The organism is Mesorhizobium sp. WSM4809 (genome assembly GCF_055811655.1).
The window spans coordinates 1-56,639 of the sequence record NZ_JBVVQW010000007.1 but is presented as its reverse complement, the minus strand read 5'-3'; the positions used below and the strand labels follow the sequence as shown (position 1 = coordinate 56,639).

Annotated in this window: 51 protein-coding genes and 1 riboswitch (1 of these 52 running past the window's edge); of the genes, 27 read left to right on the top strand and 24 right to left on the bottom strand. The window is 63.7% G+C overall.

Going from position 1 to position 56,639, the window contains the following annotated elements; genetic code table 11:
• The 3 genes from AC0L24_RS19140 to serA all read left to right on the top strand — a co-directional run.
• Positions 1-358, top strand: the final stretch of a protein-coding gene (locus AC0L24_RS19140) for an outer membrane protein (RefSeq protein ID WP_128289269.1). The gene continues 503 nt to the left of window position 1, outside the view; the window shows 358 of its 861 coding nt (coding positions 504-861); the start codon falls outside the window, past its left edge; it ends in the stop codon at positions 356-358.
• Between the two features lie 205 nt (positions 359-563).
• Positions 564-1,739 carry a phosphoserine transaminase gene (locus AC0L24_RS19135; RefSeq protein ID WP_127397218.1) on the top strand — a complete coding sequence of 392 codons (1,176 nt, stop codon included), beginning with the start codon at positions 564-566 and terminating at the stop codon, positions 1,737-1,739.
• A gap of 67 nt (positions 1,740-1,806) precedes the next feature.
• Positions 1,807-3,408 carry a phosphoglycerate dehydrogenase gene (serA, locus tag AC0L24_RS19130; protein ID WP_127267135.1) on the top strand — a complete coding sequence of 534 codons (1,602 nt, stop codon included), beginning with the start codon at positions 1,807-1,809 and terminating at the stop codon, positions 3,406-3,408.
• Positions 3,409-3,464: 56 nt separating this feature from the next.
• On the opposite strand, the gene AC0L24_RS19125 is transcribed toward serA, so the two are convergent.
• Both AC0L24_RS19125 and AC0L24_RS19120 read right to left on the bottom strand, forming a co-directional pair.
• Positions 3,465-3,929 carry a DUF2231 domain-containing protein gene (locus AC0L24_RS19125; protein ID WP_292634722.1) on the bottom strand — a complete coding sequence of 155 codons (465 nt, stop codon included), beginning with the start codon at positions 3,927-3,929 and terminating at the stop codon, positions 3,465-3,467.
• A 152-nt stretch (positions 3,930-4,081) separates the two neighbouring features.
• Complete coding sequence (locus AC0L24_RS19120) at positions 4,082-4,987, bottom strand: DMT family transporter (protein WP_292634709.1); 906 nt, start codon at positions 4,985-4,987, stop codon at positions 4,082-4,084.
• A 208-nt stretch (positions 4,988-5,195) separates the two neighbouring features.
• Here AC0L24_RS19120 and AC0L24_RS19115 point away from each other — a divergent pair, with 208 nt between their 5' ends.
• The gene (locus AC0L24_RS19115) at positions 5,196-6,494 is read left to right on the top strand and encodes an adenylosuccinate synthase (RefSeq protein WP_127267133.1); all 1,299 of its coding nucleotides are present in this window, start codon (positions 5,196-5,198) and stop codon (positions 6,492-6,494) included.
• 75 nt (positions 6,495-6,569) lie between these two features.
• Positions 6,570-8,195 (top strand): hypothetical protein, encoded by a 1,626-nt coding sequence (locus AC0L24_RS19110; protein WP_473564059.1) that lies wholly within the window; start codon positions 6,570-6,572, stop codon positions 8,193-8,195.
• Positions 8,196-8,206: 11 nt separating this feature from the next.
• Here AC0L24_RS19110 and AC0L24_RS19105 read toward each other — a convergent pair whose 3' ends face one another.
• The 4 genes from AC0L24_RS19105 to AC0L24_RS19090 are packed head-to-tail and all read right to left on the bottom strand — an operon-like array spanning position 8,207 to position 11,273.
• Positions 8,207-8,506, bottom strand: a complete 300-nt coding sequence (locus tag AC0L24_RS19105) for a CcdB family protein (protein WP_127809028.1) — start codon at positions 8,504-8,506, stop codon at positions 8,207-8,209.
• Positions 8,506-8,748: a type II toxin-antitoxin system CcdA family antitoxin gene (locus AC0L24_RS19100; RefSeq protein ID WP_127809029.1), complete on the bottom strand. Its 243-nt coding sequence runs from the start codon at positions 8,746-8,748 to the stop codon at positions 8,506-8,508. Before AC0L24_RS19100 ends, AC0L24_RS19105 begins: the two co-directional genes overlap by 1 nt.
• 58 nt (positions 8,749-8,806) lie before the next feature.
• On the bottom strand, positions 8,807-10,627 hold the full coding sequence (locus tag AC0L24_RS19095) for an ABC-F family ATP-binding cassette domain-containing protein (protein WP_127809030.1): 1,821 nt from the start codon (positions 10,625-10,627) through the stop codon (positions 8,807-8,809).
• Position 10,628: 1 nt separating this feature from the next.
• Complete coding sequence (locus AC0L24_RS19090) at positions 10,629-11,273, bottom strand: thiamine diphosphokinase (RefSeq protein ID WP_127809031.1); 645 nt, start codon at positions 11,271-11,273, stop codon at positions 10,629-10,631.
• Positions 11,274-11,360: 87 nt separating this feature from the next.
• A riboswitch (TPP riboswitch) is annotated at positions 11,361-11,475 on the top strand.
• A 43-nt stretch (positions 11,476-11,518) separates the two neighbouring features.
• On the opposite strand from AC0L24_RS19090, the gene thiB reads away from it, so the two are divergent.
• From thiB to AC0L24_RS19070, 4 genes are all read left to right on the top strand, one after another.
• The gene (gene thiB, locus AC0L24_RS19085; protein ID WP_127809032.1) at positions 11,519-12,517 is read left to right on the top strand and encodes a thiamine ABC transporter substrate binding subunit; all 999 of its coding nucleotides are present in this window, start codon (positions 11,519-11,521) and stop codon (positions 12,515-12,517) included.
• Positions 12,518-12,757: 240 nt separating this feature from the next.
• Positions 12,758-14,380, top strand: a complete 1,623-nt coding sequence (gene thiP / locus AC0L24_RS19080; RefSeq protein WP_127809034.1) for a thiamine/thiamine pyrophosphate ABC transporter permease — start codon at positions 12,758-12,760, stop codon at positions 14,378-14,380.
• Positions 14,373-15,155, top strand: a complete 783-nt coding sequence (thiQ, locus tag AC0L24_RS19075) for a thiamine ABC transporter ATP-binding protein (RefSeq protein ID WP_127395564.1) — start codon at positions 14,373-14,375, stop codon at positions 15,153-15,155. The genes thiP and thiQ overlap by 8 nt, the downstream gene beginning before the upstream one ends.
• Positions 15,156-15,412: 257 nt before the next feature.
• Positions 15,413-16,882, top strand: a complete 1,470-nt coding sequence (locus AC0L24_RS19070; RefSeq protein ID WP_127809036.1) for a M48 family metalloprotease — start codon at positions 15,413-15,415, stop codon at positions 16,880-16,882.
• 24 nt (positions 16,883-16,906) lie between these two features.
• Here the strand turns inward: AC0L24_RS19070 and AC0L24_RS19065 are convergent, their stop codons facing one another.
• Entirely contained in the window at positions 16,907-17,770 is an 864-nt protein-coding gene (locus tag AC0L24_RS19065) for an RNA polymerase factor sigma-32 (RefSeq protein ID WP_023814301.1), read from the bottom strand.
• Positions 17,771-18,092: 322 nt separating this feature from the next.
• Here AC0L24_RS19065 and AC0L24_RS19060 point away from each other — a divergent pair, with 322 nt between their 5' ends.
• The 3 genes from AC0L24_RS19060 (at position 18,093) to AC0L24_RS19050 (ending at position 20,451) form a co-directional block, all read left to right on the top strand.
• The gene (locus AC0L24_RS19060; RefSeq protein WP_127809037.1) at positions 18,093-18,866 is read left to right on the top strand and encodes an amino acid ABC transporter substrate-binding protein; all 774 of its coding nucleotides are present in this window, start codon (positions 18,093-18,095) and stop codon (positions 18,864-18,866) included.
• Positions 18,867-19,003: 137 nt separating this feature from the next.
• Complete coding sequence (locus tag AC0L24_RS19055) at positions 19,004-19,684, top strand: amino acid ABC transporter permease (RefSeq protein ID WP_127267252.1); 681 nt, start codon at positions 19,004-19,006, stop codon at positions 19,682-19,684.
• Positions 19,681-20,451: an amino acid ABC transporter ATP-binding protein gene (locus tag AC0L24_RS19050; RefSeq protein WP_127267253.1), complete on the top strand. Its 771-nt coding sequence runs from the start codon at positions 19,681-19,683 to the stop codon at positions 20,449-20,451. The genes AC0L24_RS19055 and AC0L24_RS19050 overlap by 4 nt, the downstream gene beginning before the upstream one ends.
• Positions 20,452-20,635: 184 nt before the next feature.
• Here AC0L24_RS19050 and AC0L24_RS19045 read toward each other — a convergent pair whose 3' ends face one another.
• Together AC0L24_RS19045 and AC0L24_RS19040 are read right to left on the bottom strand one after the other, a co-directional pair.
• The gene (locus AC0L24_RS19045; RefSeq protein ID WP_127267254.1) at positions 20,636-21,253 is read right to left on the bottom strand and encodes a LysE family translocator; all 618 of its coding nucleotides are present in this window, start codon (positions 21,251-21,253) and stop codon (positions 20,636-20,638) included.
• Between the two features lie 143 nt (positions 21,254-21,396).
• A complete protein-coding gene (locus AC0L24_RS19040) occupies positions 21,397-22,056 on the bottom strand; it encodes a response regulator (RefSeq protein ID WP_292702531.1) in 660 nt (219 codons plus the stop codon).
• 128 nt (positions 22,057-22,184) lie between these two features.
• Here AC0L24_RS19040 and AC0L24_RS19035 point away from each other — a divergent pair, with 128 nt between their 5' ends.
• Complete coding sequence (locus tag AC0L24_RS19035; protein ID WP_127809039.1) at positions 22,185-23,954, top strand: ATP-binding protein; 1,770 nt, start codon at positions 22,185-22,187, stop codon at positions 23,952-23,954.
• A 175-nt stretch (positions 23,955-24,129) separates the two neighbouring features.
• On the opposite strand, the gene AC0L24_RS19030 is transcribed toward AC0L24_RS19035, so the two are convergent.
• From AC0L24_RS19030 to AC0L24_RS19010, 5 genes are all read right to left on the bottom strand, one after another.
• Complete coding sequence (locus tag AC0L24_RS19030; RefSeq protein WP_013529179.1) at positions 24,130-24,711, bottom strand: CarD family transcriptional regulator; 582 nt, start codon at positions 24,709-24,711, stop codon at positions 24,130-24,132.
• 367 nt (positions 24,712-25,078) lie between these two features.
• Entirely contained in the window at positions 25,079-25,417 is a 339-nt protein-coding gene (fdxA, locus tag AC0L24_RS19025; RefSeq protein WP_013529180.1) for a ferredoxin FdxA, read from the bottom strand.
• 234 nt (positions 25,418-25,651) lie between these two features.
• Positions 25,652-26,038 (bottom strand): RNA-binding S4 domain-containing protein, encoded by a 387-nt coding sequence (locus AC0L24_RS19020; RefSeq protein WP_023814308.1) that lies wholly within the window; start codon positions 26,036-26,038, stop codon positions 25,652-25,654.
• Positions 26,039-26,054: 16 nt separating this feature from the next.
• Positions 26,055-29,492: a helicase-related protein gene (locus AC0L24_RS19015; protein ID WP_473564057.1), complete on the bottom strand. Its 3,438-nt coding sequence runs from the start codon at positions 29,490-29,492 to the stop codon at positions 26,055-26,057.
• Positions 29,493-30,193: 701 nt separating this feature from the next.
• Positions 30,194-30,778, bottom strand: a complete 585-nt coding sequence (locus tag AC0L24_RS19010) for a TetR/AcrR family transcriptional regulator (protein ID WP_127397678.1) — start codon at positions 30,776-30,778, stop codon at positions 30,194-30,196.
• Between the two features lie 81 nt (positions 30,779-30,859).
• Between AC0L24_RS19010 and AC0L24_RS19005 the strand changes: the two genes are divergently transcribed.
• Entirely contained in the window at positions 30,860-32,098 is a 1,239-nt protein-coding gene (locus tag AC0L24_RS19005) for an FAD-dependent oxidoreductase (protein ID WP_127809041.1), read from the top strand.
• Between the two features lie 107 nt (positions 32,099-32,205).
• On the opposite strand, the gene phbB is transcribed toward AC0L24_RS19005, so the two are convergent.
• Entirely contained in the window at positions 32,206-32,931 is a 726-nt protein-coding gene (gene phbB, locus AC0L24_RS19000; RefSeq protein WP_127399245.1) for an acetoacetyl-CoA reductase, read from the bottom strand.
• A 125-nt stretch (positions 32,932-33,056) separates the two neighbouring features.
• Positions 33,057-34,235 carry an acetyl-CoA C-acetyltransferase gene (locus AC0L24_RS18995; RefSeq protein ID WP_127809042.1) on the bottom strand — a complete coding sequence of 393 codons (1,179 nt, stop codon included), beginning with the start codon at positions 34,233-34,235 and terminating at the stop codon, positions 33,057-33,059.
• A 302-nt stretch (positions 34,236-34,537) separates the two neighbouring features.
• Between AC0L24_RS18995 and phaR the strand changes: the two genes are divergently transcribed.
• Positions 34,538-35,149, top strand: coding sequence for a polyhydroxyalkanoate synthesis repressor PhaR (gene phaR, locus AC0L24_RS18990; protein WP_027037157.1), 612 nt, complete (start codon positions 34,538-34,540; stop codon positions 35,147-35,149).
• 21 nt (positions 35,150-35,170) lie between these two features.
• Here the strand turns inward: phaR and AC0L24_RS18985 are convergent, their stop codons facing one another.
• Complete coding sequence (locus AC0L24_RS18985) at positions 35,171-36,310, bottom strand: citrate synthase (RefSeq protein WP_127809043.1); 1,140 nt, start codon at positions 36,308-36,310, stop codon at positions 35,171-35,173.
• Between the two features lie 92 nt (positions 36,311-36,402).
• Between AC0L24_RS18985 and AC0L24_RS18980 the strand changes: the two genes are divergently transcribed.
• From AC0L24_RS18980 to AC0L24_RS18970, 3 genes are all read left to right on the top strand, one after another.
• A complete protein-coding gene (locus tag AC0L24_RS18980; protein ID WP_127809044.1) occupies positions 36,403-37,491 on the top strand; it encodes a citrate synthase/methylcitrate synthase in 1,089 nt (362 codons plus the stop codon).
• A 186-nt stretch (positions 37,492-37,677) separates the two neighbouring features.
• Positions 37,678-38,460, top strand: coding sequence for a 3-hydroxybutyrate dehydrogenase (locus AC0L24_RS18975; protein ID WP_127809045.1), 783 nt, complete (start codon positions 37,678-37,680; stop codon positions 38,458-38,460).
• 46 nt (positions 38,461-38,506) lie between these two features.
• Complete coding sequence (locus AC0L24_RS18970) at positions 38,507-39,640, top strand: patatin-like phospholipase family protein (protein WP_127270167.1); 1,134 nt, start codon at positions 38,507-38,509, stop codon at positions 39,638-39,640.
• Between the two features lie 33 nt (positions 39,641-39,673).
• On the opposite strand, the gene AC0L24_RS18965 is transcribed toward AC0L24_RS18970, so the two are convergent.
• Positions 39,674-40,270, bottom strand: coding sequence for a TetR/AcrR family transcriptional regulator (locus tag AC0L24_RS18965; RefSeq protein WP_127809046.1), 597 nt, complete (start codon positions 40,268-40,270; stop codon positions 39,674-39,676).
• Between the two features lie 122 nt (positions 40,271-40,392).
• Between AC0L24_RS18965 and AC0L24_RS18960 the strand changes: the two genes are divergently transcribed.
• From AC0L24_RS18960 to AC0L24_RS18935, 6 genes are all read left to right on the top strand, one after another.
• Complete coding sequence (locus AC0L24_RS18960; RefSeq protein ID WP_473564056.1) at positions 40,393-40,854, top strand: (2Fe-2S)-binding protein; 462 nt, start codon at positions 40,393-40,395, stop codon at positions 40,852-40,854.
• Between the two features lie 2 nt (positions 40,855-40,856).
• Complete coding sequence (locus AC0L24_RS18955) at positions 40,857-43,130, top strand: xanthine dehydrogenase family protein molybdopterin-binding subunit (protein WP_127809047.1); 2,274 nt, start codon at positions 40,857-40,859, stop codon at positions 43,128-43,130.
• Complete coding sequence (locus tag AC0L24_RS18950) at positions 43,127-43,735, top strand: hypothetical protein (protein WP_127323174.1); 609 nt, start codon at positions 43,127-43,129, stop codon at positions 43,733-43,735. Before AC0L24_RS18955 ends, AC0L24_RS18950 begins: the two co-directional genes overlap by 4 nt.
• A gap of 154 nt (positions 43,736-43,889) precedes the next feature.
• Positions 43,890-45,062, top strand: coding sequence for an efflux RND transporter periplasmic adaptor subunit (locus tag AC0L24_RS18945; protein WP_473564055.1), 1,173 nt, complete (start codon positions 43,890-43,892; stop codon positions 45,060-45,062).
• An 82-nt stretch (positions 45,063-45,144) separates the two neighbouring features.
• Positions 45,145-48,324: an efflux RND transporter permease subunit gene (locus AC0L24_RS18940; protein WP_127266905.1), complete on the top strand. Its 3,180-nt coding sequence runs from the start codon at positions 45,145-45,147 to the stop codon at positions 48,322-48,324.
• Between the two features lie 92 nt (positions 48,325-48,416).
• Positions 48,417-48,575: a DUF3309 family protein gene (locus AC0L24_RS18935; RefSeq protein WP_127809050.1), complete on the top strand. Its 159-nt coding sequence runs from the start codon at positions 48,417-48,419 to the stop codon at positions 48,573-48,575.
• A gap of 63 nt (positions 48,576-48,638) precedes the next feature.
• On the opposite strand, the gene AC0L24_RS18930 is transcribed toward AC0L24_RS18935, so the two are convergent.
• Both AC0L24_RS18930 and AC0L24_RS18925 read right to left on the bottom strand, forming a co-directional pair.
• A complete protein-coding gene (locus AC0L24_RS18930; protein WP_127809051.1) occupies positions 48,639-49,598 on the bottom strand; it encodes an SDR family oxidoreductase in 960 nt (319 codons plus the stop codon).
• A gap of 98 nt (positions 49,599-49,696) precedes the next feature.
• The gene (locus AC0L24_RS18925) at positions 49,697-49,906 is read right to left on the bottom strand and encodes a DUF680 domain-containing protein (RefSeq protein WP_127321943.1); all 210 of its coding nucleotides are present in this window, start codon (positions 49,904-49,906) and stop codon (positions 49,697-49,699) included.
• Positions 49,907-50,020: 114 nt separating this feature from the next.
• On the opposite strand from AC0L24_RS18925, the gene AC0L24_RS18920 reads away from it, so the two are divergent.
• The gene (locus AC0L24_RS18920; RefSeq protein WP_127809052.1) at positions 50,021-50,929 is read left to right on the top strand and encodes a LysR family transcriptional regulator; all 909 of its coding nucleotides are present in this window, start codon (positions 50,021-50,023) and stop codon (positions 50,927-50,929) included.
• Here the strand turns inward: AC0L24_RS18920 and AC0L24_RS18915 are convergent.
• The 3 genes from AC0L24_RS18915 to AC0L24_RS18905 form a co-directional block, all read right to left on the bottom strand.
• Positions 50,893-52,068: an MFS transporter gene (locus AC0L24_RS18915; RefSeq protein ID WP_127809053.1), complete on the bottom strand. Its 1,176-nt coding sequence runs from the start codon at positions 52,066-52,068 to the stop codon at positions 50,893-50,895. The genes AC0L24_RS18920 and AC0L24_RS18915 overlap by 37 nt on opposite strands.
• A gap of 123 nt (positions 52,069-52,191) precedes the next feature.
• Complete coding sequence (locus tag AC0L24_RS18910) at positions 52,192-52,500, bottom strand: DUF1244 domain-containing protein (RefSeq protein WP_027037142.1); 309 nt, start codon at positions 52,498-52,500, stop codon at positions 52,192-52,194.
• An 11-nt stretch (positions 52,501-52,511) separates the two neighbouring features.
• Positions 52,512-53,309 carry an N-formylglutamate amidohydrolase gene (locus tag AC0L24_RS18905; protein ID WP_292662090.1) on the bottom strand — a complete coding sequence of 266 codons (798 nt, stop codon included), beginning with the start codon at positions 53,307-53,309 and terminating at the stop codon, positions 52,512-52,514.
• A gap of 245 nt (positions 53,310-53,554) precedes the next feature.
• On the opposite strand from AC0L24_RS18905, the gene AC0L24_RS18900 reads away from it, so the two are divergent.
• Positions 53,555-54,043: a DUF1036 domain-containing protein gene (locus tag AC0L24_RS18900; protein WP_127327661.1), complete on the top strand. Its 489-nt coding sequence runs from the start codon at positions 53,555-53,557 to the stop codon at positions 54,041-54,043.
• Complete coding sequence (pyk, locus tag AC0L24_RS18895; protein WP_013529204.1) at positions 54,040-55,476, top strand: pyruvate kinase; 1,437 nt, start codon at positions 54,040-54,042, stop codon at positions 55,474-55,476. The genes AC0L24_RS18900 and pyk overlap by 4 nt, the downstream gene beginning before the upstream one ends.
• A 44-nt stretch (positions 55,477-55,520) precedes the next feature.
• Here the strand turns inward: pyk and AC0L24_RS18890 are convergent, their stop codons facing one another.
• The gene (locus AC0L24_RS18890; RefSeq protein WP_127809055.1) at positions 55,521-56,585 is read right to left on the bottom strand and encodes an alpha/beta fold hydrolase; all 1,065 of its coding nucleotides are present in this window, start codon (positions 56,583-56,585) and stop codon (positions 55,521-55,523) included.
• Positions 56,586-56,639: the final 54 nt, after the last annotated feature.

Genomic DNA, 56,639 nt, shown 5'->3' with positions numbered 1-56,639 from the left:
AATCACCCCTTATCTTGGTGGCGGTATCGGCGTTGCGTATAACAAGTACTATAGGAGCATCGGCGCACGCGACTGCAAGGAATCGCCAGTCAATTCCGCTGGTACAGGCGGATTTTTCTGCGATGATCCTGCCGGGTATGAAGGTCAAACCGATACGGAGGCCAAATTCAATCTCGCATATTCGATCGGTGCGGGACTTTCCTATCAGGTCTCGAAAAACCTTTCCGTCGATCTGGGCTACGAATATTTCTCCGTCCCGAGTGCAAAATATGTCGCCTATGACGATGGCGCCTTCAACATCCACAAGGGCATAGACTATCAGACGGTCAAGCTCGGGCTGCGCTACGATCTTTGGTAGTAGGTACGGCATGCACGAAAACGCAGACGGCGGATCTTTCGGGGTCCGCCGTTTGCGTCTGAAGTCACGACATCCTGATCAGGGATCGCCGGTATCCCGGCAGCGACAAAAACTTTCCTCTTGACGCCCGAAGTCTGAACGCATATCGCCGTCCGTGGGCCACCCCTCCCCAACGAGGGGCCACTATCTGGAAGGATAGACCACGATGACGACGCATACGAAGCCCGGACTCCGTCCGGCAAACCCCAATTTTTCCTCAGGTCCCTGTGCAAAACGTCCCGGCTGGTCGGTCGAGGCGCTGAACAATGCCGCGCTCGGCCGTTCCCACCGCGCCAAGATCGGCAAGACCAAGCTCGAACAGGCGATCGAGCTGACGCGGGAAATTCTCCAGGTCCCGGCGGGTTACCGCATCGGCATCGTGCCGGCGTCGGACACCGGCGCGGTCGAGATGGCGCTGTGGTCGCTGCTCGGCGAGCGCGGCGTCGACATGGTCGCCTGGGAGAGCTTTGGCTCCGGCTGGGTCACCGACGTGGTCAAGCAGTTGAAGCTCGCCGACGTGCGCAAGATCGAAGCCGGCTACGGCGAACTGCCTGATCTCACCAAGATCGATTTCGACCGCGATGTGGTCTTCACCTGGAACGGCACCACGTCGGGCGTGCGCGTGCCGAACGGCGATTTCATTCCCGCGGACCGCAAGGGCCTGACCGTCTGCGATGCGACTTCCGCCGCATTCGCGCAGAGGCTCGACTTCGAAAAGCTCGATGTCGTCACCTTCTCCTGGCAGAAGGTGCTGGGCGGCGAGGGCGCTCACGGCATGCTGATCCTGTCGCCTCGCGCCGTCGAGCGGCTGGAGACCTACAAGCCTTCATGGCCGCTGCCGAAAATCTTCCGCCTGACCTCGGGCGGCAAGCTGATCGAAGGCATCTTCAAGGGCGAGACCATCAACACCCCCTCGATGCTGTGCGTCGAGGATTACCTCGATGCGCTCAACTGGGCGAAGTCGACCGGCGGCCTCGACGCGCTGATCGCCAGGGCGGATGCCAATGCGGCCGTCCTCGATCGCTTTGTCGGCAAATCCTCCTGGCTCGGTCATCTCGCCGTCCAGCCGGCGACACGGTCGAACACGTCCGTCTGCCTGTCCTTCACCGACCCGGACGTGTCCGCGCTCGACGCCGAGGGGCAGGCGGCTTTCGCCAAGGGGCTGGTGTCGGTGCTCGACAAGGAAGGCGTCGCCTACGATATCGGTGCCTATCGCGACGCACCGCCCGGCCTGCGCATCTGGTGCGGCGCGACGGTCGAGACGTCGGATCTCGAGGCGCTGCTGCCCTGGCTCGACTGGGCCTTCGCCGCGCAGAAGGCGTCGCTCAAAGCGGCGGCCTGAGATCATTCGCGGCGGCTTTCGGGCCGCCCATTCCCATCAGGATCAAATCCATTTCAAGGAGGCCGCCATGGCGCCCCGCGTTCTCGTCTCAGACAAACTCTCCCCCACCGCCGTGCAGATATTCAAGGATCGTGGCGTCGAGGTCGACTATCTGCCCGATCTCGGCAAGGACAAGGAAAAGCTCGCCGAAGTGATCGGCCAGTATGATGGCCTCGCCATCCGCTCGGCGACCAAGGTCACCGAAAAACTGATCAACGCCGCTACCAATCTCAAAGTCATCGGCCGTGCCGGCATCGGCGTCGACAATGTCGATATCCCGGCGGCAAGCCGCAAGGGCATCATCGTGATGAACACGCCGTTCGGCAATTCGATCACGACAGCCGAACATGCGGTGGCGATGATCTTCGCGCTTGCCCGCCAGATACCGGAAGCCAACGCTTCGACCCATGCCGGCAAATGGGAAAAGAACCGATTCATGGGCGTCGAGATCACTGGCAAGACGCTGGGCGTCATCGGCTGCGGCAACATCGGTTCGATCGTCGCGACGCGCGGCGTTGGCCTCAAGATGCACGTCATCGCGTTCGACCCGTTCCTGTCGGACAGCCGTGCCGAGGAGCTTGGCGTCGACAAGGTCGAGCTCGACGAACTGTTCGCCCGCGCCGATTTCATCACCCTGCACACGCCGCTGACCGACAAGACGCGCAACATCATCGATGCCGCGGCGATCGCCAAGATGAAGAAGGGCGTGCGCATCATTAACTGCGCTCGTGGCGGGCTGGTCGTCGAGGCCGACCTGATCGCGGCGCTGAAGAGCGGCAAGGTGGCCGGCGCCGGCGTCGACGTCTTCGAGGTCGAACCGGCCGAGAACAACGAACTGTTCGGCATGGAGAATGTGGTGGCGACGCCGCATCTCGGCGCCTCGACGACGGAGGCCCAGGAGAATGTCGCGCTCCAGGTTGCCGAGCAGATGGCCGACTATCTGATCAAGGGCGCCGTCTCCAACGCCATCAACATGCCGTCGATCACCGCCGAGGAGGCGCCGCGGCTGAAGCCTTTCGTCAAGCTTGCCGAAGTGCTCGGCGCCTTCGTCGGCCAGGTCACCGAGGATCCGATCAAGGAGGTCGAGATCCTGTTCGACGGCTCCACCGCGACGATGAATACGCGCGCGCTGATCAGCGCCGCACTCGCCGGGCTGATCCGGCCTCAGGTCTCCGACGTCAACATGGTGTCGGCGCCGATCATGGTGAAGGAGCGCGGCATCATCGTCGCCGAGGTCAAGCGCGACAAATCGGGCGTGTTCGACGGCTACATCAAGCTTACGGTGAAGACCGAGCACATGACGCGCTCGATCGCCGGCACATGCTTCTCGGATGGCAAGCCACGCTTCATCCAGATCAAGGGCATCAACCTCGATGCCGAGGTCGGCCAGCACATGCTCTACACCACCAATGCCGACGCGCCGGGCATCATCGGCCTGCTCGGCACCGTCTGCGGCGAGAACGGCGTCAACATCGCCAACTTCCAGCTCGGCCGCAACCGGCCGGGCGGCGATGCCATAGCGCTGCTCTATCTCGACGCGCCGTTCCCGGAAGCCGTGCTGGAAAAGGTCAAGGCGCATAAGTCGATCGACTCGGCCAAGCGGCTGCAGTTCGACATCAACGCGATGTGATCGAGGACAGGCGGTTGCCGACCCCCTCGTTGAGGCCGGCCGCCGCGGCGGCCGGTTCAGGTCAACTCGTCCGAGCCATCGGAGACACCCACGCGATGTCGGTAGACCAGTTCCCAGCCCTTCCAGCCCGTAAACAGCAGGATGAGAACCACGATCAGCGATAGGACGAAGCCGGTTGGCATCACGGCCGCCGCTCCGCCGGCGTACCGCGAGTACCAGTTGTAAAGCTCGATCAACACAACGAGTACATTGCCGCCGGCATGGAGCCATGCCGTCGTGAGATTGCGGATCTGAACATCGCCGAGAACATCCGTCAGGCCGGCAAGCGCAGCCAAGGCTGCCATGATCAGGCCCGCGCCGAGAAGCCAAAGCGACCCGGTGACCCATCCGGGATCGGCTGTTCGCCAGAAGATAAGATCGCAAACGAAGGTGCCGACAAAAAAGGCAATCGGAAACGGAATCAGCATGGGATGGATAGGGTGACCGGCAATGCTTGCCGTGCTGCGAGGGTTGGGGCTCATCATGTCGCCTCCCTGCCGTTCAAACTCCGCTGGAGGTGAAATGTTCCAAGTGGGGACGCGGCAGGGTTTATGCCGCTGTTTTCCGGGCCATTGGCTAAATCCATGCTGTTCGCGTGAATCGCTGCGACGGGGAGAGCGTCAGCCGCCACATGTCATCCGCGGTGGTCCGCCACCGCCATCTTGCGCCCGCTGTATTCGGCAAGCCCGATGCCGCCCAGCACGAGCACCAAAGCCAGTGCCTGATAGAGGTGGAACGTCTCGTCGACGATCAGCACCGACAGCAGCGTGCCGAAGATCGGCACCAGATTGATGAACAGGCCGGCGCGGTTGGCGCCGATCAACTCATTGCCCCTGATATAAAGGATCTGCGAGATGACCGATGCGCCGATCGCCGTATAGACGATAACCGTCCAGCCACGCGCGTCGGGCATGATGACCTTGCCGGCGGCGATCTCCCACAGGAAGAAGGGCAACGAGGTGATGAGTGCGGCAACCGACAGGGCCAGCATCAGGCTCTGCCAATGCATCACCGGCTTCAGCCGCAGCCCGACCGAATAGCCGCTGTAGAGAAACACGGCGACCAGCATGATGGCATCGCCGAAATTGAGTTCCAGCGTCAGCAACCGGCGCGGGTCGCCATGGCAGGCGGTGAGGATCACGCCGGCGATGGTCAGCACGACGCCGACAATCTGCGCCCAGTTCACGCGCAGGCGGAAGAAGACGAAATTGGCAGTCATGATCAGGATCGGCATCGCCGCCTGTTCGATCGAGACATTGATCGCTGTCGTGTAGTTGAGCGCCGTGTAGAAGATGGTGTTGAACAGGGTGAAGCCGCTGGCGCCGAGGGCGACCAGCACGAACCAGTGCTTGCGGACGACCGGCCAGTCCTTCTGGATGGTCTTCCAGCCGATGGGCAGCATGATCGCCACAGCCAGCACCCAGCGCAGGAAGACCAGCGTCATCGGCGAGACGTGATCGACCGCCAGCTTGCCGGCCACCGAATTTCCGCCCCAGAGCAAGGTGGTGAGCAGCAGGAATATGTAGGCGCTTCGATGCATCGCGGGATTCCAGTCGCCGGAGCTGCGGTGTTTGCCGGCCTATTGCCCTCGCTCGCCCAAGTAAATGATGTCAAAGCCGAAAATTGTTGTGCCTCAGGGCATTTTCGACGGCAAAGAAAGGTCGCGCTCGCGAGGTCTTGACGTTATAGAGGCCTGTCGTTTCGAACCATATTCAAGCCGCTTGGCGGCGTCTCAAGGGAAAAGAAACATGGCCAATGTGGTGGTCGTCGGCTCGCAGTGGGGTGACGAAGGCAAGGGCAAGATCGTCGACTGGCTGTCGGAGCGGGCCGATGTCGTGGTGCGTTTCCAGGGCGGCCACAATGCGGGCCATACGCTGGTCGTCGACGGCAAGGTTTACAAGCTGTCGTTGCTTCCGTCGGGCGTCGTGCGCCAAGGCAAGCTGTCCATCATCGGCAATGGCGTCGTGTTCGACCCGCATGCTTTCGTCGCCGAGGTGGCCAAGCTCAAGGCGCAAGGTGTCGAAGTCGCACCGGATCGCCTGAAAATAGCCGAAAACACAGCGCTTATCCTGTCCCTGCATCGGGAGCTGGACGGATTCCGTGAGGACGCCGCATCCAATTCCGGGACGAAGATTGGCACGACCCGTCGTGGCATCGGCCCCGCCTACGAGGACAAGGTGGGCCGGCGCGCGGTCAGGGTGATGGACTTGGCGGATTTGGAAACACTGCCCGTGAAGGTTGACAGGCTGCTGACGCACCACAATGCGCTGCGTCGGGGGCTTGGCCATGCGGAAGTCACGCATGACGCGATCATGCAGGAATTGACCTCGGTCGCCGACGACATCCTGCCCTATATGGACCGGGTCTGGAAGATCCTCGACGACAAGCGCCGGGCTGGCGAGCGTATCCTGTTCGAGGGCGCGCAGGGCACGCTGCTTGACATAGACCACGGCACCTATCCGTTCGTGACCTCGTCGAACACGGTTGCCGGACAGGCTGCCGCCGGCTCCGGCGTCGGCCCAGGCGCCATCGGCTATGTGCTCGGCATCACCAAAGCCTATACGACACGCGTCGGCGAGGGTCCGTTCCCGACCGAGCAGAAGAACGAAGTCGGCGAATTCCTCGGCACGCGCGGCCATGAATTCGGCGTCGTCACCGGCCGCAAGCGCCGCTGCGGCTGGTTTGACGCGGTGCTGGTACGCCAGGCCGTCGCTGTCAACGGCATCAAGGGCATCGCGCTGACCAAGCTCGACGTGCTTGACGGGCTGGACGAGATCAAGGTCTGCACGGGTTATCGTCTCGACGGCGAGATGATCGATTATCTGCCGGCCAGCCAGGGCGCCCAGGCACGTGTCGAACCGGTCTACGAGACGCTCGAGGGCTGGAAAGGCACCACTGCCGGCGCGCGCAGCTGGAACGATCTGCCGGCCCAGGCCGTCAAATACGTCCGCTACATCGAAGAGCTGATCGGCGCCCCGGTCGCACTCCTTTCCACCAGCCCGGAACGGGACGACACGATACTTGTGACCGATCCGTTTCAAGACTAGTTTCTGAAGCCTTTCCGGGCATCGCGGCCGATTTGCGGGGGCCGGCGCGGAAACAAAATACAGGTCGACTGAAGCATGGCAGATTACGTTGCTATTCTGAAAAAGGCGCTCGGCAAGCATGGCGACGAGACGCCGGAAAAGCGTACGCGCATCTATGCCAGCGTTCGCACCATGCTGGCGAAGAAGCTTGAGGAATATTCGCCGCCGCCGGCCGCCGAAGCCATAGCCACGCAGATGCGTTCGCTGGAAGACGCGATCGCGAGTGTCGAGCGGGACTATGCCAAGAGCCTGCCGGAGACCGATCCGCTGGCGGAGCTGGAACACATCTTTTCGTCGATCGATCGCAACAAGAATCAGCCGAGCCATACACGGCAGCCGGCCAAGGCTGAATCGGCCTGGCCCGCACCGCCCGCTGCAAAGCCTGAATCTTATCAGCCCGCGCCACCACCTGCCGCCAAGGTCGAGCCGAGCTGGCAAAGGGCGACGCCGGCGCCTTCCCAGCCGGCTCGCGCCGACACGCCTCTTCCAGGTATGGATGCCGACGAGGCGGAGGACGAGGCAGATGTCTTTTCCAGCGACGAAGAGCCGGTGTCGGACACCTTCCAGCGCCTGCGTCCCGCCGAGCGCAAGCGCAGCTATGGTGGGCTGATCGCGGCCGTCGTCGCTCTTCTGGTCGTAGCCGGCGGCGGCTACGGAATCTGGCTGAACAAGGATGCCTTCGGCAAAATGCTTGGGCTTGGCGGCAATCAGGTCGCCAAGACCGAGCCGGTGAAACCAGCGCCTGCCAAGCCGGCAACCGATGCCGCGGCAACGCCTCCGGCGCCCGCGGCTGGCGGCACGGAGGCCGAAAGCACGAAATTCACGCAGCGGCTGACGCCGCAGGGCAGTGAAGTCGACCCGGGTCCGGCCGGTGGCCAAAGCGGCATCGGCGAAGGCGAATCGGTCGCCGCGCTGACCACGCCGCCCTCGGCGACGAACGCACCGGCGATTTCCGCTCCGGCCGCAGGCACGCCTGCCGCGGCAGCGCCCCCCGCTACAGGTGCCGCCCCCGCAACGCCGCCTGCCAACGGAGCTGCCCCGGCAGCGCCGCCCGATGCTGCCGGAACGCCGCCCGCACCGGCAGCTGCGCCTGTGGAAACCGCTCTGCCTGTCGGCCAGAAGGCGATCTTCTACGAGGAGCGCACCAGCACCGCCCAGGGCTCCGCCGAGCCCGGCAATATCGTCTGGTCGCTGGTGCAGGAATCGCCCGGTGGCGACCTTCCGCCGGAGCCGGCGATCCGTGCCGAGGCCACCATTCCCGGCAAGGACATCCAGTTGCGCATGACCATCCGCCGCAACACCGATCAGACACTGCCGGCCAGCCATATCATCGAGATGATCTTCCTGACGCCCGACGGTTTCGAGGGCGGCGGTGTCGACAACATCCTGCGCGTCGCCATGAAGGGTTCGGAACAGGATGCCGGCAGCCCGTTGATCGGTATCCCGGCGAAGATCGCCGACGGCTTCTTCCTCGTCGCGCTCAACGATACCAAGGCCGACGAAGACGCCAACATGACCCTGCTTCGCGGCCAGGACTGGATCGACGTACCGGTCGTCTACAAGACCGGACGGCGGGCACTGCTGACCATGGAAAAGGGCATTCCCGGCGAGAAGGTGTTCGACGAGGCGATCAAGGCCTGGCAGGCCAAGACGGCTGGCTGAGAAGGAGCAGTTCAGAAGCCTTGGAACAGCATGTCGAGCGCGGAGACAATCTCGTCATGGTGCCTGGAAAGGCTTCCTTCTGGATCCGGCAATTCCGAGGCAGAGAAGGCTGACATAAACTGGGTGACCATCACATGATCTTTGCCATTTACGGCGAAGGTCGGGTTTAATCGGCGACCAGGAACCGGGGCTATCTTGGGCGGCATCAGCGGAATAATGATCCTGGTGCTTAGTCCTTCAAGAAGGTCTGATTGCACGTCGAGAAGATAACCGCCGCCCGCGGCATTCCTGTAGAAATCATAACGCGCCATCAGAACGGCCGTTGTTTGGCCAGTGGCAGTCCGTTGTGTCTGACATACTCATTGGAGCTGTCGATGGCTTCCTTATTTTCTTCCTGCCATCGGCGCGTTTTTTCTGCCGAGATTGCTTTTGCAATGCCTTCTTCGGCGGCGCGTGAGATATTGATGCCCAAAGCTTTCGCATCGCTGATCAACCGAGAGTCGATGGACGTATTCACAGATTGTCGCTGAGGTTTTGACGTCGATTGAAGCATAAAGATCGCCTCCTTTTATGCGCATAATCTAGGCGCATAAAAGCCCCCACGCAATCCTTCACCCTTCCATTTCCTCGCGCAACATCTCCAATTCCAGCCATTCTTCCTCCAGCGCCGCCAGCGTCGCGCGCTCCTTGTCGAGGGCGGCGATGGTTTTCTGGAAGGAGGCCGGGTCGCGCTCGTAATAGGCCGGATCGGCGATGTTGTTCTCCAGTCTTGAGATCGAAGCTGTCACAGCCTCGATTTTCTTGGGCAGCGATTCCAGAGCGAATTTCTGCTTGAACGACAGTTTCTTCGCCGGCCCCTTTGGCGCGGCCGCTTCACTTCTGGTCGTCACTGGCGCTTCGCCGTTCTCGGCCTTCGCGCGCGCCTTGCGGTCGTCTAGCCTGGTGCCGCCGCGCTGCGCCAGCATGTCGGAGTAGCCGCCGGCATATTCGATCCAGCGGCCTTCACCATCCGGCGCGATCAGGCTGGTCACGGTGCGGTCGAGGAAATCGCGGTCGTGGCTGACCAGGATGACGGTGCCGGCGAAACCGGCGACCAATTCCTGCAGCAGTTCCAGCGTCTCCATGTCGAGATCGTTGGTCGGCTCATCGAGCACCAGAAGGTTTGCCGGTCGCGCCAGCACGCGCGCCAGCAAGAGCCGCGCCCGCTCGCCGCCGGATAACTCGCGCACCGGCGTGCGCGCCTGCTCCGGCTTGAACAGGAAATCCTTCATGTAGGAGACGACGTGGCGCTGCTCGCCATTGATGACGAGGTTCTCGCCGCGCCCGTCGGTGAGATATTGCGCCAGCGTCTCCTGCGGGTCTACCGCCTCGCGCTTCTGGTCGAGCGTGGCGATCTCCAGATTGGTGCCGAGCCGCACCGAACCGGCGTCCGGCTTCATCTCGCCGGTCAGCATCTTCAAGAGCGTCGTCTTGCCGGCGCCGTTCGGCCCGACCAGGCCGACGCGATCGCCGCGCTGGATGCGGGTCGAAAACCCCTTGACCACGGTGAGATCGCCAAAGCTCTTCTCGATGTTCTTCGCCTCGATCACCAGCTTGCCGGACTCGGCGGCGTCGCTCGCCACCATGGTCGCCGACCCTTCGGCACCGCGATGGCCGCGAAAACGCTGGCGCATGGTCTGCAACTCGCCGAGCCGGCGCATATTTCGCTTGCGCCGCGCCGTCACGCCGTAGCGCAGCCAATGCTCTTCGCGAACGATCTGGCGGCCGAGTTTATGCTGCTCGCGCTCTTCTTCCTCCAGGACCAGGTCGCGCCATTCCTCGAAATGGCCAAAGCCCTTGTCCAGCCTGCGGGTCTGGCCGCGATCGAGCCAGATGGTGGCGCGCGACACACGTTCGAGAAAGCGGCGGTCGTGCGAGATGACGATCAGTGCCGAGGAGGTGCGGATGAGTTCTTCTTCCAGCCATTCGATGACCGAGAGGTCGAGATGGTTGGTCGGCTCATCGAGCAGCAGGATGTCTGGCTCCGGCGCCATGACGCGGGCAAGGGCAGCACGCCTCGCCTCGCCGCCCGACAGATCGTTGGGCCGCTCCTCGCCCGACAGTCCGAGATGCTCCATCAGATAGCTGGCGCGGTAGGGATCGTCGGCAGGGCCAAGCCCGGCCTCGACATAGGCGCGGACAGTGGCAAAGCCCTCCATGTCGGGCATCTGCGGCAAATAGCGGACAGTTGCCGAAGGCTGGCGGAACACCTCACCGTCCTGCGGCTCGATCAGGCCAGCGGCGATCTTCAGCAGGGTCGACTTGCCCGACCCGTTGCGGCCGACCAGTGCGATCTTGTCGCCGGCCGAAGCCGTCAAGGCGGCGCCGTCGAGCAGCGGCGTGCCGCCGAAGGTCAGTTTTATCCCGTCGAGGTTGAGAAGAGGCGGGGCCATGTCAGCTTTCAGGTAAGGGATAGGGATGAGCGAGCAGCATCGCGCGGCCATGGCCGAGCGCGATTTCGAGGCGGCCCTTGACCTCGTTGGAAATGGTCAGCGACGAACCGAAGGCCACCTTGACGTGGTTCAGCGGCCATTTGGCGCGGGTGACGGTCAACCCGGCAAGCTCGGAAAAGCCGAGCACCGAAAACAGCGTGCCATCGGCATAGTCGAAGCCGGCCGTTCCGCGCAGCAGGGGAATGCCTTCCTGGGCGCCGCTGGTCAGGAGCACATCGGTCCCTGCTTCGGCCAGCCGCAAGGCAAGCGCCAGATGCAGGAAAGCGTGGTCGGCGCGCTTGCCGCCGAAAGCACCGGCGAGCACCAGCCGGGTCGCGCCGCGCTCGAGTGCTGCGGCGATGGCCAGTTCGCCATCGGTCTGGTCCTTTTCCGCCGGGAAGGTCCGGCGCGGCACGGAAGCGAGATCGTCCGGCAGGTTCGCCGGCACGGAATCGAAATCACCCACCCACAGCTCCGGCACGAGGCCCAGCAACTGCGCATGGCCTATGCCGGCGTCGGCGGCGATGACGCGGGAGCCTTCGACCTGACGGTCGAGCCGTGGCGTGCGGATGAGATCGCCGCCAAGCAGGATGGTGAATGTGCTCATATCGTGTGGCCCTTACCAGCCCGGCACGGGAAACGGAAGGCGGCAAACTCCCACTTGCGTGGCGGATCGGGCCGGCCTATGTGTCGAAACGCTCTAACGGGGTGCCGGACGCGATCTTCGCGGACCGGCTGAGAGGCAGTCTCGCCAACCCGCTGAACCTGATCCGGTTTGTACCGGCGGAGGGATTAGACGTTTCGGACAGTCCGACGCCTCAATTCCTTTCAATTCGAACGAAGGAGGCGCCGATGCGCACGCTTTTATACGCTCTTGTTTCAGCAACGGTCGTGGCCTTGTCCGGACCGGCCTTGGCCAAGGACAAGCTCACCGTCTACACCTATGAGAGTTTTACCGCCGACTGGGGTCCGGGTCCCGTGGTGAAGAAGGCGTTCGAGGCCGAATGCGGCTGCGATGTCGAGTTCGTCTCGGTCGCCGACGGCGTCGCGTTGCTCAACCGCGTCAGATTGGAAGGCGCATCGACCAAGGCCGATATCGTGCTTGGCCTCGACACCAATCTCACCGCCGATGCCAAGGCCTCAGGCTTGTTCGCGCCGCATGGCGGCGTAACTGATGTCAACGTGCCGGGTGGCTGGAGCGACGATACTTTTGTCCCCTTTGATTACGGCTATTTCGCTGTCGTCTACGACACCGAGAAGCTGAGGAACCCGCCGAAAAGCCTGAAAGAGCTGGTCGAAGGCAGTGCCGACGACAAGATCGTCATCCAGGATCCACGCACCTCGACGCCGGGCCTCGGCCTGCTTCTGTGGGTCAAGTCGGTTTATGGCGACAAGGCGCCGGAGGCCTGGGCCAAGCTCAAGCCGAAGGTGCTGACCGTGACGCCGGGCTGGAGCGAGGCCTATGGGCTGTTCACCAAGGGCGAGGCGCCGATGGTGCTGTCCTACACGACGTCGCCGGCCTATCACATGATCGCCGAGAACACCGGGCGCTACCAGGCCGCCTCCTTCGAGGAGGGCGAGTATCTGCAGATCGAGGTGGCGGGTATCACCACGACGGGGGCCAAGAATCCGCTGGCGGCCAAGTTTATGGCCTTCATGACCGGACCTAAATTCCAGGATGCCATTCCCGAGACCAACTGGATGTTCCCGGCCGGCAAGACCGACAAGCCGCTCAATCCGGCCTTTGATAAACTGGTCAAGCCGACCAAGACCTTGCTGTTCAGCCCGCAAGAGGTCGCTGCCAATCGCAAGGCCTGGGTCGATGAATGGCTTGCGGTGATGAGCAAATAAGTTTGCTATCGAAGATGAGTGCTCTACGGCGCCCCCCTCTGTCCTGCCGGACATCTCCCCCGCTTGGGGGGAGATTGGCTGCCATCGGCGATTTCGCCAATCGCCAATGCTGCTGGAGTGAGCGAGGCGTCGAAATTGCCAATCTCCCCCCTTGTGGGGGAGATGTCCGGCAGGACAGAGGGGGGCGCGAAGGAACGCAATCCTTTGTAAGTGCCGCGATCCGGAGATTGGTGGTCCGGCGTGCGACGCGCAGCCTCTGATCCCCGCGTCAGCGCCGGCATTGTCGCGCTTGCCGCGATCGCGCTGCTGATCGGCGGCGCGTTTGCCGGCCTGCTTTTCGAGGGCGCCCATGATTTCTCGGGCGCCTGGGCAGCCTTCGATCCCTATCTGCTTCGCGTCATTCGCTTCACGCTCTGGCAAGCGGCGCTCTCGACGCTGCTTTCGGCCATCCCGGCGCTGTTCGTGGCGCGCGCTCTGTCGCGACATCCACGTTTCTTCGGCCGCGCCTTCATCCTGCAGATCTTCGCCGTGCCGTTGGCGCTGCCGGCTATTGTCGCAGCGCTCGGCATTCTGGCGCTTTATGGCCGTGCCGGCTATTTCGCCGGCGTGCTTGCCTTGATCGGCGGCGGAAGCTGGCCGGGTATCTATGGCCTGTCCGGCATCCTCGTCGCCCATGTCTTCTTCAACCTGCCGCTGGCGACGCGGCTGTTCCTCGAGGCGCTGCAGACCATACCGGCCGACCAATGGCGGTTGGCGAGCCAACTCGGCATGGCGGCGCGGCCGGCGTTCCGGCTGATCGAATGGCCAACGCTGCGCGCCGCACTGCCCGGCGTCGCCGGGCTTGTGTTCATGCTCTGCATCACATCCTTCACGATCGTGCTGACGCTCGGCGGCGGGCCGGCCGCGACGACGCTGGAGGTCGGCATCTACCAGGCCCTGCGCTTCGATTTCGATCCCGCGCGGGCCGTTACACTGACGCTGTTGCAGATCGCCCTGACCTTTATCGTTGTGCTGGCCCTGACGCGCCTGGGCGCCAATGTGGTCGGCGACACCAATTTGCCGGTCGCGCAACGCCGCTATATCTCGGTGAATCGGAGCGAGACCTGGTTGAACGCGCTAGTCATCATCCTGGCGCTGCTGTTCGTCGTTGGGCCGATGGCGGCAACCGTGATGGCCGGGTTGGGTGCGGATCTCGGCCGTTTGGCCAGCGAGGCCACTGTCCGGCAGGCAACGCTGACCAGCGCGGCGCTCGCCTTCCTGTCGGCACTGCTCTCGGTGATGCTGTCGCTGGCGCTGACCATGGCGCGGCGGGCACTGGCGCTGAACCGCCGTGCCGGCGCAAAGACACTGCTCGAACGCGCCGCCGATACAGGCGCCGGCTTTGTTCTTGTCGTGCCGCCGATCGTCGTCGGCGCCGGCTGGTTCCTGTTGCTGCGCCATGCCGGCGATGTCTTTGCCATCGCCCCGGTCATGGTCGTCACCGTCAACGCGGTGATGGCGATGCCGTTCGCCCTGCGCGCCGTGCGTCCCGCCTATGATGCGGCGAGCGAGCGTCACGAACGGCTCTGCGCACAGCTCGGCATTGCGGGCTGGAACCGGCTGATACTGGTCGACTGGCCGTCGCTGCGGCGCCCGCTCGCCACGGCCTTCGCTTTCGCCATGGCGCTGTCGCTGGGCGATCTCGGTGTCATTGCCCTGTTCGGCAGTGATTCCGTGCAGACATTGCCCTACCTTCTTCTGGCTCGGATGGGCAGCTACCGCACCGAGGATGCCGCCGGCCTGGCACTCCTGCTCGGCCTCGTCTGTCTCGCGTTGATCGTGGCGGCGCACTGGCTGGGAAGGGAGAAGGTCCGGGATGCGTGACGGGGCGGCCAGCAGGCTTGAAAAGGGCGCATCGGTGCGGCTGGACAAGGTGTCGTTCAGTTATGGTGAGGTGCCACTTGTCTTCGACGTCGAGTTCGCCACGGCGAAGATCACCGCCATCATGGGTCCGAGCGGTTCGGGCAAGTCGACGCTGCTCAATCTGGTCGCCGGCTTCGAGACCCCACAATCGGGCCGCGTGCTGATCGGCGGGGCCGATGTCAGCGCCGAGCCGGCCTCGGCGCGGCCGGTGTCGATGGTGTTCCAGGAGAACAATCTCTTCGCGCATCTTTCCGTCGAGCAGAATGTCGGGCTCGGTCGCTCGCCCTCCCTGGGACTGACCGAGGCGGACCGCGCCGCGGTCGCCGAGGCGCTTGCGCGCACCGGTCTCGCGGGCAAGGAGAAACGCCTGCCGCGCGAGCTCTCCGGGGGCGAACGCCAGCGCGTCGCACTGGCCCGCGTGCTGGTGCGCGACCGACCGGTGTTGCTGCTCGACGAGCCATTCGCTTCGCTCGGACCCGCTTTGCGCGACGAGATGCTGAATCTGGTTGCTGCCGTTCATGCCGAACGCGCCATGACGGTGCTATTTGTCACCCACCAGCCCGAGGATGCACGCCGCATCGGCGAGCACATGGTGTTTGTCGACAATGGGTTGGTGGCCGCAACCGGCAAGGCTGATGATTTCTTTACCGGGGCTGGTCCGGAGGCGTTCCGGCGCTATATCGGCGCGGGTGCTGGATATTCCACATCACGCGATGTTGCCCGGAAGCGGACATAATTTACGGTCAAACCGGCTCCAGGCGATGTGGCGTTTGCTTGCCATGACCGGGGGAGTGTGGCTAGGTCGCCCTACCGGTCCGGCACAGGCCGTGATTTGCCTGCAGTATCCGCCGCCCGCCCTAAGGGACGGGCAACGGATGCTGCAGCAGTTTGAGATAGCGCATGACGCGTTCCGAAGATCGCCCCCGATTTTCGTGGTCATGCGCCGGGACCCGAAAGGAAGCCGTTCTGGCGATCGGCGCTAACACATTGGGAATGAAACCGCTGGCGCGTTTTCTCGCGCTGGCCGGTTTTGCCGTGGCGTTGGCAAGCTGCCAGATGTTCACGCCGCCGGAAGTTCAGGAATCCGGCTTCCAGCCTTCCGACAAGCCGATCACAGTGGACAATGTCGGCGCCAACAACAAGCTCGCCGAATTGGCCAAGGCGCAGCACCCGCGCATCCTGGCGACTTACGGCGGTGAATATTCCGACCCCAAGCTCGAGCGAATGGTCGCCAAGGTGGTCGGTAGTTTGACGGTGGTGTCCGCCAACCCGACACAGACCTATCGCATCACCATTCTAAATTCGCCCAACGTCAACGCATTCGCGCTGCCGGGCGGTTATCTCTACATCACCCGCGGCCTCCTGGCGCTGGCCAATGATTCGGCCGAGCTTGCCGCTGTAATCGCGCATGAGATGGGCCACGTCACCGCCAATCACGGCCTGCAGCGCCAACAGCTCGAGGCAGAGGAAGGCCTAGCGACCAAGGTGGTCTCCGATGTGCTCGGCGACAGCCCGACCGCCAAGGCGGCGTTGATCCGCGGCAAGCTGAGGCTGGCGCAATTTTCGCGCAACCAGGAGCTGGAAGCCGACGCCATCGGCATCAAGTCGATCGGCGAGGCCGGCTACGATCCTTTCGCCGCAGGCCGCTTCCTTCAATCGATGTCGGCCTATACCGATTTCCGCTCGATCAGCGGCGCCACCGACGCTAGCCTGGACTTCCTGGCCACGCACCCCAACACGCCGCAGCGCATCGATCTGGCGCAGCGCCATGCCCGCCAGTTCGGCGCGCCGGGCGTCGGCACGCGCGACCGCGATTCCTTCCTCGCCGGCATAGACGGCCTGCTCTATGGCGACACGCCCGAGGAAGGCTACGTGCGCGGCGAAACCTTCCTGCACCCGGGCCTTGGTGTGTCGTTCACGGTGCCGGACGGCTTCATCATCGACAATTCGGCAGCAGCGGTGACGGCCACCGGCCCCGGCGACATAGCGATCCGTTTCGATGGCGTTTCCATCGACAAGAACCGGGCGCTGACGGACTATATCCGCAGCGGCTGGGTGGCTGGTCTCGTCGACAGTAGCGTCAAGCAGGAAACCATCAACGGCAATGAGGCGGCGACCGCGCATGCCGGCGCCGAAGGCTGGCAATTCGACATAGCGGTGATCCGCGCTGGCGGCCAAGTCTACCGGCTGCTGACCGCGGCCCCTTCCGCCAGCGCGTCTCTGGACACGATCGCCCGTTCGGTAAGCGGCTCGTTCCGGATACTGAGTGCTGCCGAAAAGGCGGCGCTGAAGCCGCTGCACATCCGCGTCGTCACCGTCCAGCCTGGGCAGACGATGGGTTCACTTTCGGCGCAGATGGTCGGCGTCGACCGCAAGCTCGACCTGTTCCGCGTCCTCAACGCGCTGTCGCCCGGTGCCGCCGTTTCGGCCGGCGACAAGGTCAAGATCGTCACCGACAAGTAGGCGCCGCTGGACGCCTGCCGCCGTTCAGGCGGCAGTCGCCATGAACTCCGGGTTCTGCTTCACCAATGCGACCTTGAGCTTTTCCATGGCGCGGGCCTCGATCTGGCGGACGCGTTCCTTGGAGATGCCGAGGGTTTCGCCGAGCGCTTCGAGTGTCGCGCCCTCGTCGTTCAGCCGCCGTTCCTCGATGATCCTAAGCTCCCGTGCGTTGAGCGCGCGAAGCGCCTCCCTCAGCCAGAGCGAGCGGCGCGCGACATCGATCTTGTCGCCGACGATCTCGTCGGGCAGCGGATCGTCCGAAATCAGGAAATCCATGCGCTCGGTCGAACCCGCATCGTCGGCAATAGGCATGTTGAGCGAGGAGTCGGGCGCCGAGAGCCGCGAATCCATCATCGCCACATCGGCTTCGGAGACGCCAAGCGCCTCCGACACTTCGCGATAGAGCGTGGCGTTGGAGAGCGGCTCCGTGCCATTCGCCAACCGCGCGCGCAGGCGTCGCAGGTTGAAGAACAGCGCCTTCTGGGCCGAGCTGGTGCCGCCACGCACGATAGACCAGTTGCGCAGGATATAGTCCTGCATCGAGGCGCGGATCCACCATGTCGCATAGGTCGAGAACCGCACCTCGCGCTCCGGCTCGAAGCGGGCGGCGGCCTCGAGCAATCCGACATGACCCTCCTGGACCAGATCGCCGAGCGGCAGGCCGTAATGGCGGAACTTGGAGGCCATGGAAATGACCAGCCGCATATGGGCGACGGTGATTGAGTGCAGCGCGTTCTGGTCGTTGTCCTCTTTCCAGAGCAATGCAAGCCGATGCTCTTCGTCACGCTCGAGGTAGGGAGCCTTCATTGCCGCGCGGACCATGATCCGTCCTGCCGTGTCTTCCATCATGAGGCGCTCCCTGGGTGGTGCGAATGACTTTGCAAAGTTGGCTGCCGCCCGGGTTGAAATGCCGGCGTCGTGCCCTAGAACAGCCAGAACTGCCATGCGCGGGAAAGGTTCCGCGACCGCAGCGGCGCGATTGTGTTGCCTGAAGGATTCTCAGGGGGTCCGAGATGGCTGCAATCACGAGTGGAAAGTACCGTTTAGAGAATATGGTTTCATAAACCCGCTGTTTTTGAAATTCAGTTCCTTATTTTTTCGGCTTGCATCTGTCAGTTTCCAGCGCTCACAAATATGCCGGCCAGCCGGCCAAGGACGGGATCACAGAAAAATGAAATGGCTCAAGTCGCTCATTATCGCCGGAACGCTGCAGGCCCTGGCTGTCGCTTCAGGTCATGCCGGCCCCAATCTCGACCAGATCAAGCACGCCGGTGTCATCAAGATCGGCACGGAAGGCACCTATGCGCCGTTCACCTACCATGACACGTCCGGTGCACTGGTCGGCTTCGACGTCGAAATCGCCAAGGCGATTGCCGAGAAGCTTGGTGTCCAGGCCGAGTTCCTCGAAGGCAAGTGGGATGGACTGATCGCCGGCCTCGACGCCAATCGCTACGACGCCGTCATCAATCAGGTCGGCATCACCGATGCCCGCAAAGCCAAGTACGATTTCTCCGATCCCTACATCGCCTCCAAGGCGGTGCTGATCGTGCGCGGCGACAACACCGACATCAAGAGCTTCGCCGATCTCAAGGGCAAGAAGTCGGCGCAGTCGCTGACCTCGAATTTCGGCAAGCTGGCCGAAACGAACGGCGCCGAGCTGGTCGGCACCGATGGCTTCGACCAGTCGATCCAGCTGCTTTTGACCGGCCGCGCCGACGCCACGATCAATGACAGCCTGTCGTTCCTCGACTTCAAGAAGCACAAGCCCGAAGCCAATGTGAAGATTGCCGCGCAAGAGGAAAACGCCGACTATTCCGGCGTCATCGTGCGCAAGGGCGATCCGGAACTGGTCGCCGCGATCAACAAGGCGCTGGCCGACATCAAGGCCGACGGCACCTATAAGAAGATCGCCGACACCTATTTCGGCCAGGATGTTTCGAAGTAATCTACGAGGCGAGCCGCTCCGCGGCCATGAGACACATAGAGCGGCGAGCCGTCTTTGACGGCCCGCCGCTTTTGTCGTGATATGGCAGACGCATTCTCCCTTGACCAAGCTGCTTCGACCAATCTGGAGGGTCATACGTGCCGCACTGGCTGCAACTGATGCTGGAGTCGCTGCCTTCGCTGCTGTGGGCGGCGCTGATCTTCACCGTGCCGCTGACGCTGTTGTCCTTCGCCTTGGGGCTGGCCGTTGGGTTGGGTGCTGCACTCGCCCGGCTGTTCGGCCCCAAGCCGCTGGTCGCGCTTGTGCGCTTCTATGTCTGGATCTTCCGGGGTACGCCACTTTTGGTGCAGCTGTTCCTCATCTTCTACGGCCTGCCGTCGGTCGGCATCCTGCTCGACGCCTTCACGGCGGCGTTGATCGGATTCACGCTCAACATCGGCGCCTACACGTCGGAAATCATCCGCGCGGCAATAGGCTCGGTGCCGAAAGGCCAGTGGGAAGCCGCCTATTCGATCGGCATGACCTGGGGCCAGGCGATGCGGCGTACCATTCTGCCGCAAGCCGGCCGGGTCGCGGTGCCGCCGCTCTCCAACACCTTCATCTCGCTGGTCAAGGACACGTCGCTGGCCGCCGCCATCACCGTGCCGGAGATGTTCCAGGCGGCGCAGCGCATCGTCGCCACCACCTATGAGCCGCTGATCCTCTATGTCGAGGCGGCGATCCTCTATTTGGCGCTGAGTTCGGTGCTGTCGGCCTTGCAGACGCGGTTGGAGACCCGGCTCAACCGCTATGGCGGCTTCCTGGAGGCGCGCTCATGATCGGCCTCAGCAACATCGAAAAGCGCTTCGGCGACAATCTCGTGTTGAAGGGCGTGACGGTCACCATTGCCGAAGGCAGCGTCACGGCGCTGGTCGGTCCGTCGGGCGGGGGAAAGAGCACCCTGCTGCGCTGTATCAACCTCCTGGAGATCCCGACCTCGGGCACGGTGCGCATTGGCGACGAGACGCTCGAATTCCACCCCGGCGGCAGGGTTCCGGCCAGGGATATCCAGCGCCTGCGGCTGCAGACTGGCATGGTGTTCCAGAACTTCCAGCTGTTTCCGCATCGCACTGCGATCGAGAACGTCATGGAAGGGCTGGTGACGGTGTTGAAATGGTCGCCTGAGAGGGCACGCGAGCGGGCACTGGCTCTGCTGGAGAAGGTCGGGATGGTGCACAAGGCAGACGCCTGGCCGGCGACGCTGTCGGGCGGCCAGCAGCAGCGCGTGGCGATCGCCCGCGCGTTGGCGCCGTCGCCGAAAGTGTTGCTCTGCGACGAGCCGACCTCGGCGCTCGACCCGGAACTGGCGCAAGAGGTGGTCGAGGTGCTTGGCAAGCTCGCCAGCGAAGGCACGACCATGGTGATGGCGACGCATGATCTGCGCCTCGCCTCCAAGATCGCCCAGGAAGTGGTGTTCCTCGATGCCGGCGTCGTCGTCGAGAAGGGGCCGGCCGCGGTGCTGTTCAACAATCCGCAGCAGCAACGGACGAAGCGGTTCATCGCAACGCTGAAGCAGGAGGCTGAGAAGGAAGGCGGCGGCGCGTAAGCGCGCGACCCAGAGTATGTTGATTCGGGCGACGGCCCTAAAAGGGGCGCTGGTTTCCGGGATATCTTGCCCGGTGCGCGAGCTGGCCGTGAGCCACCCTCCGGCATACTGGCCCTTGCTGCCGGCAGCCGCCAAAATTCCACCGTCGGCTCTCCCCTGACGCCGCGGCTTTTCATTTGCAGGTTCAGATATGATGGCTGACGAGCGCCACGCCAAGTCCGATGAGGATCGAACCGCATGTCTTGGGGATCACCCATCCGGCGCCGCCGCCAGTGAACCGGCCAACGGCGAGCGAGGCGATGCCGACCGCCGCCAGGTCGGCCATCGAGAAGATGAGATTGACGACGATGCCGAGGATGAGGAATTGCAACCCTACGGCAATGGCGGCTGACGGATCCACGAACTGCGGCAGGAAGGTCAGGAAGAACAGTGCCGTCTTGGGATTGAGGATCTCGACGACCATGCTGTCGCGGAATGTGTTCGGGGCCGGCCTGGCACCGTCCTCGCCCATCCGGTTCCAGCCCAGGAACATGGCAAGGCCTAGCGAAATGAGATATGTGGCGCCCGCCAATCGGATCATCGAGAAAGCGACCGGCGCGTGTTCCATCAGTGCGGCGAGTCCGACCGCCGCGGCCAGGATGTGCACGTAACAGCCGAGATGAACACCCAGTGCCGCCATCAATCCCGCCTGACGGCCATGGGCCAGCGTCTGCGCGGTCATGTAGAGAATCGCCGGCCCCGGCATGCAGGCGAAGGCGAGCGTTGCGAGGGCGAACGGAATCCAAAGATCCAGCGACGGCATGACGGCTCCTCCCATGTGATCAAGCCGTGGGAGGAGTAGGCTGGGGTCAGGCCGAAAACATACGGCAGATGCCGTATTTGGATCGTGATCGGGCTTGGCTAATCTGCCGATGGTTAAGGGGACGTTGCCGAGCGGCTGCGATATCAGCCGGCGGGCAATCCCAGACGAACCGCGTAGGCGGTCAGTTCGGCGGTGTTGTGGAGATTGAGCTTGCCCATCAGGTTTTCGCGATGCTTGCGAGCGGTCGGCAGGCTGATACCCAGCCGTTCGGCGATGTCGCGCGTGACCATGCCTTGCGCCACCAGTTGAAGGATCTGCCGTTCGCGCCGCGTCAGCGGCACCGGGGAGAGGATTTCCTGTGCGGCTATCGGCTCGCTGCCCCTGCCCATATCGCTGACGGCGAAGCGAACGGTTTTCGCCAGATAGGTGCCCCCGTTCTTGACCGCTTCGATGGCGGCGCCGAGTTCCTCGGGATCGCCGTCCTTGGTCAGGTAGGCGCTGGCGCCGGCACTGAGCGCGGCGCGCACCGTCCTCGGCTCGATATTGGCCGTCAGCACCACGACCCGCAGGCGTGGCGCCAAGGTCCTGATGGTGGTGATGAACTGCATCCCGGCGACACCTGGCATGCCGAGGTCGAGGATCAAAAGGTCGGCGCGCGTGCTTCGCAGCTGGCCAAGCAGCGCCTCGCCATCCGCAGCCTCGGCGACGACCGAGACATTGTCCATAGCCGAGATGAGCAGCTTCAGCCCCTCGCGCACGATGGCATGGTCGTCGGCGAGTATGGCGGTGAGCGGGCAATTCATCAGGGCACCATCCAGGACTGCAGCGGCGTATATGGATCGATCGCCAACTTATGCGAAACAGGTTGCCGGTAGATCAACGGTACCGGGGAAGACCGCCCGGAGAATACTTGGGGCAATTGGGGGATTCGATGCAGGAAGACAAGATACGCCAGGCCCTGATCGAACTCCTGTATCGCAATTCCTACGGCGTGGTCATCTCCAATATCGTGATCTCGATGGCGGCGGTCTATGTGCTGAGAACGGCCGTTTCCACCAATTGGCTGATCGGCTGGCTGGCGGCGCTGTATCTGCTGACGGCTATCCGGGTGCTGGCGTCGCGCCGTTTTTTCAGCCGCGCCCGGGATCGCCACTCGATCTTGCGCTGGGCATGGCTGGCGACGGCATTTTCCTGCATGTCAGGCCTTCTGTGGGGTGTGCTTGGCTGGGTCGGATTCATGCCCGAGGCGCCGATCGTGCTGTCCTTCACGGTCATCGTCCTGACTGGTCTCGTCTGCGGCACCGTGCCGTCTCTGTCGGCCTTTCCGCCGGCGCTGGTTGGTTCCATCCTGGCAACGGTGGTGCCGGTCGCCCTGCGCTGCCTGACCACCCAAAGCGATATATCCGGCGCCTTCCTGTTCCTGCTCGCGTCGCTGGTGGCGATCAATTTCTACTACTGCCGTATCACCTACCGCATGCTGCGCGAAACCGTCAGCCTGCGACTGGAGAACGAAACGCTGGTCGAGCATCTGCAAGAGGAACGCGACAGGGCGCAGACCGCCGACCGTGCCAAGACGCGTTTTCTGGCGGCGGCGAGTCACGATCTGCGCCAACCGATCCATGCCCTGAGCCTGCTGGTCTCGACGCTTGCCGTTTTGGGGCAGCGCGGCGACGTACCCTCCGGCGAGGCGCGCGACCTGGCCAGCCGGGCGAAATCGGTTGTCAGCAACTTCAGTGGGCTGCTCAACGCTTTGCTCGATATCTCCCGGCTCGATGCGGGCATCGTCACGGTCGCGAGCGAGGCGGTGCCGCTGCGCGACCTCTTTGGTGATCTTCGCAATGAATTCGCCGCCGAGGCGAAGCAGCGCGGACTTACGTGGCGCGTGGTCGACAGCGACATCTACGTCGACAGCGACCCGATGATGCTGAAGCGCATCCTCAACAACCTGGTGTCGAATGCCCTTCGTTACACCAAGCAAGGTGGTGTCCTGTTGGGCTGTCGCCGGCGCGGCGCACGTGTGGAGATACAGGTCCTCGACAGCGGTCCCGGCATCCCCGCCGATCAGCAGGGGATGGTCTTCGAGGAGTTCGTGCAGTTGCAGAACCCGGCGCGGGACCGCACGCAAGGCCTGGGACTCGGGCTCGCCATCGTTCGTCGCACCGCCGAACTGTTGGGGCACCCCCTGAAATTAGCTTCGACACCAGGACGCGGTTCCCTGTTTTCCATCACCGTCGCGAAGGCCGGCGCGGTGCAGGCTCGCTCAGAGGTCGACACGACATCGCCGGCCAGCAGTGCCGCCGGCATCATGGTGGTCGAGGATGAGGGCGACGTTCTCGATGCCATGGTGCGCTTGCTCAGCCTGGAAGGACATCGTGTCTATCCCGGCCGCTCCGCCGCAGAGGCACGGAAGGCCCATGCGGCGGCGCTGGCTGCCGGCGATGCGCCGGTCGACCTGATCATCGCAGACTACCGTCTCGAGAATGACACCACCGGCACCGACGCGATCCGTGCGCTTCACGCCCATATCGGCCGCGTTGTCCCGACCATCATCATCACCGGCGATACCTCGCCTTCGCGCCTCAAGGAGATCAGCGCCAGCGGCAGCCGCATCCTGCACAAGCCGATCGCCGACGAGGAATTGCGCGAAACCATTGCTGCGGTCTGCTTTGCTGGCAAGGCGACAAGTGGGGACACACGTTAAACGAAAACGCGCGCTGGACGGCACCACGGTTCGGCGCGCCGGCAAGCCGTGATGCAGCACGCTGGCGCGCGGTGCATCTTCAACATCGAAGCTGCCGCCCAAAAGCAAAAGAGGCCCCGGTCAAACCGGAGCCTCCAATCGTTTCAGGCAGGATCTCTCGAAAAGGCGAGAAGGATCAGGCAGCTTCTTCCTGCTCGGCCTCTTCATTGTCGGCCTTGGCGCCCCGCTTAGGGCCCTTGTTGAGGTTGACCTCGATCAAGCGCACGGCTTCGGTTTCCGACATGCGGTTGACGGCCGCGATCTCGCGGGCCATGCGGTCGAGCGCCGCCTCATAGAGCTGGCGCTCGGAATAGGACTGCTCCGGCTGGTTGTCGGCGCGGTAGAGGTCGCGCACGACTTCCGAGATCGAGATCAGGTCGCCCGAATTGATCTTCGCATCATATTCCTGGGCGCGGCGCGACCACATGGTGCGCTTGACACGGGCGCGGCCCTGCACGACCTTCAGCGCGCGCTCGACATAATCCTCCTCCGACAGCTTGCGCATGCCGATGGAGGTCGCCTTGGCGACCGGCACCTTCAGGCGCATCTTGTCCTTCGAAAAGTCGATGACGAACAGTTCCAGCTTGTGTCCAGCAACTTCCTGCTCGTCGATCGAGACGATCTGGCCGACGCCGTGCGCCGGGTAGACGATGTACTCGCCGGTCTTGAAACCGTGACGCGCAGCGGTGGACTTCTTCTGCGGGGTGATCGTTGCCATTACGCCCTGAACTCCTTGTTGTGGCACCGGCGTCCTGCCGGTCCGAACTCGCGCGATCGGGGAAGCCGATCGTTAGCCGCACAACAGATGAACCCATCGGAAAAGCCGGACCGGCAAACCGCAACATCGCGACCGCCTGGCCCAGATCGCTCTGGTCCGAATGGGATTTTCACCTTTCAGTGATTTGGGGCGTCTGCGCCATAAATCGACGTTGTGTCACCGGCATGTTTCGCTGATGTAACACAAAAAGTCGGAAGAATCAAGGTTTTGCTGCATACGCGAAGGCCACAGGTCAGCGCCGGCTGTCAAGCCGGTTAATGTGACGTGCCTCTTACCCAGCGTAATACCGGCCTTTGCGGCCGTGTTGTCAATCGCCTTCGCCGGGCTCGGCCGAGAAGTATTTCTCAAACTTGCCGGCCTCGCCGTCGAAGGATTTGGCGTCTGCCGGCGGTTCCTTCTTGGCGGTGATGTTGGGCCATTTCTCGGCGTATTCGGTGTTGACCTGCAGCCATTTGTCGAGGCCGGGTTCGGTGTCCGGCTTGATTGCGTCGGCCGGGCATTCCGGCTCGCAAACGCCGCAGTCGATGCACTCGTCGGGGTGGATGACGAGCATGTTCTCGCCTTCGTAGAAACAGTCGACCGGACAGACTTCGATGCAGTCCATGTATTTGCATTTGATGCAATTGTCGGTCACGACATAGGTCATCGGTCGGCTCCGGGACGTCCCATTTTGTTGGGCTTTTTCCGTCAGGTAACGCCTTTGTCGACCGCTTGCAAGGGTAGCCATTGCGGACGGTGCCGGTGTTTCCGGAATGGAATTCCAGACTGCAGGCCCGGCGGAAGTCAGTCATGTCCCGCAGAGCGTCTGTTTGCCGGGCTCAGTTCTCGCCTCAGGCGTGCCGTTGTCCCAGAACCACTGCGTGTTTTTGGACGCCAGGCATCAATCTTCGCCGAGCAATCGGTCGGTCTGGCGACGTTCCTTCTTGGTCGGGCGGCCGCTGCCGGCCTCGCGCAGCCCCGGAATTGCATCGGGAGGGGCTTCGCCCTTCGGTGCGGGCGGTGGCGACATATCCTCGTAGAGCGTCCGGGCCTCCTCGGCCGGGCCGCGCCGTGCACCGGCACCAAGCACCTTCCAGATGAAGATGCGGCGTTCGAGCGTGATGGTCAGGACGTCGCCTGGCTTGACTTGGTCGGAGGCCTGCGCTGCTTTGTCGCGATTGATGCGGACGCGGCCGGCGACGACCAACTTCGCCGCCAGCGAGCGCGATTTCACGGCGCGGGAGAAGAACAGCCATTTGTCGATGCGCTGGCGGCCTTCGGCAACCATCGAAGCGAGCCGGGTTCTACTTCTTCAGCTGGTCGCGGAGAGCGGCGAGCTTGGCGAAGGGCGAATCCGGATCGAAACGCACCGGGCGCTCCTCGCGCGGCTTCGGCTGGAAGGCCGGCTTGCCGCCTTGCGGGCCACCTTTGCCATCCGGCCTGCCACCCTTCCAGTCGGGACGGCCTTCGCGGCGGTCGGGACGTTCGCCCTGCGGCCTGCCATCACGTCGCTGTTCGCCTTCGGCCTGCGGCTTGGGCTTGAATTTCGAGCGGTCGAAGCGCGGCTTGCCGGCTCCATCGCGACGGCCTTCATGGGCCGGACGTTCGCCGGGTGCAGCGGCGGCGGCCGGTGCGCCGGCGGCATCCGCAGGCGCATCGCTTCGGCCGCGCGCTTGTCCGTTGCGCGGGCGATTGTTCCTGCGGTTGTCATCGCGGTTGCGCGGCCGCTGTTCGAAGCGGCCCTGCCGCCACAACAGGATGGGTTTTGGCCCTTCGGCTTCCGGAGCGGGTTCGCCGACGGCTGCTTCAGTCACCGCCACAGGTTCGTCCGGCGCGGCGTCCGTTGCCGGCGCGGCATTTGCCGCCAGCTCGGGCGTTGCGGCTTCTTCTGCCGCTGCAACTTCGATCTCGGCAGTCTCAGTCTCTGCCTGCGGTTCAACCGGCGCCGGTTCGGCGACGTCGGCCGCAGCCTCGGCTACAGGCGCTTCGTCTTGCACGGTTTCGACTGGAGCGTCCGCCTGTTCTTCCACGGCTGGCGCAGCAGGTTCCGCCGCGGCGTCGGAGGTGATTTCGGCGGGAATTTCGACCGTGGTTTCCGAAACGGCCACTGCGTCCGATGCCGGCTCCGACCCTTCGACGGCTGCCTCTGCTGCGGCATCCGTTGCCGCGGCTTCCGCCGCTTTGGCCTGCTCGGCTCGTGCAGCTTCTTCCGTCGCCAGTTTCGCCACCGCCGCTTCGCGGGCGGCGTTGTCCTGCGCTTCGAGCCGCGCCTTGACCTCGACGGCCGGCTTAGGCTCGGCACGGTAGCCGAGACCCTTGAGAATTTCTTCCATGTCGTCGGCGGTGGCGCCGAGGATCGACATCATCGGCGGCGTCACCATGAAGGACTGGCCGTCATAGGCGCCGTCCGGGCGCTGGCCGAGGCCGGGCTTCCAGTTGGTCGCCGGACGGATCAGATCCGCCAGCCGTTCCAGTATGTCGATGCGCACGGCGCGACGGCCGAGATTGCGGTAGCCGGCAAGCTTATAGAACGTCTTGTCGAAAGCAGGGTCGATCACCACCGAGGTGCGACCCGAGGCGAGCGCATGGACCACGTCGCCAAAGCCCGGCTTGTCCTTGCCGTCGTTCTTCAGCGCCCATAGCAATGTCAGCAGCCCGGCAGGCGCCGGCTTGATCAGCGCCGGCACGAAGACATGGTAGGCGCCGAAGCGCACACCAAGCCGGCGAAGTGCGGCGCGGCCTTCCTGGTCGAGCGACTTCATCTCCTCGGCGATGTCGCGGCGGTTGATGAGGCCGAAATTCTCGACCAGCTGGAAGGCGATGCCGCGGCCGATGCCGGAAATCTGGTCGGCGTTCCTGAGGTCGACCAGCGGCTTCAGCAGCGACTCGATCTGGAAATTGACGAATCGCTCGGCACGCGCGGCGACCTTGTCGCGCGCCGGGCCGGTCAGCTGCTCGTCGGCCAGCAGCACCAGCCGCGGCTTCAGCGCGTCTTCGCCTGATACAAGCGTGCCGATCGGCGCGCCGATCCAGCGCAGCGTGCCGTCCGAGCCGAGCGCGATGTCGCCATTGGCCGAGGCGCCGAAGCGTTCGGCGCGCGATTCGAACTCGGCGGCCAGCGCCTTCTGGGCAGCGGTGCGCACCGCCTTGGCGTCTTCGCCGCCGGCGGTCTGGTCGGCGGTGAAGCGGAACCCTTGCAACTCGCCGACATGGTGGCCTTCGACAAGGACGGTTCCGGTAGGGCTAATTTCGGCTTCAGGCATGGTATTTTCTCTAAGGCGCCGCATGAGGACGGAAGTCCTGCGGTCTACGAAGCGTTTCGTCAACCGCTCATGCAGCGCATCCGACAATCTGTCTTCGATTTCGCGCGTCTTTTCCTGCCAGTGTGCCTGATCGGCCAGCCAGCCGGGCCGGTTCGACACGAATGTCCAGGTGCGGATCTGGGCTATGCGATGCGACAGCGTGTCAATGTCGCCCTCGGTGGTGTCGGCGCGGCGCACCTGCTCGGCCATGTAATTCTCGTTGACATGGCCGTGGCGTGCGAGGTCCGTGTAGATCGAGGCAATGAGGTCGGCATGCTGCGCCGGCGCGATCCTGCGGTAGTCGGGCAGCGCGCAGGCTTCCCACAGCAGCGCCACGCGCTTGGCATTGGTGGTGAGCGCGCGGATGTCTTCGTCGCGCGACAGATGCTCGAGCGCCTGTGCGTCGACGGCAGGCAATGCCCGCGTCAGTCCCTCGACCGGAGCGTTGGTCTCGATCGAGCGCTTCAGCGCGTCGAGGCTGGCAAAGTCGAAATGCGCGGTGCGCCACTGCAGCACCTTCACCGGATCGAAATCGTGGCCTTCGATCTTCTTGATCAGCTCTTCGTCGAGCGGGTCGACCTGGCCGGTGACACCGAACGTGCCGTCGCGCAGATGCCGGCCGGCGCGGCCGGCGATCTGGCCGAGCTCGGCCGCGGTCAGGTTGCGGTACTGGAAGCCATCGAACTTGCGGTTCTGGGCGAAGGCGACGTGGTCGAGATCGAGATTGAGACCCATGCCGATGGCGTCGGTGGCGATGAGGTAGTCGACATCGCCGGACTGGAATAGCGCCACCTGGGCGTTGCGGGTGCGCGGCGAGAGCGCGCCGAGCACGACGGCGGCACCGCCCTGCTGGCGGCGGATCAACTCGGCGATGGCGTAGACCTCGTCGGCGGAGAAGGCGACGATTGCCGTGCGCCGCGGCAGGCGGGTCAGCTTCTTGGAGCCGGCATAGGCAAGATGCGACAGCCTCGGCCGCGTCACCACCGAGACACCCCTCAGCAGGCGCTGCAGGATACCGTGCATGGTGGCGGCACCCAGTAGCAGCGTCTCCTGGCGGCCGCGCAGGTGCAGGATGCGATCGGTGAAGATGTGGCCGCGCTCGAGGTCACCGGCGAGCTGCACCTCGTCGATGGCGACAAAGGCGGCGTCGGTCTCGCGCGGCATGGCCTCGACGGTGCAGACCGAATATCTGGCGCCCGGCGGCTGGATCTTTTCCTCGCCCGTGATCAGCGCGACCTTGTGGGCGCCAACCTTTTCGCAGACGCGGGCGTAGACCTCGCGCGCCAGAAGCCTGAGCGGCAGGCCGATGATCCCACTCTCATGCGCTACCATGCGCTCGATGGCGAGATGGGTCTTGCCGGTGTTGGTGGGCCCGAGCACGGCGGTCACGTCGCGGCCCGACAGGATCAGCGGCTCTGTGTGTTTGGGCTGGATGTTCATCAACCTAGAATAAGGCTTCCGGGATCTGGAAATAAGGCTTCTGGCCTCTGGTTGTCGGGAGCGCTGCCTCAAATGGCGCGTATGACAGGCGACACATAGGGATTTCGGGCGCGAAGCGAAAGCGGAATGTTCCGCCGGCGGCGAGAAGGTGGTTTTGTCAAGCTTCCAATCGGCTGCGGATTAACGGATAGAACGAGTCTGGAACGAATCGGCGACGAATCAGTGACTCCTGCAGATTCAGCTTTTGTTCACGGCTACATGTGGATTTCGCGGCCGCGAGTCGCACCACATGCTGAATCGCTGAACTGGCCCGTTTCATGCTAAGAGGGGTGTTGCCGTTAACCTTTGCCTGGAAACAATCACGGTGGCTAGGCGCCTCGACCAACATGATGAAATTGTTGATCTTTCTTAACCTGCGTTAAGCAGTTGGGCAGGCGATTCCGGCTGTCGTCGTTAACGTTCGGCTCATAGCCGGAACGAATCAGCGACGAATCAGCGATGGCGTGATTTTCCTGATTTGTTCACCCCAATATCTTGTGTTGTGAACAGCTTATCCACCGAGAATCCACAGGTTACGAAGCAGCTTTCGCACAGGGCGGCGGGTGGCTGTTAACCTCCGCGTGCTGCTTCGGCACAGATTGGTTGCATGCTTTGGCTAGGTGCAGCCGCTGCATGTTGACGGGTCCGGCCGGACCGCTGGTTCAGGCCGTGTCCTCTCCAGTGGCATAGCGTTGCAGCGCAGGGCCGACGTTCCGGATGATCTCGTCGTGTGACAGAGCGACGACGGGCGGTAGCCGCAGCACATATCGGCACATCGCCAAACCCAGCAACTGGCTCGAAATGAGCCCGGCCCTTCGACCGGCGTCGGCGAGATCGCCGACCGCCGCAACCACCGGCCTCACCTGGTTGGCGAATATCTCGCGCATTTTTTCGGCGGCGAATTCGTTCGACGCCGCGGAACGCAGCAGAATTGCCATGCCGGGTCCGCTGGCCGGGCCTTCCCAGACTTCGAGAAACCGCCTGATCAAAGTTTCGCCGACGGTGGCCGGGTCGATCACCCGAAGTGCCGGCAGTTGCAGGTCGACGAGTGCCGCCCGGGCGAACAATTCGTCCTTGCTGTGGAAATAGCGGATCACCATGGCCGGATCGATCGAGGCGCGGGTCCCGACATCGCGGATCGACGCGCCGTCATAGCCGTGCTCGGCAAACAGATCTCTGGCGGCATCCAGGATTTGCCCTCGGGTGCGATCCGACTTGCTCGGCTTTTTCGAATGATTCGTGCTCATGAAAATCAAATATCAACGAGCGTTGACAAACTCAAGCACCCAAGATAAAAGTCACCAATCGTTGACAAATGGAGAGAGAAAATGCTGCCTGATACCACCGAAGTCCTGGTCATAGGCGCCGGCCCGACCGGCCTGGCGCTGTCCATTGCCCTGCATCAGGCAGGCGTCGATCACGTCGTGGTCGACCGCCTCGCCGAAGGCCTCAACACCTCACGTGCCGGAGTGATCCACGCGCAGACGCTGGAGACACTCGAGCCGCTTGGCGTTACGGGGCGGCTGGTCGAACTCGGCCTGAAGCTTGACAACTTCGCCATACGTGATCGCGACCGGGTCCTAATCAACCTCGATTTCTCGAGCCTGCCCTCGGCGTATCCCTACGTGCTGATGATTCCGCAGAACCTAACCGAGAAGGTCCTCACTGAGCGCATCGCTGGGTTGGGCGGTGTCGTCCATCGCGGCGTCGAGGCGAAGGAGGTATTGCAGGGGGTCGATGGCGCACACGTCACGGTCGTCCAGAATGGTCGCGAAAAGACGATCTCGGCGCGTTACGTCGTCGGTGCGGACGGCATGCACAGCGTGGTACGCGAGGCCGCCGGCATAGGCTTCGATGGCGAGGCCTATGCAGGGTCTTTTGTACTCGCCGACGTGCGCCTTGATTGGCCGCTCGGGCCAACGGAGGTGTCGCTGCTGTTCTCCCCGGCCGGACTGGTCGTCGTCGCGCCACTGCCGGACGGATCATATCGCATCGTAGCGACCATGGATGAGGCGCCTGAGCGGCCTGGCATTGCCGACATACAGGCGCTGCTCGACAGTCGCGGCCCGTCGGCCAGCCCGGCGCAGGTGCTCGACCTGACCTGGAGTACACGGTTCCGCGTGCATCACCGCCTTGCCAAGTCCTACCGCCAGGGGCACCTGTTTGTCATGGGCGACGCCGCCCATGTGCACAGCCCAGCCGGCGGCCAAGGCATGAACACCGGCCTGATCGATGCCGTGGTGCTGGGAGAACTGCTCGGCGACGTGATCAACGGTGTCCGCCCGGAAAGCGAACTCGACCTCTACGAGACGCTTCGGCGTCCCGCGGCACAAGAGGTGATCGAACTGGCGGGCAGGCTGACAGGCATGGCGCTTGTCCGCACACCGCTGCGGCGCGTCTTGCGCAATTTCGTGCTCGGCGTCGTCAACATGATGCCGTTCGTCAAGCGCAGGATCTCGATGAAATTGTCAGGTCTCAGCCGGGCCGAAATGGCGACGCTGCCGGCGTCGTCGCAGCCGGGCGGGCGCAAGCAAGCGATGAAACGGGAGCTCAAGCTGGTTGCCTGATCTCGAGGCGCCGGACAACTACCGGCGCTGTATCGGAGCAGCGGTTCTAAAGACGAACGTGCCGGCGACACCCCCGGCACGTGCACATTTCAGCCACGTGGTTCTGGTCAGGCGAAGTATTGGCCGCCATTGGCCGTGATGGTCGAGCCGGTGATGAAGCCTGCATCTTCGGATGCGAGGAAGACGACGCAGCGCGCGATCTCTTCCGGTTCGCCGAGGCGGCCGACGGGGATTTGCGGGATGATGCGGTCGTTGAGCACCCTCTCGTCGATCGCCTTGACCATCTCGGTGGCGATGTAGCCAGGGCAGATGACGTTGACGGTGATGCCCGCGCGAGCTCCCTCTTGAGCGAGGGCTTTGCTGAAACCGATGTCGCCAGCCTTGGCGGCGGAATAGTTGACCTGGCCGGCCTGGCCTTTCTGGCCGTTGATCGAGGAGATGGTGATGACGCGGCCGAACTTGCGGTCGCGCATGCCGCTCCACAGCGGATGCGTCATGTTGAAGACGCCGGACAGGTTGGTGTCGATGACCTCTTTCCACTGCTCGCGCGTGATCTTGTGGAACATGGCGTCCCGGGTGATGCCGGCGTTGTTGACCAGCACCGAGACCGGGCCGAGATCGGCCTCGACTTGGCGGATGCCGGCGGCGCAGGAATCATAGTCGGCGACCGACCATTTGTAGACCGGAATGCCGGTCTCGGCCTTGAATTTCGCCGCTGCGGCGTCATTGCCGGCATAGTTCGCGGCAACCGAATAGCCGACGGTCTTCAATGCGATCGAGATCGCCGCGCCGATGCCGCGCGATCCTCCTGTGACGATTGCTACCTTGGTCATGCGTGTTCCCTCCCTTTGGTCGGGAGAGCGAATAGGGAGTAGCGAATAGCGAGTAGGGATCTGTCCCGTCGCGCTGACGCAATTCTTCCCTATTGACTACTCCCTGTTTGCTACTCACTTCTTTTTCAGAGTGCTTCGATGCACATGGCGACGCCCATGCCGCCGCCGATGCACAAGGTGGCGAGGCCTTTCTTGGCGCCGCGCCGGCGCATCTCGAAGACCAGTGTGTTGAAGACACGGGCGCCGGAAGCACCGATCGGGTGGCCGATGGCGATGGCGCCGCCATTGACGTTGACGATCGAGGGATCCCAGCCCATGTCCTTGTTGACGGCGCAGGCCTGTGCCGCAAAGGCCTCGTTGGCCTCGACAAGGTCGAGATCGCCGACCGACCAGCCGGCCTTTTCCAAGGCCTTGCGCGATGCTGGGATCGGGCCGGTGCCCATGATCTGCGGATCGACGCCGGCGGTTGCCCAGGACACGATGCGTGCCAGCGGGGTGATGCCGCGCCTCACCGCTTCCGCCTCGCTCATCAGCAGCGCGCCGGCGGCACCGTCATTGATGCCGGAGGCGTTGGCGGCGGTCACCGTGCCGTCCTTGTCGAAGGCCGGCTTCAGCTTGGTCATGGCGTCGAGCGTGGCGCCGTGGCGGATGTATTCGTCCTGGTCGACAATGGTGTCGCCCTTCTTGCCCTTGAGTGTGACGGCGACGATCTCGTCCTTGAACTTGCCGGCCTTCTGCGCGGCCTCGGCCTTGTTCTGCGAAGCCAGCGCGAACTGGTCCTGGTCTTCGCGGGTGATCTGGAACTGACGCGCGACGTTTTCGGCGGTGTTGCCCATGTGATAGCCGTTGAAGGCGTCCCACAGCCCGTCCTTGATCATGGTGTCGATCAGCTTGAAGTCGCCCATCTTGACGCCGGCGCGCAGGTGCTGGGCATGCGTCGAAAGCGACATCGATTCCTGGCCGCCGGCGATGATCACCTTGGCGTCGCCGATGGCGATCTGCTGCATGCCGAGCGCAATGGCACGCAGGCCCGAGCCGCAAACCTGATTGAGGCCCCAAGCGGTGGTTTCCTTGGGCAGACCGGCATTGATCGATGCCTGGCGGGCCGGGTTCTGGCCTTGCGCGGCGGTCAGCACCTGGCCGAGGATGACCTCGTCGACCTCGCCTGGTTCGACACCGGCACGTGACAGCAATTCCCTGATGACGACGGCACCGAGCTCATGCGCAGGGGTGGCGGCAAAGGCGCCGTTGAAGGAGCCTACCGGCGTGCGCGCCGCACTGGCAATGACGATGGAAGCGGACATTTTCTTCTCCAGACTTCAAGGGTGTTGCTCTGTCGTTGGGGACTTTTCTTGCCCTTTCCCAACCCCAAGTCAAACCGGAAATGGGCATGGCGCCCATGCGCCGCAAGCAGGCCGTGCCTTTGCCATGGCGACCATTCGTCCATTGCTGCGCAGCATATTTTGCCTGCTATGCAGCATTTAGTGATCCCGCACTGCACAAACTGCTTGGAATTGTGAAGCTTTTGCGCATATCCTCAAAAAAAAGGCACAATCGTTATCGGCGGCTTGCTCAGAGGCGCGCCGGTGTCCCCGGGAGGATGTAGATGGCCGCTAAAGACGATCCGATCATCATCAAGAAATACGCCAATCGCCGCCTCTACAACACCGGCACCAGCACCTATGTGACGCTCGAGGACCTCGCCGAGATGGTCAAGAAGGGCGAGGAGTTCACCGTCCAGGACGCCAAGACCGGCGACGACATCACGCATCCGGTGCTGACACAGATCATCTTCGAACTGGAGAACAAGGACGGGCAGAACATGCTGCCGATCCCGTTCCTGCGCCAGCTCATCGCTTATTACGGCGACCAGATGCAGATGATCGTGCCGAGCTTCCTCGAACAGTCGATGCTTGCCTTTTCCAAGGAGCAGGAACGCTTTCGCGAGCAGATGAAGGGGGCGATCGGCAAGTCGCCGCTCGACATGATGAAGATCACCACGCCGATCAAGGCGCTGGAGGAACAGACACGCCGCAACATGGAAATGTTCCAGAATGCGATGCGGCTGTTCACGCCGTTCCCGCCCGCCGGCACCGCGCCAGCCGCCGCGCCGTCGCCCGAGCCGGCCAGGAAGGAAACGTCAGAAAAACCCGACGATCTTCAGGAACTGAAGGACCAGATCGCGGCCATGCAGCGCAAGCTCGACACGATGTCCTGAGCGCTTGGCGCTCTTGCAACCCTACACCAGCACGCCCCCATAGCGGCCGCGCGGCCTGATGACACTTCCGCTTGTGATCTGTTCGACCGTGTGCTCGGCCCAGCCGACGCTGCGTGCGAGCGCAAACAGGCGAAACGGCGCATCGCGCGGCAAGCCAAGGCTGCGCGTCAGCGCTGCCAGCCCAAAGTCGATGTTGGGAAGCGCGCCGGTCGCGGCAAGGGCAGCATCGCGCAGCGACGATAGTGTGCCGTCAACCTCGATCACCGACAGTAGCGCCGCCCCCCGGGGATCGCCGTCGGGATAGAGCTGATGACCGAACCCCGGCAATGGCCGGTCGTGGCTGAGCCAGCGCCGGATCGTCGCATCGGCGCCATGTCGGGCCGCATCCTCGGCCAGTTGCATCACCGCCTCGCCGGCACCGCCATGGCGAGGGCCTGACAGCGTCGCGAGCCCGGCCAGCAGGCAAGCGGCCAGCGGCGCGCCGGTCGAGGCTGCGACGCGCGCGGCGAAGGTCGACGCATTCAGTTCATGATCGGCAAGCAGGACAAGCGCGCGGCGGATCGCATTGGCGCCGCCGGCGTCCACCGACCAGGCCTGCGCCAGCCGCTGATGGACGGGATCTGGTCCTGCCGGTGCGCCCAGCGCGGCGACCAGCACGCCGACAGCGTGCGCGGCATCGGCATGCAGCGAGGCCCGGTTGCGCCCAAGCGACGGGCGCCCTTGGCCGGCAAGCACGGCAAGTTGCGCAAAAGCCGAGGCCCGGCCGGCTTGATGGGGCACATCCGGCGACGGTGCTTCGAAAGCCACCGGTTCCGGCAGAGCCCAGAGAATGGCGGCGGCTTCTTCCAGTGTGGCGTGCCCGGAGAGCACTGCGGCGTCCTGCCCGCGATAGATGAGCCGACCGTGCGAGACGGTCGAAATCGCCGTTGCGATTGAGGGTTCGCCCCAGGCAATGGCGCTTTCAGCGATGACTGATGGGCTCCGTCCGCGCGCCCGGCGGGTCGCCAGTGCGGCGATATCGTCGGCGCGGTACTGGCTGCGGCGCGGATCGGCGCGGTCGGGCCGCATGCCGATGCGCCCACGGCTGACATAGGCGTACAGCGTCTGCGCCCGCACCTTGAGGCGCTCAAGCGCCTCTTCCCGGGACAACCACTCGGACATATCGAGCCCTGATATTGATTCTATTGATCAAGATTGATGGAAACGTTGCCCATCTCTATCTCCGATCCGGAAATGCTTCAAGGAGACAGGCTATGGCGAATGGGCTCGATGATGTGGTGGCGGCGGAAACCGTGCTTTCCGATGTGGATGGTCTTGGTGGCCGTCTGACGATCCGAGGTCATTCGCTGCCGGAGCTGGCCGGCCGCTTGAACTATGCCCAGGTGATGCGGCTGCTGCTCGACGGCTTCTTCGACGACCTTCCCGATGAGGCGCAACTGACGCGGGCACTGGGCCAAGCACGCGCTGAGGTGTTCGAACGGCTCTTGCCCTCGCTGCCCCTGCTGGCGTCGCTCGATGTTTACAGCGCCATGCGCGCCGGCATGGCGCTGCTGCCGGACGGCGAGACCTTGACCGATGCCTTGCTGCTCATCGCAGCGCCCGCCGTGCTGACGCCGGCCCTGCTGCGCCTGCAGCGCGGCGAGCAGCCGATCGCGCCGGACAGCCGCGCCGATCATGCCGCCGACATGCTGAGGATGCTGAGCGGCAGCGTCGCCTCGACGGCGCTGGCGAAGGCGCTCGATACCTATCTCGTGACCGTCTGCGATCATGGCCTCAATGCGTCGACCTTTGCGACGCGCGTGGTGGCCTCGACGCAGGCCGGCCTGACATCCTCCGTGCTGGCCGGACTCGGCGCGCTCAAGGGGCCGCTGCATGGCGGCGCGCCTGGCCCTGTCATCGAGATGCTGGATGCGATCAAGGCGCATGGCGATGCCGCCGGCTGGCTGCGCGACGAGATCGCGCACGGCAGGCGCATCATGGGGTTCGGACATCGCATCTACCGTGTGCGTGATCCGCGCGCCGATGTGCTGAAGGCCGTCGTGCGGCAACTCGGCGGCGAGGGCGAAACCGGCCGCCGGCTGGCATTCGCGGAGACAGTGGAACAGGTAGCGCTCGACGTGCTGCGGATCGCCAAGCCGTCGCGCTCGCTGCAGACCAATGTCGAGTTCTACACCGCGCTGCTGTTGGAGGCGGCGGGTTTTCCGCCACAAACCTTCAGCAATGTCTTTGCCGCCGGGCGCGTCGCCGGCTGGATCGCGCATGCGCGTGAACAGCAGACGACCGGGCGGCTAATCCGCCCGCAGTCGCGTTATGTCGGGCCGGTGCCGGACCTGGTTGCCTGAGGTCTTTTGGCGCCTGGCGAGCGACCGGCGATCCAAACGATATCCTCCTGGTGAGCGGCCGTGTGGCCGCTCATGACGAAAATTTCATCTCCTCAAAAATTCTGGCCGCTGTTATTGCGTCGCATTGAGCATATATGCTGCAGTGCAACATAAGCTCGCTCTTGCCGCAACCAGAGGACTCCGCCCTTGGCCGCCAGAAAAACCGCAGTCATCACCGGCTCCACATCGGGCATTGGCCTGGCCATCGCCCAGGCGTTGGCGGCCGAAGGCCATAATGTCGTCGTCAACTCTTTCTCCGACACGGCCGCCGACCACGCCATCACTGATGCGATCGCCAAACACCACGGGGTGAAAACCGCCTACATCAAGGCCGACATGTCGAAACCGGCCGAATGCCGGGCGCTGATCGCCAAGGCGGCTGAGACATTCGGATCGGTCGATATCCTCATCAACAATGCCGGCATCCAGCATGTCGCGCCGGTTGAGGACTTTCCGATCGAGAAATGGGACGCCATCATCGCCATCAACCTGTCGTCGGCGTTCCACACCATTGCAGCCGCGATCCCGCTGATGAAGGAGGCCGGCGGTGGCCGGATCGTCAACATCGCCTCGGCGCACGGCCTGGTCGCGTCGCCGTTCAAATCGGCCTATGTCTCAGCCAAGCACGGCATCATGGGATTGACCAAAACGGTCGCACTCGAACTGGCGCGCGAAAAAATCACCTGCAACGCCATCTGCCCGGGCTATGTCCTGACGCCGCTGGTCGAGGCGCAGATCCCCGACCAAATGAAAGCCCATCAGATGGATCGCGAGACCGTCATCCGTGAGGTCATGCTGGACAAGCAGCCGACCAAGGAATTCGTCACGGTGGAGCAGATCGCGGCAGCGGCGGTGTTCCTGTGCTCGGACGCGGCAGCGCAGATCAACGGCACGCATCTCTCGGTCGATGGCGGCTGGACCGCCGCGTGAGGCGCAAAATCTTCTCATCTATCCAAAACGAACCAAGGACGACGCCATGACCAAAAACGGCAAGGCGGAGGAGACAAAGAAGAAGATCAACATCGCGCTTCAGGGCGGCGGCTCGCACGGGGCCTTTTCCTGGGGTGTGCTCGACCGCCTGCTGGAGGACGGACGGCTGGAGATATCAGCAGTGTCCGGCACCAGCGCCGGCGCCATGAACGCGGTGGCGCTGGCCGACGGATATGTGCGCGGAGGTGTCGAGGGAGCGCGGCAGAAACTTGACGATTTCTGGCGCGCGGTGGCGGCCAAGGGCCGGTTCAGCCCGGTACACCGCATGCCGTGGGATGTCGCCTGGGGCAACTGGTCGATCGAGAATACGCCTGGCTATGTCTTCTTCGACACCATGTCGCGGGTGTTCTCGCCCTATGTCGCCAATCCGCTCGGCTTCAACCCGCTGCGCGACGTGGTTCAGCAGGAGATCGATTTCGACAATGTCCGCGCCTGCAAGTCGATGGAACTGTTCATCTCGGCGACCAATGTCGAGACCGGACAGTTGCGCGTCTTTTCCGATGGCGAGATCGACCTCGACACGGTGATGGCCTCGGCCTGCCTGCCGCAACTGTTCCGTGCTGTGGAGATCAAGGGGGTGCCCTATTGGGATGGCGGCTATGGCGGCAACCCGGCGCTTTATCCGTTCTTCAAGACGGCTGCGACCGAGGACGTGCTTCTGGTGCAGATCAATCCGGTGGTGCGGGAGGGAACACCAAGAAGCGCCAACGAGATCCAGAACCGCATCGACGAGATCGCCTTCAACGCCGGGTTGCTGCGCGAATTCCGCTCGATCGCCTTCGTCAAGGAACTGATCGCCGCCGGCCGTCTGCCGCATGGCGAGTATCGCGACATCCGCATGCACCGCATCGATGCCGACGAGGCGTTCAAGGACCTGTCGGCGTCCTCGAAGGTCAACGCCGAATGGGCGTTCCTGACCTACCTGCGTGATCTCGGCCGCACCGCCGCCAGCGACTGGCTGGAAGAGAATTACGAGGCCGTCGGCAAGCGACCGACGCTCGATCTCTCCGGCGAACTCGATGACGGCTTCAAGCCGGTGCGCGGTCCGGCACCTGGCCGGCGGGTCAAGGAATTTCTTGCGGCGCGCAAGAACCCGGAGGCAGAGCGCCGGCGCGCCTGAGCGACCAATCAATGTGCATCGATTGGTCCGCAATCATGCCTTCAAGGTCAGGTCGATCACCCTGATCAGGGCAGCGGCTGCCTGCCGCTGCCCCTCCGGATCTCTGATCCGCGCCTTCATGCCTTCCAGCCCGTCGAGCAGCATGTCGGCAAGCAGTTGCGCCGACAGGCCTCTGGCCGCCAGGTCGACGCCGTTCCTGGCTGCCTCGCGCTCGATCGCGGCGCTGATGTGTTGGCCAAGCCCGCCGCGCCAGCAGCCCACCAGATCGCCAAGGCTCGATTTCATGTCCAGCAATTCGGCGCCGTGCGGCGAAGCAACGACCGCGCCCATCATTGAGATGAATGCCTCGTCGATGGCCCGCATCATGCGCTCGGTGAAAGGACCATCGCCGGATAGGGCAATCTTTGCCGCCTCGACCGAGCGTGACAGGATCATCATGGCGATGGCGCGGAAAATGTCGGTCTTGTTCTTGAACAGGAGATAGAGCGCCGGGCGCGACATGTCTGCGGCGCGGGCGATATCGTCCATGGTGGTGCGCGAGAAACCATAGGCCAAAAACACCTTCATCGCGCCATCCAGGATACGGACGCGTTTGGGGTCTGTGGCGGTGATGTCTTCGATCTGGTTCATGGAGCAATTCTATCCTGCAAAATCCTATTTGACAAAATGACGAAATTTGTCAATCTGTATTAGGTGAAATGGCCGAGAGGACGCTTCGCCCTTGGCAGCGGACGACAACAAAGGGTATCCCCATGCGCCTTGCCGTCGACGGGCAGTCATTCGATATCGATGCCGATCCGGACATGCCGCTGCTGTGGGCGCTGCGCGATCTCATTGGCAAGACCGGGCCGAAATTCGGCTGCGGCATCGCCGCCTGCGGCGCCTGCACAGTTCACGTTGACGGTCAGCCGGTGCGTTCCTGCTCACTCCCGGTTGGGCAGGTCAGCGGCGCTATCACGACCATTGAAGGCATCGGCACCGCGGGGAAGCTGCATCCGGTGCAGCAGGCATGGCTGGAGGAACAGGTCGCGCAATGCGGCTACTGCCAGGCCGGCCAGATCATGAGCGCGGTGGCGCTGCTCGATGAAGTCGCCGACCCAAGCGATGCCGACATCGACAACGCCATGGGCGGCAATCTCTGCCGCTGCGGCACCTATCCCAAAATCCGCTCGGCCATCAAGAAGGCCGCGGCGCTCAAGACGGCGGGTCTCTGACCATGGCCAGTGTCGGAAAGATCGCCCGCCGCACGTTTCTGATCGGCGCTGCCGCTGTCGCGGGCGGCGTTGCCGTCGGCTATTACTACTATCGCAAGCCTTTTCCGAACCCGCTCGAGGCCGAACTCGGCAAGGGCGAGGCGACGTTCAACCCCTATGTGAAGATCGGCGCCGACAACACCATCACCATCGTCGCGCCGCGCGCCGAGATGGGGCAAGGCATCTCGACGACGCTGGCGGCCATGGTCGCAGAGGAACTCGACGTCGGGCTCGACCGGGTTAAGGTCGAGCATGGACCAGCATCCCATGCCTACTACAACGCCGCGATCCTTCAAGAGGGCGGTCCGTTCGCCTTCTTCGACGAGAGCATGACGGCGCAAGCGGTGCGCTCGGGTCTCGGCGTGGTTGGCAAGTTCCTTGCCCTGCAGGGCACCGGGGGTTCGGCTTCGACACGCGATGGTTTTGACAAGATGCGGCAAGCGGGTGCCGCTGCCCGGCAGATGCTGATCGCGGCTGCGGCGCAAGAACTGGGTGTTGCCGCAGCCGATCTGGAAACGGCCGACGGTTCGATCCTGCACAAGGCGTCGGGCAAGTCGCTGACCTATGGCGCGGTCGCCGCGGCTGCCGCCGCGATGGCGCCGCCGGACGAAGTCAGGCTCAAGGACAAAGCCGACTGGAAGCTGCTGGGAAAGCCGCAAAAGCGCATCGACATGCTGGCCAAGGTCACCGGGGCGCCGATCTTCGGCATCGATGTCAGGCTGCCGGACATGCTCTACGGCACGGTCAAGATGAGCCCGCGCTTCTGGGCCAAGCCGGTCAAGGCGGACCTTTCCAGGGCCGAAAAAATGCCCGGCGTGATCAAGATCGTGCCGCTTGAGACGAATTATGGCCATGGCTTCGGCATCATCGCCGACAACACATGGGCGGCATTCAAGGCGGCCGAGGCGATCGACGCCCAGTGGTTCGATCCCGAATACCCGCTCGGCAGCGCTGCCATTTCAGATGTGCTGAAGCAGGCGCTTGCCACCAAGGGGTCGGTGATGCGCGACAATGGCGACGTCGATACCGCTTTTGCCGACGCGCCGCGCGAAAGGATCGTCGAGGCAGACTATGCCGTGCCCTATCTGGCGCATGCGACGATGGAGCCGATGAACGCCACGGCGCAGCTCAGGGACGGCGCGCTAGACATCTGGTGCGGGAACCAGGCGCCGACCCTGGTGCGGCAGCTTTGCGCCAACGCGGTCGGCATCGGGCAGGACAAGATCAATGTGCACACCACCTTCATGGGCGGCGGTTTCGGCCGGCGCGTCGAGGTGGATTACGCACTGTGCGCCGCGCTGATGGCGAAGGAGACGGGCGGGCGTCCGGTCAAGGTGACCTGGACGCGTGAAGAAGACATGCGCCACGACGCCTACCGGCCAGCCGCAATAGGCAAGTTCCAGGCGCGGCTCGGCGACGATGGCATGCCAGTGGCCGTCGACATGAAGATGGCCTCGCCATCGGTGATTGCCGGCATGCTGCGCCGGCTGTTCCCCTCGATATCGCCGCTCGGTCCCGACAAGACCATCGTCGATGGCGCCTACGACCAACCCTACTCCATCCCGAATTACCGGGTCACTGGTGTCGCGGCGCCGGTCTCCATCCCTGTCGGCTCCTGGCGCTCGGTCGGCAGCTCGGTCAACGGCTTCTTCCACGAGGGTTTTATGGACGAGATCGCCATTGCCGGAAAAATCGATCAGGTAGAGATGCGCAAGAGACTGATGGCCGCTTATCCCTCGGCGGTGAAGGTGGTGGAGAAAGTCGCCGCGATGGCGAAATGGGGCGAGGCGCTGCCCGCCGGCAAGGCCAGGGGCATGGCCTTCACGCTGTCCTTCGGCAGCTGGGTCGGCGAGATCGTCCAGGTGGCGGACACGCCGGCCGGCATCCGCATCGAGAAGGTGTGGATCGCCGCCGATGTCGGCACCGCGCTCGACCCCGGCATCATCGAGGCGCAGTTGATCTCGGCGGCCATCTACGGTCTTTCGGCGGCGATGGGGCAGGAAATCACCTTCGCCGACGGCATGGTCGAACAGTCGAACTTCCACGATTTCGACGCCATGCGGATCTTCCAGTGCCCGGTATTCGAAGTTGCCATCCTGGAAAACTTCCACAGGATGGGCGGCGTCGGCGAGGTCGGCACACCGCCGGCGGCTCCGGCGCTCGCCAACGCCATCTTCGCGCTCACCGGAAAGCGCATCCGCACGCTGCCGCTGTCGAAAACGGTGGCCTTCGCATGAAGAAGCTCGTCATCATGCTGACGCCTGCTGCCATGCTTGTGCTCGCAGCATCGTTTGCGATCGCGCAAGAGAGCCAGACGCCGGCGCCGGTGGCAGTCGACACAGCAAAAGCCCTGTCCGAATGGGACAAGGTCTATGCGGTGTTCTCGCATCCGCGCTGCGCTGACTGTCATGTCGCGGACGAGCGACCGCGCTGGTCGGGTGCGCATTACGGCGGCACGCGCGTGCACGCCTTCAATGTCCAGCGCGGTGCTGACGGGTCGGGCTTCGGCAGTCCGGGCCTGCGTTGCATGACTTGCCATTTCTCCAGCAATTCCAGGGCATTGCACGGGCCGCCCGGGGCCGAGAACTGGCATCTGGCGCCAGCCGAGATGGCCTGGTTCGGCAAGTCCTCGGCCGAAATCTGCGCCCAGATCAAGGATCCCTTGCGCAATGGCAACCGCAGCTTGAAGGACATCGCGGTGCATGTTCGCGACGACAGACTGGTCGCCTGGGGCTGGGCGCCGGGATCGGGTCGTGAACCGGCTCCGGGCTCCGCCGAAGCGACCTATCAAGCGATCGAAAACTGGGCGGCGGCGGGCGCATCTTGCCCGGTGGCGCAATGATCTTGCAACTTTCAGACTATATTGCGGTGCAACTTTGATGTAGAAGCGCGCTTCGCCGATCACGGCAAATTGAACACGGCCCGGCGCGCACCCATATCGGCGACGCGCCCGCGTTATGAGGACGCTGGCCGAACCCGCAGTGGAAAAAACGACGATGAGAATCAGGTTTCACAAGCTTGCAGCCGTTGTTGTGCTCATTGGTTTCGCGGCGTGGATGGCGACAGGCGAGTTTTCGTCGGTCGGCAGCGTAGCCGCCAACAAAGCCAAGGCAGCCGAAGCCGAACAGGCCAAGGCGCCGGACGCGAGCAAGCCGAAGACGGCGGAAGCCGAGCCGAAGGCAGCGCTGCGCACCGTCGCGGTGGTGACGCCGCCACGCAAGACCTATGCACGTGCCATCCGCATTTCCGGGCTGACCGAAGCCGACAAGCGGGCGGTGCTGGCGACGCGTGTCGCCGGCGTCATCGACAAGCTGCCTGTCAAGCAAGGCGATCACGTCAAGACGGGGGATCTGGTGCTGATGCTTGCGGCGGAAGAAAAGATCTCGATGGTCGACAACGCCAAGCAATTGGTGGTGCAGCGTCAGGCCGAGCTGGACGCAGCCTTGCGGCTGATGAAATCAGGCAATCTGCCGAAGCTGCAGCTCGACACCGCGCGCTCGAACCTGACCTCGGCGCAGTCGCAACTGGAAACGGCACAGGCCGAACTCGACCGCAACGAGGTGAAGGCGCCTTTCGACGGCGTTATCGACCGGGTGCCGGTGGAACTTGGCAGCTCCATCATGCAAGGCGGCGAGGTGGCGACCATCCTCAAGCTCGATCCGGTGATTGCTCGCGGCGAAGTCAGCGAGCGCGATCTCGGCTACCTCAAGCTCGGCGACAAGGCCACCATACGGCTGGTCAGCGGCCAGACCGTCCAAGGCACCGTGCGCTACATCAGCCGCGACGCCTCGTCGGCGACCCGCACCTTCCGCGTCGAGGTTGCCGTCCCCAATGCCGACGGCTCCGTGCCGGCCGGCATGACGGCGGAAATCGCGCTCAACGCACAGCCGACCGACGCGGTGCTGCTGCCGCGCTCGGTTGTGACGCTCGGCGACAAGGGCGACCTCGGCATCCGTGCCGTGAGCAAGGACAACAAGGTGGCGTTCTTCCCCATCGACCTCGTCGACGACACGCCGACAGGCCTCGTCCTCGGCGGCATACCGGCCGACGCCCGCATCATCGTCGCCGGCCAGGAACTGGTGAAGGAAGGCGATCTGGTCAATCCGGTCGAGGCCGACCAAGCGATCATCAAGAAGCTGCTCGGCGAAGCGACGGCCGGCACGCAGTAGCAAGAGATCGCGACGGACTAGCCCTGGGCGGGGACAATCGGCTGCGACGCAGCTCGTGAAAATTCAAGAACAGGCGTTAGCCATGGATATCGTCAGACTCGCAATCAACAATGCCCGCCTGACCATTTCGGTCCTCGTCTTCCTTCTGCTGGCGGGCTGGGTCGCCTATCAGGCGACGCCAAAGGAAGCGGAGCCCGACGTTCCGATTCCGATGATGTATGTCAGCCTGATCTACCAGGGCATTTCGCCCGAGGATTCGGAGCGGCTTCTGCTGCGGCCGATGGAAAGCAAGCTGAAAAGCCTGAAGGGCCTCAAGGAGATGCGTTCGGCCGCCTTCCAGGGCGGCGGCTACGTGCTGGTCGAATTCCAGCCGCAGACCAATCTGGCCACCGCGCTGCAGGACACGCGCAGCAAGGTGCAGGACGCCAAGGCCGACCTGCCGCAGGCGGCGGAAGAACCTGTCGTCACCGAAGTCAACATTTCCGAATTCCCCGTGCTCGTCGTCACCCTCTCGGGAAATCTGCCTGAACGCGTGCTGACCGCCGCCGCGCGTGAACTGCGCGACCGCATCGAGGAGGTTCCCGGTGTTCTCGAGGGCTCGCTGCAGGGTGCGCGCGACGATCTCGTCGAGGTCGTCATCGATCCGATGAAGCTGTCTTCCTATGGGCTGCAACTCGATCAACTGATCGGTGCGGTCGGCAACTCCAACAGCCTGGTCGCCGCCGGCAATATCGAAGGCTCGGAGGGCAAATACGCCGTCAAGGTACCGTCGCTGATCGAAACGCCGGAGGATGTCGCCGCACTGCCGGTGGTCGCCGGCCCCAATGCCGTGGTGCAGGCCAAGGACATCGCGACGATCCGTTCGACCTTCAAGGATGCCGAGACGGTGACCCGTCTCAACGGCAAGCCGGCCATCGCCATCGAAGTCAAGAAGCGCATCGGCTCCAACCTGATCGACACCATCGCCAAGGTGCGAACGGTGTCCGACGAGTTCGTCAAGTCGATGCCCGAGGGCATGAACGTCACCTACACGCAGGACAAGTCGGTCTTCGTCAACCAGCTGCTCGGCGACCTGCAGAACCATGTGATGATCGCCGTCATCCTGGTGTTCATCGTCATCCTCTACGCGCTGTCCGGCCGCGCCTCGCTGCTCATCGGGCTTGCGATTCCGTCATCCTTCCTGATCGGCATCCTGCTGCTGGCGATGATGGGCTACACGATCAACATGATCGTGCTGTTCAGCCTGATCCTGGCCGTCGGCATGCTGGTCGACGATGCCATCATCGTCACCGAGTTCGCCGAACGACGGATGAGCGAGGGCATGCCGAAGGAGGAAGCCTTCGCGCTCGCCGCCAAGCGCATGGCCGGTCCGGTCATCGCCGCGACGATGACGCGCATCGCCGCCTTCTCGCCGCTGCTGTTCTGGCCGGGCATCATCGGCGACTTCATGAAGTACATGCCGATCACGCTGATCGTCACGCTATCGGCCTCGATGCTCTACGCGCTTGTCTTCGCGCCGACGCTGGGTGCGATCTTCGCCAAGGCGCCGCCGCATCATGAGGATGACAATCGCGACGGCTGGTACATGGCGATCGTCAAGCAGGCGGTGCGCTTCCCCATCACCGTGCTGGTGCTGACCGTCGCGCTCTTGTTCGGCGTCGGCTTTGCCTATTCGAAATACGGCGCCGGCGTCGAGTTCTTCCCGAATGTCGAGCCGGATTATGGCCTGCTCTACGTGCATGCGCGCGGCAATCTTTCGCTGGCCGAAATGGATACCGCGACCAAGATCGCGGAAGACAGGCTGCTCGGCTGGCCGGGTGTGAAGTCGGTCTACACCCGCGTCGGCAAGACGCAAGGCGGCGGCCAGGATATCCCCGAAGACGTCGTCGGCGTCATCCAGTACGAATTTATCGACTGGCGCGAGCGCAAGTCGGCGAACCACATCCTGGACGATCTGCGCGGCGTCATGGCCGGCATTCCTGGCGTCGATGTCGAGGTGCGCGTGCCGGAAGCCGGTCCGCCGACCGGCAAGCCGATCCAGATCAGGCTTTCGGCCGTCGACCCCAAGGGGCTCGACGACAAGGCCCGTGAGGTCGCGGCGCGCATCGGCAAGGTGCCCGGCGTCATCGATATTTCCGACGGCCTGCCGCCGCCCGGTGTCGACTGGGCGCTCGAGGTCGATCGTGCCAAGGCGGCGCAGTACGGCATCAGCCCAACCTCGGTCGGGACGGTGGTGCAACTGGTGACCAACGGGCTGAAACTCTCGGAATACCGGCCTGCCGGAGCCGACGACGCGGTCGACATAAGGCTGCGGCTGCCCGAAGACCGGCGCACGCTGTCGACGCTCGACGAACTCAGGGTGCAGACCTCACAAGGCTCGGTGCCGATCTCGAACTTCGTCGTGCGCAAGCCGGAGCCGACGGTCGGCATCCTCAACCGCATCGACGGCGCGCGTACGGTGGTCGTCCAGGCCAACGTCGCCGCCGGCGCTCAGGTCGCGGCTGTGCAGGAGCAGGTCACCAAGGCCGTCTCCGACATGGATCTCGGCAGCGGCATCCGCTGGAAGCTGGCCGGTTCGAACGAGGACAGCGCCGAAGCCAGCGCCTTCCTCAGCAAGGCCTTCGGGGCGGCGATCTTCCTGATCTTCCTGGTGCTTCTGGCGCAGTTCAACAAGTTCACCAGCGTCTGGCTGGTGCTGTCCTGCGTGGTCATGGCGACGATCGGCGTGTTCCTCGGGCTGCTGATAACCGGCGAGACGTTCGGCATCGTCATGTCGGGCATCGGCGTCATCGCTCTGGCCGGCGTGGTGGTGAACAACAACATCGTGCTGATCGACACCTATGACCGGCTGCGTGAAGAAGGCTGGGACAAGGTCGAGGCGGTGCTGCAGACTTGCCGCGAGCGCGCCCGCCCGGTCGTGCTGACGGCTGTGTCGGCCATTCTCGGCGTGCTGCCGATCGCCTTCGGCCTCGGGTTGGAAATCTTCCATCACGAGACGACGATCAACGCGCCGTCGACGCAATGGTGGATTTCGCTCTCCTCGGCGATCGTCTTCGGCCTGTCCTTCGCCACGGTGCTGACGCTGGTGGTGACGCCGTCGATGCTGATGGTGTTCACCCGCGCCAAGGTCAAGCCGGGCGCACGGCGCGGCTTGATCAGCCGTCTGTTCCGGCGCGGCAAGGTCGAGATTTCATCGACCGATGCGCCAGGGCGGGATGCCGGAGCCGGGCCGGATATCGCCTTTCCGAAAGCCGCCGAATAGATCATTGCCGATTTGACCGGCAAAGGCCGCCCGGAACAACCGGGCGGCCTTTTGCATTGTTCTTGGGCGAAAAGTCGAATTGCGGGGTTCTCATGCCGATCACCACCATCGTCATCATCGTCCTGGTCCTTATCCTCATCGGCGCGGTGCCGGCCTGGCCGCATTCGCGCTCCTGGGGCTATGGGCCCTCGGGTATTGTCGGCGTGGTGCTGGTGTTGCTTATGGTGCTGCTGTTGATGGGACGGCTCTGAGGCGCCCTCTCAGTCCGCGGAGATTGTTAATCTGCGGAGGAGCATCGCCCGCTATCGCGGAGGTCAGGCAGCTTTCGCAACGCAGGTCACGGTGGCAATGCCGATATCCCCGAGCGCTTCAGCAACCGCCTGATCCAACGGCGTGTGCGGAATCTCGCCGACGATGCCTTCCAGCCGCATCGAAGCCAGTTGATGCGGCTCGAAGCGCAGGTAGGACATGGAGACGATCTCGCGCCACATCGCTACGAACGGGCTGCCAGCGCGCAGTACCCACCAGGGCATCGAAGTCATCTTGAGCGGACGACCAATAGCCTTCTCGGCAGCGGCCTTGATCTGCAGATCGGTAACCGCGTGGCCCGGAAAGTTCAGCGCTTCATAGAAGCCGAGCTTGTCCAGATTGCGCGCCAGCGCGACGAAGCCCACAGCGAAGTCAGGCAGATAGGCCCATTCATGTACGAGGTCGACCGGGCCAGGCGCGGTGTAGATACCTTTGTTGATCTTGGCGGCAACGATCAGGTCGAACCATGATCCGCTGCCGGTGCCGCCGAAGAAATCGCCGGCCCGCAGAAGGATGGTGCGGACGCGGCCCGCGTCGGCCTCGCGACGAAACAATTCCTCCATGGCGCAGCGGATGCGGCCCTTTTGCGTGCTCGGATGGAAGGGTGTGTCTTCCGATATCACCGCCGGCATCGGTGAGCCGTAATTGTAAACGGTGCCGGGGAAGAGGTGCAGTGCGCCATTCGCATGGCAGGCAGCCATGACATTCTGCGCCATCGGCAGGCACTTGCCCCAGTCGGTGTAGATCGGGTTGAGGCCGTTGAAGATGATATCGACACCTTGCGTGGCGCGGATGAGGGCCACGCGGTCGAGCGCGTCACCGGCAACGGCTGTGGCGCCTTTGAGTTCGGCCGGCACCTTGCCGTTGCGGGTGACTGCGCGAACCTCGTAGCCCGCGTCGATGAAGGCCTTGGCGACCACGCGGCCGAGCCGGCCACTGGCACCGAGAATTGCGATACTGGTCATTGGAAGCACTCCTGGGTTGGGATTTGCGTGGTCGGTCTGGACGCGCGATCGGGATCAGCGACAAGCGCGATCGAGATCAGCGACGAGCGCGATCGAGATCAGCGGCTGCCGAAGAGGTCGCGGTTGCTGCCCTGCGTGACCGGTTGCCGGACGGCCGCATCCGGGTTGTGGATCGAAGCGGTGGTCGTGTTGTCGGTGCTGGTGACAGCCGGCTGGCTGGCGTCGTTCGACCCAAACTTGTCGCTGCCGGCAAAAGCGGCGCTGACGGAAATGAGGATGGCGGCGGCGGTGAGGGCGATCTTGGTCATCTGAGTTCTCCTGGTTGGTGTTTGCAGTCCGTGTTGGTGTCTGCAGCCGGAATATGGTCGCTCCGAATGCGAATGGAAATTGACTACAGATGGCGTTCTGATATTCATAAATGAATGACTGAAATCGACTGGAACCTGATCAAGAGCTTTGTCGCCGTGGCAGAATCCGGCAGCCTGTCGGCCGCCGCGCGAAAGCTTTCGGCCAGCCAGCCGACGCTTGGCCGTCACATCGGCGAGTTGGAACAGGCGCTGGGCGTCACGCTGTTCCGTCGAGGACGGCACGGCTACGAACTGACGGAGGCCGGCAGCACGCTGTTCGAACGCGGCAAGGCGGTCAGCGAGCAGGCAAGCGCCTTCTCACTCCTGGCGCTGGGTTCGGTCGAGGCCATCGAAGGCACGGTGCGCATCGCCGCCAGCGAGGTCGTGGCGGCCTATGTCCTGCCTGAGATGACGATGCGGCTGGGGATCGAGGAGCCCGGCATCGAGGTCGAGATCGTTGCTTCGAACCAGGTCGAGAACCTGCTGCGTCGAGATGCCGACATCGCCATCCGCATGGTCAAGCCGGCGCAGAACGAGCTGACGGCACGCAAGGTCTGCGATATCGAGCTCTGCGCCTGCGCGGCCAAATCCTATCTCGACAGGCGCGGCCGTCCGCTGAAGCCTGCCGATCTTGTCGACCACGATCTGGTCGGCTTCGATCGCGGCGACGAGATCATCAGGGGCTTTACCCAGCATGGCATCCCCGTCACCCGGAGCAGCTTCCGCTTCAGGGCCGACAACCAGATCGTTTTGTGGGAAGCGGTGCGGGCGGGAAACGGCATTGGCCTCGGCCAGGAGCCGCTGGCCGACAGGGATCCTTTGATTGAGAAGGTGCTGCCTGACCTGCCGCTGCCGGTTCTGCCGGTGTGGCTGGCGATGCATCGCGATGTGCGTACCAGCGTGCGCATCCGCCGTGTGGTGGATTTCCTCCACGAGGAGCTGAAACGCTATTCGGCGGGTGCTGGCGCGAATTCGGCGCGGTGAGCGAGCCCGGCCATCAGCAACACGATGATCAGCAGTCCCGACATGGTGATGAAGATCGGGCCGAAGCTGGAATGCTCGGCAACGAAGCCGATCGCCGACGGCGCCACCAGTATGCCGCAGTATCCGATAGTGGTGACCACGCTCATGCCGGTGCCAGAAGACATGCCTTCCTGGTTGCCGCCGGCCGAAAAGATGATCGGCACCATATTGGCGATGCCGAAGCCGCAAAAGGCAAAGGCTGCAATGGCGAGCCAGGGCGAGGGCGCCAGGCCAGCCACCAGCATGCCGACCGCTGCTACCAGGGCCGACACGCGCAGCGTCGTCACCGCGCCGAAGCGATTGCGTATGCCGTCGCCGAAGAACCGCGTAATCGCCATGACGCCCGAAAATCCGGCGTAGGCGAGGCCGGCAACGGCAAGATCGGCGCCGAGCTCCTGGCGCAGATACAGGGCTGCCCAGTCGAGCACCGCGCCTTCGGAGATCATCGCCAGCAGCGCCATCAGTCCGATCAGATAAACCAGCGGGTTTGCCGGCAGTGCGAATTTGTGGTGCTCGGCTGCCTGCGGGCTGTCTTCGGTGAGGAGATGGCGAACGGCCACCGCGATCACCGCGAAGGCAAACACCGTTACCGCCGCCGCGTGGGCGAGGTGGCCGTAGTGCTGGATGGCAAAGCCGCCGAGGCCGCCGCCGGCGAAGCCGCCGAGACTCCAGAAGCCGTGCGAGGACGACATGACGGCGCGGGAGAGCCGCCGTTCGACCACCACGGCATTGGCATTCATGGCAACGTCCATGCCACCGATCGAGCCGCCGAAGATGATCATGGCCGCGGCCGCCAGCGGTACGTTGGGCGCCAGCGCCACGACCATCAGACCGAGGCTGCCGCACAGGGCGAACCAGCGCAGTACGGTGCGCGAGCCATGTCTGGAGATCAAATGGCCGCACCAGGTCATCGCGACGACGGCACCGACGCCGAATAAGAGAATCAGCAGGCCGAGCGTGAACTTCGAAATCTCCAGCCGGGTCAGGAACACCGGGATCTGCGGCGCCCAGCTGCCCGTCAGGAAGCCGTTGGCGAGAAAAATGGCCGCGAGCGCCCATCGTCCGCGAATGGCAGTCAGCTTGGCAATTGACGCGTTCATGAGGCGAATCCCGCTGAAAATGGCTTCGCGCGGCAAATTAGATCGATTCAATTTTCAGTCAAGGCTCTTTCGGGAAGCATTTTGGGCCAAACATAGCCTTAGGCGATCGCTGGGGCGACGGCGTCAATGATCCTGGGGGCGCCTTGCCTCGAATTCGGCCTTCTTGGCGTCGGAGGCCTCGGTCTGGTTCAGCGCCTGCCATTCCCCATAAGGCATGCCGTAGACGATCTCGCGCGACTGATCCTTGGTGAGATCGACGCCCTCGGCATTGGCTGCCTCGCGATACCAGTTCGACAGGCAGTTGCGGCAGAAGCCGGCGAGATTCATCAGGTCGATGTTCTGCACATCGTTGCGCTCGCGCAGATGCTCGACCAGCCGGCGGAAGGCGGCCGCTTCGAAGTCGCGTTGCTGCTCGTCGCTGAGTTCGGTCATCGAAACCTCCGTCATAGCGGCCCGGTGCGCGAGCCGAACATCTTCACCACATGTATATCGGGACGGCGGTCGATCGCGTCAACGATCGGCGCCAGCCGTTCGGCCCAGGCGAGCGCGCCCTTCTGGTCCGATATCAGATCCTGTCGGATCTCGATCAGCGCATGGGCGAAGCCGTTGACGATGGCGTGCCTGTACATGGTGTCGCCGCGCAGCGCGCCGTCATAGGGTTCGTTGTCGCCAACGACGAGGTTCTTGTCCTGCGACAGCATGTCTATCAAAGGCCGCGCCACGCGGTCGTCGAGGTCCCACAGGATGCCGACGTGCCAAGGACGCTGGATTCCTTGCATGGCCGGGGTGAAGGAATGCACCGAAAAGATGAAGGGCGTCTGGGCGGAAGCCTGTGCGACCGATGCGATCATGGCGCCGACGGCGTCGTGATAGGGCCGGTAGAACCCGTCGAGCCGCCTCTCGCGCTCATCGGCAGTAATGGGGTAATTCCCAGCTACGACAGTGCCGTCATAAAGCTGGCGAATGAGCGTCGGGTCGTCTTCGCCGCGATTGGGATCAATCAGCAGTCGCGAAAAATTGGCGAGCACCGCCGGCACGCCGAGCAGGGCAGCCAGTTCGCGCGTCACCGCCTCGACGCCGATGTCATAGGCGATGTGCCGGTCGAACTCGGCCGAGGGCAGGCCGAGGCTGCCGTAGTCGTCGGGCAGGTCGCGACGGGCATGATCGCCCAACAGCACGATGCCTCGCTTGCGGTCGCCCTCGATGATGTCGAAAGGCGCGAAAACTGTGGATCGGGTCATTGGCGGGAAATGGTCTGTTCGCGGGCTTCCGGGGAGGGTGCTATCGTCATTCCACGAAGACGACGCTTGCGCAATGCCGTTGTTTGGCCAAGGTTTCCCGGGAAATCTGGCACACGTCGGCGAATTGTGCGCCGGAGCCTTTCTAAATCGATTGGAATTGGACAAAACGGTGCGTTGACATGCGCCCGGACTTTTCCGAAAAGGGGCGCAGAGAGATGCTGATGTGGTTTTTGAGGGGTTTTCGGATGAGTTCCGCCGGCGGGCAGCGCATGCGCTCTGCCTTTGCCATGCCGCTCCTCACTTTTGCCATGGGCCTGTCGGCGATGGTCGTGGCTTCGCCGGCGCGTGCCGATTTCCGCGTCTGCAACGCCACGCAGAACCTGGTCGGTGTCGGCATCGGCTATCGCGCCAAGGCCGGCTGGATCACCGAAGGCTGGTGGCACATCGAGGGATCGAGCTGCAAGACGCTGATCGAAGGGCCGCTGTCATCAAGGTTTTACTATCTTTATGCAGAAGACGCCGAACGCGGTGGACGCTGGGACGGCCCGATCAATATGTGCGTGGCTGAAAAAGAGTTCAAGATCGCCGGCGTGACCGACTGCGTCGCCCGGGGCTTCCAGCGCGCCGGATTCCAGGAATATGACACGGGCGAACAGGCAAGCTGGATGGTCCAGCTGACCGATGAGTCCACAACGGGAGGCGCTCCAGCCGCCCCGGGAACAAACAGTCAATGAGACGTAGCCGCAAGGTCAAGATCCTAGCCACCATCGGTCCGGCCTCCTCGTCGGAGGAGATGCTGAAGAAACTGTTCGAAGCGGGCGCCGATGTGTTCCGCATCAATATGAGCCATACCGACCATGAACTGATGCGCACGCTGGTCGGACGCATCCGCGCTGTCGAGGAAGCGGTTGGCCGGCCGATCGGCATCCTCGCCGACCTACAAGGACCGAAGCTGCGCGTCGGCAAGTTCGCCAACGGGAAGGAAGTGCTGACGCAAGGCCAGACCTTCACCCTCGATGACAATCCCGAACCTGGCACCTCGACCAGGGTCTATCTGCCGCATCCGGAAATCCTGAGCTCGGTCGAAGCCGGCCATCGCCTGCTGATCGACGATGGCAAGCTCGAGCTGAAGGCGGTGAAGAGCGACGGCAAGTCGATCGTCTGCACCGTCGTCGCCGGCACCACGATTTCCGACAAGAAAGGCGTCAGCCTGCCCGACACCGACCTCCCGGTCGGTGCGCTGACCGAAAAGGACCGCAAGGATCTCGATGCCGTGCTGGCCACAGGCGTCGACTGGGTTGCGCTGTCCTTCGTGCAGCGGCCGGAGGATCTGGCCGAAGCGCGCAAGATCGCACGCGGCCGGGCGCTGATCATGGCCAAGATCGAAAAGCCGCAGGCCGTCGCCCGGCTGGCCGAGATCATCGAATTGTCCGACGCGCTGATGGTCGCCCGCGGCGATCTCGGCGTCGAGATGCCGCTCGAGGCGGTGCCCGGCATCCAGAAGCAGATCACGCGCGCGGCACGCCGCGCCGGCAAGCCGGTGGTGGTTGCAACGCAGATGCTGGAATCGATGATCACGGCGCCGGTGCCGACCCGCGCCGAAGTGTCCGATGTTTCGATCGCCGTCTTCGAAGGCGCCGATGCCATCATGCTGTCGGCGGAATCGGCGGCGGGTGCCTATCCCGTCGAGGCCGTGGCAATGATGAACCGTATCGCCACCAAGGTCGAAACCGATCCGACCTATGCCGGCATCATCAACGCCCAGCGCTCCGAGCCGGAAGCGACCGGCGCCGATGCCATTTCGCTGGCCGCGCGCGAAATCGCCGAAACGCTGAAGCTGTCGGCGATCATCACCTACACCGCATCGGGCACCACAGGCCTGCGCGCCGCCCGCGAGCGGCCGCAGGTGCCTGTTATCGCGCTGTCGCCGATCCTCAACACGGCGCGGCGGCTGTCGCTTTTGTGGGGCACGCATTGCGTCGTCTCACCCGACGCCGTCGATCTCGACGACATGGTCAATCGCGCCTGCCGCATCGCCTTCGACGAAGGCTTCGGCAAGCCTGGCGACCGCGTCATCATCACCGCGGGCGTGCCGCTGCGGACACCGGGTTCGACCAACATGCTGCGCATCGCCTATATCGGTTCGGACACACAAGTCAGCCGCTAGATTCCTGAAGCGTGTCGCCTCTGAACGGATTCAGGCGGCCCGCTTTAGGTCGGCGCAAGTTCGGCCTGCGGTACCTTGATATCGGCGCATCTGCCGGCGCCGTAGGCGTCGCCGGCGATGCGCGCCTCCACGGTCCTGGCCATCGCCTGCAGGTCTATATTCTTGCCAGCGACCTTCTCGATGGCGCCGACGGTCAGGTCGGTCGCGATCCAGTCTGGCTTGTGACCGAGATTGTGCACCCAGACGAGTTCGGCACCGGCAATGTCGCGCGCCAGGCCGACCGAATGGACATGTGCATAGACCACCTTGTCGCGATCGCCTGAAATCACCACGGTCGGCGCCTTGATCTCGGCGTAACGCGGTGCGGTGGCGAGCGCGTAGCGATAGAGCCCGGCGACATCGGTGGCGTTGGCACGAAAGGCTGTTGGTCGCAGCACCAGCGGGATAGAGGCCGAGCTGAGGTAATTGTCCGGCACCTTGTTGGGCGAAAAGACGCAGGTGGTGGCGTCAGCCATCTGCAGGGCTCCCGCCGGATAGGTGAGCGTTTCGGAAAACAGCCAACCGAGCACCGGCATGGTGGTCAGATCGTAGTACCAGGCGGTTGCGCCGCCCGGCCATGGGTGGGTCGCCGGTGCGAGAAAGACGAGCCCGAGCGTCTTGTCTGGATGTCCGCGGCCAAAGGCCGATGTCACCACGCCGCCGAAGGAATGGCCGACGATGACAGCATTCCTGATGCCGAGATGGTCCATCAGTGCGGCAATGGTGTTGGCCTGCGCCGACGGGTTCTCGTTGGTGGTGCCGCGACCCGACCAGCCATGGCCCGGCCGGTCGAGGAACAGCATTTCGGCGCGGCCTTCGAGCAAGGGGCGCTGCGGCAGCATCTGGTCCCTGAGATTGGCGCTGGCGCCGTGGATGAAGACGATCGGCGGCAGCTCGGCATTGGCGGGCGCCGGAACATGGACATAGTGGATGCGGGCGCCGTCGATGTCGGCGAACTCGCCGATCGGCGGATTGCGACGCTCGATCAGCCATGAGCCGACGCGGGTGACGCCGACAAAGCCGAAGATAAGCGCCATCAGGAAGGCAAGGGCGGCGTAGATCAGGTTCATGAGGGAGATACGAGGTGGAGGGGGATAAGTTGTAGGGGAGTAGGGGAGTAGGGG

Coding starts and splice junctions, on each gene's coding strand:
- AC0L24_RS19135 (WP_127397218.1), top strand. CDS start 564: ATGACGACGCATACGAAGCCCGGACTCCGTCCGGCAAACCCCAATTTT.
- serA (WP_127267135.1), top strand. CDS start 1,807: ATGGCGCCCCGCGTTCTCGTCTCAGACAAACTCTCCCCCACCGCCGTG.
- AC0L24_RS19125 (WP_292634722.1), bottom strand. CDS start 3,929: ATGAGCCCCAACCCTCGCAGCACGGCAAGCATTGCCGGTCACCCTATC.
- AC0L24_RS19120 (WP_292634709.1), bottom strand. CDS start 4,987: ATGCATCGAAGCGCCTACATATTCCTGCTGCTCACCACCTTGCTCTGG.
- AC0L24_RS19115 (WP_127267133.1), top strand. CDS start 5,196: ATGGCCAATGTGGTGGTCGTCGGCTCGCAGTGGGGTGACGAAGGCAAG.
- AC0L24_RS19110 (WP_473564059.1), top strand. CDS start 6,570: ATGGCAGATTACGTTGCTATTCTGAAAAAGGCGCTCGGCAAGCATGGC.
- AC0L24_RS19105 (WP_127809028.1), bottom strand. CDS start 8,506: ATGGCGCGTTATGATTTCTACAGGAATGCCGCGGGCGGCGGTTATCTT.
- AC0L24_RS19100 (WP_127809029.1), bottom strand. CDS start 8,748: ATGCTTCAATCGACGTCAAAACCTCAGCGACAATCTGTGAATACGTCC.
- AC0L24_RS19095 (WP_127809030.1), bottom strand. CDS start 10,627: ATGGCCCCGCCTCTTCTCAACCTCGACGGGATAAAACTGACCTTCGGC.
- AC0L24_RS19090 (WP_127809031.1), bottom strand. CDS start 11,273: ATGAGCACATTCACCATCCTGCTTGGCGGCGATCTCATCCGCACGCCA.
- thiB (WP_127809032.1), top strand. CDS start 11,519: ATGCGCACGCTTTTATACGCTCTTGTTTCAGCAACGGTCGTGGCCTTG.
- thiQ (WP_127395564.1), top strand. CDS start 14,373: ATGCGTGACGGGGCGGCCAGCAGGCTTGAAAAGGGCGCATCGGTGCGG.
- AC0L24_RS19070 (WP_127809036.1), top strand. CDS start 15,413: ATGAAACCGCTGGCGCGTTTTCTCGCGCTGGCCGGTTTTGCCGTGGCG.
- AC0L24_RS19065 (WP_023814301.1), bottom strand. CDS start 17,770: ATGATGGAAGACACGGCAGGACGGATCATGGTCCGCGCGGCAATGAAG.
- AC0L24_RS19060 (WP_127809037.1), top strand. CDS start 18,093: ATGAAATGGCTCAAGTCGCTCATTATCGCCGGAACGCTGCAGGCCCTG.
- AC0L24_RS19050 (WP_127267253.1), top strand. CDS start 19,681: ATGATCGGCCTCAGCAACATCGAAAAGCGCTTCGGCGACAATCTCGTG.
- AC0L24_RS19045 (WP_127267254.1), bottom strand. CDS start 21,253: ATGCCGTCGCTGGATCTTTGGATTCCGTTCGCCCTCGCAACGCTCGCC.
- AC0L24_RS19040 (WP_292702531.1), bottom strand. CDS start 22,056: ATGAATTGCCCGCTCACCGCCATACTCGCCGACGACCATGCCATCGTG.
- AC0L24_RS19035 (WP_127809039.1), top strand. CDS start 22,185: ATGCAGGAAGACAAGATACGCCAGGCCCTGATCGAACTCCTGTATCGC.
- AC0L24_RS19030 (WP_013529179.1), bottom strand. CDS start 24,711: ATGGCAACGATCACCCCGCAGAAGAAGTCCACCGCTGCGCGTCACGGT.
- fdxA (WP_013529180.1), bottom strand. CDS start 25,417: ATGACCTATGTCGTGACCGACAATTGCATCAAATGCAAATACATGGAC.
- AC0L24_RS19020 (WP_023814308.1), bottom strand. CDS start 26,038: ATGGTTGCCGAAGGCCGCCAGCGCATCGACAAATGGCTGTTCTTCTCC.
- AC0L24_RS19015 (WP_473564057.1), bottom strand. CDS start 29,492: ATGAACATCCAGCCCAAACACACAGAGCCGCTGATCCTGTCGGGCCGC.
- AC0L24_RS19010 (WP_127397678.1), bottom strand. CDS start 30,778: ATGAGCACGAATCATTCGAAAAAGCCGAGCAAGTCGGATCGCACCCGA.
- AC0L24_RS19005 (WP_127809041.1), top strand. CDS start 30,860: ATGCTGCCTGATACCACCGAAGTCCTGGTCATAGGCGCCGGCCCGACC.
- phbB (WP_127399245.1), bottom strand. CDS start 32,931: ATGACCAAGGTAGCAATCGTCACAGGAGGATCGCGCGGCATCGGCGCG.
- AC0L24_RS18995 (WP_127809042.1), bottom strand. CDS start 34,235: ATGTCCGCTTCCATCGTCATTGCCAGTGCGGCGCGCACGCCGGTAGGC.
- phaR (WP_027037157.1), top strand. CDS start 34,538: ATGGCCGCTAAAGACGATCCGATCATCATCAAGAAATACGCCAATCGC.
- AC0L24_RS18985 (WP_127809043.1), bottom strand. CDS start 36,310: ATGTCCGAGTGGTTGTCCCGGGAAGAGGCGCTTGAGCGCCTCAAGGTG.
- AC0L24_RS18980 (WP_127809044.1), top strand. CDS start 36,403: ATGGCGAATGGGCTCGATGATGTGGTGGCGGCGGAAACCGTGCTTTCC.
- AC0L24_RS18970 (WP_127270167.1), top strand. CDS start 38,507: ATGACCAAAAACGGCAAGGCGGAGGAGACAAAGAAGAAGATCAACATC.
- AC0L24_RS18965 (WP_127809046.1), bottom strand. CDS start 40,270: ATGAACCAGATCGAAGACATCACCGCCACAGACCCCAAACGCGTCCGT.
- AC0L24_RS18960 (WP_473564056.1), top strand. CDS start 40,393: ATGCGCCTTGCCGTCGACGGGCAGTCATTCGATATCGATGCCGATCCG.
- AC0L24_RS18955 (WP_127809047.1), top strand. CDS start 40,857: ATGGCCAGTGTCGGAAAGATCGCCCGCCGCACGTTTCTGATCGGCGCT.
- AC0L24_RS18950 (WP_127323174.1), top strand. CDS start 43,127: ATGAAGAAGCTCGTCATCATGCTGACGCCTGCTGCCATGCTTGTGCTC.
- AC0L24_RS18945 (WP_473564055.1), top strand. CDS start 43,890: ATGAGAATCAGGTTTCACAAGCTTGCAGCCGTTGTTGTGCTCATTGGT.
- AC0L24_RS18940 (WP_127266905.1), top strand. CDS start 45,145: ATGGATATCGTCAGACTCGCAATCAACAATGCCCGCCTGACCATTTCG.
- AC0L24_RS18935 (WP_127809050.1), top strand. CDS start 48,417: ATGCCGATCACCACCATCGTCATCATCGTCCTGGTCCTTATCCTCATC.
- AC0L24_RS18930 (WP_127809051.1), bottom strand. CDS start 49,598: ATGACCAGTATCGCAATTCTCGGTGCCAGTGGCCGGCTCGGCCGCGTG.
- AC0L24_RS18925 (WP_127321943.1), bottom strand. CDS start 49,906: ATGACCAAGATCGCCCTCACCGCCGCCGCCATCCTCATTTCCGTCAGC.
- AC0L24_RS18920 (WP_127809052.1), top strand. CDS start 50,021: ATGACTGAAATCGACTGGAACCTGATCAAGAGCTTTGTCGCCGTGGCA.
- AC0L24_RS18915 (WP_127809053.1), bottom strand. CDS start 52,068: ATGAACGCGTCAATTGCCAAGCTGACTGCCATTCGCGGACGATGGGCG.
- AC0L24_RS18910 (WP_027037142.1), bottom strand. CDS start 52,500: ATGACCGAACTCAGCGACGAGCAGCAACGCGACTTCGAAGCGGCCGCC.
- AC0L24_RS18905 (WP_292662090.1), bottom strand. CDS start 53,309: ATGACCCGATCCACAGTTTTCGCGCCTTTCGACATCATCGAGGGCGAC.
- AC0L24_RS18900 (WP_127327661.1), top strand. CDS start 53,555: ATGAGTTCCGCCGGCGGGCAGCGCATGCGCTCTGCCTTTGCCATGCCG.
- pyk (WP_013529204.1), top strand. CDS start 54,040: ATGAGACGTAGCCGCAAGGTCAAGATCCTAGCCACCATCGGTCCGGCC.
- AC0L24_RS18890 (WP_127809055.1), bottom strand. CDS start 56,585: ATGAACCTGATCTACGCCGCCCTTGCCTTCCTGATGGCGCTTATCTTC.